At 55.7% G+C, this 57,671-nt stretch carries 53 protein-coding genes and 1 tRNA gene (1 of these 54 running past the window's edge); 28 read left to right on the top strand and 26 right to left on the bottom strand.

The annotated features are described in order from the left end of the window. The 9 genes from gcvT to AC07VY_RS23210 all read left to right on the top strand — a co-directional run. Positions 1-444: the end of a glycine cleavage system aminomethyltransferase GcvT gene (gene gcvT, locus AC07VY_RS23250; protein WP_495099564.1), read on the top strand. 681 nt of this gene lie to the left of the window's left edge; only the last 444 of its 1,125 coding nucleotides appear in the window; its start codon lies beyond the left edge, outside the window; its stop codon occupies positions 442-444. Between the two features lie 25 nt (positions 445-469). Then, on the top strand, positions 470-841 hold the full coding sequence (gene gcvH, locus AC07VY_RS23245) for a glycine cleavage system protein GcvH (RefSeq protein ID WP_495076491.1): 372 nt from the start codon (positions 470-472) through the stop codon (positions 839-841). Positions 842-860: 19 nt separating this feature from the next. Further along, positions 861-3,743: an aminomethyl-transferring glycine dehydrogenase gene (gene gcvP / locus AC07VY_RS23240; protein ID WP_495076490.1), complete on the top strand. Its 2,883-nt coding sequence runs from the start codon at positions 861-863 to the stop codon at positions 3,741-3,743. A gap of 46 nt (positions 3,744-3,789) precedes the next feature. Further along, positions 3,790-4,404 (top strand): YitT family protein, encoded by a 615-nt coding sequence (locus AC07VY_RS23235; protein WP_495099563.1) that lies wholly within the window; start codon positions 3,790-3,792, stop codon positions 4,402-4,404. 661 nt (positions 4,405-5,065) lie between these two features. Continuing rightward, the gene (gene epsL, locus AC07VY_RS23230; protein ID WP_495099562.1) at positions 5,066-6,262 is read left to right on the top strand and encodes an XrtB/PEP-CTERM-associated polysaccharide biosynthesis outer membrane protein EpsL; all 1,197 of its coding nucleotides are present in this window, start codon (positions 5,066-5,068) and stop codon (positions 6,260-6,262) included. A gap of 33 nt (positions 6,263-6,295) precedes the next feature. After that, a complete protein-coding gene (gene epsE, locus AC07VY_RS23225) occupies positions 6,296-7,108 on the top strand; it encodes a polysaccharide export protein EpsE (protein WP_495099561.1) in 813 nt (270 codons plus the stop codon). A 15-nt stretch (positions 7,109-7,123) separates the two neighbouring features. Beyond that, complete coding sequence (gene epsF, locus AC07VY_RS23220) at positions 7,124-8,506, top strand: chain length determinant protein EpsF (protein WP_495099560.1); 1,383 nt, start codon at positions 7,124-7,126, stop codon at positions 8,504-8,506. Continuing rightward, entirely contained in the window at positions 8,503-9,378 is an 876-nt protein-coding gene (epsG, locus tag AC07VY_RS23215; RefSeq protein ID WP_495099559.1) for a chain length determinant protein tyrosine kinase EpsG, read from the top strand. Before epsF ends, epsG begins: the two co-directional genes overlap by 4 nt. Before the next feature lie 284 nt (positions 9,379-9,662). Then, complete coding sequence (locus AC07VY_RS23210; RefSeq protein ID WP_495099558.1) at positions 9,663-10,439, top strand: WecB/TagA/CpsF family glycosyltransferase; 777 nt, start codon at positions 9,663-9,665, stop codon at positions 10,437-10,439. Between the two features lie 33 nt (positions 10,440-10,472). Here the strand turns inward: AC07VY_RS23210 and AC07VY_RS23205 are convergent, their stop codons facing one another. Genes AC07VY_RS23205 through AC07VY_RS23155 form a run of 11 tightly spaced genes read right to left on the bottom strand, consistent with a single transcriptional unit; the run spans position 10,473 to position 23,001 of the window. Beyond that, on the bottom strand, positions 10,473-11,459 hold the full coding sequence (locus tag AC07VY_RS23205) for an NAD-dependent epimerase/dehydratase family protein (RefSeq protein WP_495099557.1): 987 nt from the start codon (positions 11,457-11,459) through the stop codon (positions 10,473-10,475). Further along, on the bottom strand, positions 11,459-13,141 hold the full coding sequence (locus tag AC07VY_RS23200; RefSeq protein WP_495099556.1) for a GMC oxidoreductase: 1,683 nt from the start codon (positions 13,139-13,141) through the stop codon (positions 11,459-11,461). Before AC07VY_RS23200 ends, AC07VY_RS23205 begins: the two co-directional genes overlap by 1 nt. After that, positions 13,138-14,283: a glycosyltransferase family 4 protein gene (locus AC07VY_RS23195; RefSeq protein ID WP_495099555.1), complete on the bottom strand. Its 1,146-nt coding sequence runs from the start codon at positions 14,281-14,283 to the stop codon at positions 13,138-13,140. The genes AC07VY_RS23200 and AC07VY_RS23195 overlap by 4 nt, the downstream gene beginning before the upstream one ends. Then, a complete protein-coding gene (locus tag AC07VY_RS23190; protein WP_495099554.1) occupies positions 14,280-15,371 on the bottom strand; it encodes an acyltransferase family protein in 1,092 nt (363 codons plus the stop codon). The genes AC07VY_RS23195 and AC07VY_RS23190 overlap by 4 nt, the downstream gene beginning before the upstream one ends. Continuing rightward, positions 15,371-16,507, bottom strand: coding sequence for a glycosyltransferase family protein (locus tag AC07VY_RS23185; RefSeq protein ID WP_495099553.1), 1,137 nt, complete (start codon positions 16,505-16,507; stop codon positions 15,371-15,373). The genes AC07VY_RS23190 and AC07VY_RS23185 overlap by 1 nt, the downstream gene beginning before the upstream one ends. Before the next feature lie 15 nt (positions 16,508-16,522). Next, positions 16,523-17,647 carry a glycosyltransferase family 2 protein gene (locus tag AC07VY_RS23180; protein WP_495099552.1) on the bottom strand — a complete coding sequence of 375 codons (1,125 nt, stop codon included), beginning with the start codon at positions 17,645-17,647 and terminating at the stop codon, positions 16,523-16,525. Beyond that, positions 17,535-18,050 carry a serine O-acetyltransferase gene (locus AC07VY_RS23175; protein WP_495099551.1) on the bottom strand — a complete coding sequence of 172 codons (516 nt, stop codon included), beginning with the start codon at positions 18,048-18,050 and terminating at the stop codon, positions 17,535-17,537. Before AC07VY_RS23175 ends, AC07VY_RS23180 begins: the two co-directional genes overlap by 113 nt. A gap of 20 nt (positions 18,051-18,070) precedes the next feature. Beyond that, positions 18,071-19,027, bottom strand: coding sequence for a glycosyltransferase family 2 protein (locus AC07VY_RS23170; protein ID WP_495099550.1), 957 nt, complete (start codon positions 19,025-19,027; stop codon positions 18,071-18,073). Positions 19,028-19,033: 6 nt separating this feature from the next. Further along, the gene (locus tag AC07VY_RS23165) at positions 19,034-20,098 is read right to left on the bottom strand and encodes an acyltransferase family protein (protein WP_495099549.1); all 1,065 of its coding nucleotides are present in this window, start codon (positions 20,096-20,098) and stop codon (positions 19,034-19,036) included. Continuing rightward, positions 20,095-21,510, bottom strand: a complete 1,416-nt coding sequence (locus tag AC07VY_RS23160; RefSeq protein WP_495099548.1) for an O-antigen ligase family protein — start codon at positions 21,508-21,510, stop codon at positions 20,095-20,097. Before AC07VY_RS23160 ends, AC07VY_RS23165 begins: the two co-directional genes overlap by 4 nt. A gap of 6 nt (positions 21,511-21,516) precedes the next feature. Next, positions 21,517-23,001: a lipopolysaccharide biosynthesis protein gene (locus tag AC07VY_RS23155; protein WP_495099547.1), complete on the bottom strand. Its 1,485-nt coding sequence runs from the start codon at positions 22,999-23,001 to the stop codon at positions 21,517-21,519. A 149-nt stretch (positions 23,002-23,150) separates the two neighbouring features. Here AC07VY_RS23155 and AC07VY_RS23150 point away from each other — a divergent pair, with 149 nt between their 5' ends. Further along, the gene (locus AC07VY_RS23150) at positions 23,151-24,206 is read left to right on the top strand and encodes a glycoside hydrolase family 5 protein (RefSeq protein ID WP_495099546.1); all 1,056 of its coding nucleotides are present in this window, start codon (positions 23,151-23,153) and stop codon (positions 24,204-24,206) included. 20 nt (positions 24,207-24,226) lie between these two features. Here the strand turns inward: AC07VY_RS23150 and AC07VY_RS23145 are convergent, their stop codons facing one another. Together AC07VY_RS23145 and AC07VY_RS23140 are read right to left on the bottom strand one after the other, a co-directional pair. Then, entirely contained in the window at positions 24,227-25,018 is a 792-nt protein-coding gene (locus tag AC07VY_RS23145) for a hypothetical protein (RefSeq protein WP_495099545.1), read from the bottom strand. 9 nt (positions 25,019-25,027) lie between these two features. Beyond that, positions 25,028-26,980, bottom strand: a complete 1,953-nt coding sequence (locus tag AC07VY_RS23140) for an acyltransferase family protein (protein WP_495099544.1) — start codon at positions 26,978-26,980, stop codon at positions 25,028-25,030. A 284-nt stretch (positions 26,981-27,264) separates the two neighbouring features. On the opposite strand from AC07VY_RS23140, the gene AC07VY_RS23135 reads away from it, so the two are divergent. From AC07VY_RS23135 to AC07VY_RS23110, 6 genes are all read left to right on the top strand, one after another. Beyond that, positions 27,265-28,587, top strand: a complete 1,323-nt coding sequence (locus AC07VY_RS23135) for a UDP-glucose dehydrogenase family protein (RefSeq protein WP_495099543.1) — start codon at positions 27,265-27,267, stop codon at positions 28,585-28,587. Positions 28,588-28,727: 140 nt separating this feature from the next. Continuing rightward, positions 28,728-29,804 (top strand): dTDP-glucose 4,6-dehydratase, encoded by a 1,077-nt coding sequence (rfbB, locus tag AC07VY_RS23130; RefSeq protein ID WP_495099542.1) that lies wholly within the window; start codon positions 28,728-28,730, stop codon positions 29,802-29,804. Next, a complete protein-coding gene (gene rfbD, locus AC07VY_RS23125) occupies positions 29,801-30,709 on the top strand; it encodes a dTDP-4-dehydrorhamnose reductase (RefSeq protein ID WP_495099541.1) in 909 nt (302 codons plus the stop codon). The genes rfbB and rfbD overlap by 4 nt, the downstream gene beginning before the upstream one ends. Before the next feature lie 2 nt (positions 30,710-30,711). Next, complete coding sequence (gene rfbA / locus AC07VY_RS23120; RefSeq protein ID WP_495099540.1) at positions 30,712-31,629, top strand: glucose-1-phosphate thymidylyltransferase RfbA; 918 nt, start codon at positions 30,712-30,714, stop codon at positions 31,627-31,629. Then, positions 31,629-32,174 carry a dTDP-4-dehydrorhamnose 3,5-epimerase gene (rfbC, locus tag AC07VY_RS23115; RefSeq protein WP_495099539.1) on the top strand — a complete coding sequence of 182 codons (546 nt, stop codon included), beginning with the start codon at positions 31,629-31,631 and terminating at the stop codon, positions 32,172-32,174. Before rfbA ends, rfbC begins: the two co-directional genes overlap by 1 nt. 73 nt (positions 32,175-32,247) lie before the next feature. Next, positions 32,248-33,339 carry a nucleotidyltransferase family protein gene (locus tag AC07VY_RS23110; RefSeq protein WP_495099569.1) on the top strand — a complete coding sequence of 364 codons (1,092 nt, stop codon included), beginning with the start codon at positions 32,248-32,250 and terminating at the stop codon, positions 33,337-33,339. A gap of 258 nt (positions 33,340-33,597) precedes the next feature. Here the strand turns inward: AC07VY_RS23110 and AC07VY_RS23105 are convergent, their stop codons facing one another. From AC07VY_RS23105 to AC07VY_RS23090, 4 genes are all read right to left on the bottom strand, one after another. Then, positions 33,598-34,731: a branched-chain amino acid ABC transporter substrate-binding protein gene (locus AC07VY_RS23105; RefSeq protein ID WP_495099538.1), complete on the bottom strand. Its 1,134-nt coding sequence runs from the start codon at positions 34,729-34,731 to the stop codon at positions 33,598-33,600. Between the two features lie 159 nt (positions 34,732-34,890). After that, complete coding sequence (locus tag AC07VY_RS23100; RefSeq protein ID WP_495099537.1) at positions 34,891-35,208, bottom strand: hypothetical protein; 318 nt, start codon at positions 35,206-35,208, stop codon at positions 34,891-34,893. Beyond that, a complete protein-coding gene (locus AC07VY_RS23095) occupies positions 35,208-35,642 on the bottom strand; it encodes a DNA polymerase III subunit chi (protein WP_495099536.1) in 435 nt (144 codons plus the stop codon). The genes AC07VY_RS23100 and AC07VY_RS23095 overlap by 1 nt, the downstream gene beginning before the upstream one ends. Positions 35,643-35,654: 12 nt before the next feature. Continuing rightward, positions 35,655-37,187: a leucyl aminopeptidase gene (locus tag AC07VY_RS23090; protein ID WP_495099535.1), complete on the bottom strand. Its 1,533-nt coding sequence runs from the start codon at positions 37,185-37,187 to the stop codon at positions 35,655-35,657. A gap of 62 nt (positions 37,188-37,249) precedes the next feature. Between AC07VY_RS23090 and lptF the strand changes: the two genes are divergently transcribed. Genes lptF through AC07VY_RS23065 form a run of 5 tightly spaced genes read left to right on the top strand, consistent with a single transcriptional unit; the run spans position 37,250 to position 42,027 of the window. Next, complete coding sequence (gene lptF / locus AC07VY_RS23085; RefSeq protein WP_495099534.1) at positions 37,250-38,353, top strand: LPS export ABC transporter permease LptF; 1,104 nt, start codon at positions 37,250-37,252, stop codon at positions 38,351-38,353. Continuing rightward, positions 38,350-39,456, top strand: a complete 1,107-nt coding sequence (gene lptG / locus AC07VY_RS23080; RefSeq protein WP_495099533.1) for an LPS export ABC transporter permease LptG — start codon at positions 38,350-38,352, stop codon at positions 39,454-39,456. Before lptF ends, lptG begins: the two co-directional genes overlap by 4 nt. Further along, on the top strand, positions 39,453-39,842 hold the full coding sequence (locus AC07VY_RS23075; protein WP_495119506.1) for a sirohydrochlorin chelatase: 390 nt from the start codon (positions 39,453-39,455) through the stop codon (positions 39,840-39,842). Before lptG ends, AC07VY_RS23075 begins: the two co-directional genes overlap by 4 nt. 43 nt (positions 39,843-39,885) lie before the next feature. Continuing rightward, entirely contained in the window at positions 39,886-40,827 is a 942-nt protein-coding gene (locus AC07VY_RS23070; protein WP_495076479.1) for a CysB family HTH-type transcriptional regulator, read from the top strand. Between the two features lie 33 nt (positions 40,828-40,860). Continuing rightward, on the top strand, positions 40,861-42,027 hold the full coding sequence (locus AC07VY_RS23065; RefSeq protein ID WP_495099531.1) for a pyridoxal phosphate-dependent aminotransferase: 1,167 nt from the start codon (positions 40,861-40,863) through the stop codon (positions 42,025-42,027). 47 nt (positions 42,028-42,074) lie between these two features. Here AC07VY_RS23065 and AC07VY_RS23060 read toward each other — a convergent pair whose 3' ends face one another. Together AC07VY_RS23060 and AC07VY_RS23055 are read right to left on the bottom strand one after the other, a co-directional pair. Further along, complete coding sequence (locus AC07VY_RS23060) at positions 42,075-42,818, bottom strand: acetoacetate decarboxylase (RefSeq protein WP_495099530.1); 744 nt, start codon at positions 42,816-42,818, stop codon at positions 42,075-42,077. Between the two features lie 13 nt (positions 42,819-42,831). Further along, a complete protein-coding gene (locus AC07VY_RS23055) occupies positions 42,832-43,602 on the bottom strand; it encodes a 3-hydroxybutyrate dehydrogenase (RefSeq protein ID WP_495099529.1) in 771 nt (256 codons plus the stop codon). Between the two features lie 163 nt (positions 43,603-43,765). Here AC07VY_RS23055 and AC07VY_RS23050 point away from each other — a divergent pair, with 163 nt between their 5' ends. Next, positions 43,766-44,425: a helix-turn-helix domain-containing protein gene (locus AC07VY_RS23050; protein WP_495099528.1), complete on the top strand. Its 660-nt coding sequence runs from the start codon at positions 43,766-43,768 to the stop codon at positions 44,423-44,425. Between the two features lie 62 nt (positions 44,426-44,487). Next, positions 44,488-45,387 carry a DMT family transporter gene (locus AC07VY_RS23045; protein WP_495099527.1) on the top strand — a complete coding sequence of 300 codons (900 nt, stop codon included), beginning with the start codon at positions 44,488-44,490 and terminating at the stop codon, positions 45,385-45,387. Between the two features lie 16 nt (positions 45,388-45,403). On the opposite strand, the gene AC07VY_RS23040 is transcribed toward AC07VY_RS23045, so the two are convergent. Beyond that, on the bottom strand, positions 45,404-46,993 hold the full coding sequence (locus tag AC07VY_RS23040; protein WP_495099526.1) for an alkaline phosphatase D family protein: 1,590 nt from the start codon (positions 46,991-46,993) through the stop codon (positions 45,404-45,406). Positions 46,994-47,315: 322 nt separating this feature from the next. Here AC07VY_RS23040 and AC07VY_RS23035 point away from each other — a divergent pair, with 322 nt between their 5' ends. Continuing rightward, on the top strand, positions 47,316-49,286 hold the full coding sequence (locus AC07VY_RS23035) for a methyl-accepting chemotaxis protein (protein ID WP_495099525.1): 1,971 nt from the start codon (positions 47,316-47,318) through the stop codon (positions 49,284-49,286). A gap of 8 nt (positions 49,287-49,294) precedes the next feature. Here the strand turns inward: AC07VY_RS23035 and clsB are convergent, their stop codons facing one another. Genes clsB through nudB form a run of 3 tightly spaced genes read right to left on the bottom strand, consistent with a single transcriptional unit; the run spans position 49,295 to position 51,703 of the window. Next, entirely contained in the window at positions 49,295-50,512 is a 1,218-nt protein-coding gene (clsB, locus tag AC07VY_RS23030) for a cardiolipin synthase ClsB (protein WP_495076471.1), read from the bottom strand. A 1-nt stretch (position 50,513) separates the two neighbouring features. Next, positions 50,514-51,242: an endonuclease/exonuclease/phosphatase family protein gene (locus AC07VY_RS23025; protein WP_495076470.1), complete on the bottom strand. Its 729-nt coding sequence runs from the start codon at positions 51,240-51,242 to the stop codon at positions 50,514-50,516. After that, positions 51,239-51,703 (bottom strand): dihydroneopterin triphosphate diphosphatase, encoded by a 465-nt coding sequence (gene nudB, locus AC07VY_RS23020; RefSeq protein WP_495099524.1) that lies wholly within the window; start codon positions 51,701-51,703, stop codon positions 51,239-51,241. The genes AC07VY_RS23025 and nudB overlap by 4 nt, the downstream gene beginning before the upstream one ends. A gap of 193 nt (positions 51,704-51,896) precedes the next feature. Between nudB and AC07VY_RS23015 the strand changes: the two genes are divergently transcribed. Then, entirely contained in the window at positions 51,897-52,865 is a 969-nt protein-coding gene (locus tag AC07VY_RS23015; RefSeq protein WP_495099523.1) for a GMP reductase, read from the top strand. A gap of 3 nt (positions 52,866-52,868) precedes the next feature. Here AC07VY_RS23015 and AC07VY_RS23010 read toward each other — a convergent pair whose 3' ends face one another. Further along, positions 52,869-53,807 (bottom strand): PfkB family carbohydrate kinase, encoded by a 939-nt coding sequence (locus tag AC07VY_RS23010; protein WP_495099522.1) that lies wholly within the window; start codon positions 53,805-53,807, stop codon positions 52,869-52,871. A gap of 222 nt (positions 53,808-54,029) precedes the next feature. On the opposite strand from AC07VY_RS23010, the gene AC07VY_RS23005 reads away from it, so the two are divergent. Beyond that, positions 54,030-54,105 (top strand) — tRNA-Lys (locus AC07VY_RS23005). Positions 54,106-54,322: 217 nt separating this feature from the next. Next, the gene (locus AC07VY_RS23000) at positions 54,323-54,841 is read left to right on the top strand and encodes a hypothetical protein (protein ID WP_495099521.1); all 519 of its coding nucleotides are present in this window, start codon (positions 54,323-54,325) and stop codon (positions 54,839-54,841) included. Positions 54,842-55,390: 549 nt separating this feature from the next. On the opposite strand, the gene AC07VY_RS22995 is transcribed toward AC07VY_RS23000, so the two are convergent. After that, positions 55,391-55,609: a hypothetical protein gene (locus AC07VY_RS22995; RefSeq protein ID WP_495099520.1), complete on the bottom strand. Its 219-nt coding sequence runs from the start codon at positions 55,607-55,609 to the stop codon at positions 55,391-55,393. Positions 55,610-55,886: 277 nt separating this feature from the next. Between AC07VY_RS22995 and AC07VY_RS22990 the strand changes: the two genes are divergently transcribed. Then, positions 55,887-56,945, top strand: a complete 1,059-nt coding sequence (locus AC07VY_RS22990) for a PDDEXK family nuclease (RefSeq protein ID WP_495099519.1) — start codon at positions 55,887-55,889, stop codon at positions 56,943-56,945. Between the two features lie 354 nt (positions 56,946-57,299). Here AC07VY_RS22990 and AC07VY_RS22985 read toward each other — a convergent pair. Then, positions 57,300-57,671: HK97-gp10 family putative phage morphogenesis protein (locus AC07VY_RS22985; RefSeq protein WP_495099518.1), on the bottom strand; the 372-nt coding region annotated here is incomplete at its 5' end.

Genomic DNA, 57,671 nt, shown 5'->3' with positions numbered 1-57,671 from the left:
CTGCGCCTGGAAGCTGGCCTGTGCCTGTATGGCAACGACCTGGACACCAGCACCACCCCCATCGAAGCCGGCCTGAACTGGGCCCTGCAAAAAGTACGCCGCGCTGGTGGCGCGCGTGAAGGCGGCTTCCCAGGCGCTAGCAAAATACTAGCGCAACTCGCAGGTAAACCAGGCACTACAACCAAGAAACGTGTGGGACTGATGGCACTGGAACGTATCCCGGTGCGTGAACACACAGCCTTGCAGGACACCGCAGGCAACGCAATTGGCGAAGTCACCAGCGGCTTGCTTGGCCCCACGGTAGACAAGCCGATTGCAATGGCCTACGTGGCGCCAGAATTTGCCACCATCGGCACCCGTATCAACGCCATCGTGCGAGGCAAAATCGTGCCGATGGAAGTCACGTCCATGCCATTCACCCCGAACAATTACTTTCGCGGTTAATTCAACTTTTTACAGGAGCACCCCCATGAGCATCAAGTACACCGAAGACCACGAATGGCTGAACATCGAGGGCGACACCGCCACCGTCGGCATCACGCACCACGCGCAAGACGCATTGGGTGACGTAGTGTTCGTCGACCTGCCCGCCGTCGGCGCAAGCTTCGCGCAAAAAGACGTGGCCGGCGTGGTCGAGTCCGTGAAGGCCGCGGCCGATGTGTACATGCCTGTCTCCGGCGAGATCACCGAGGTCAACGAAGCCCTGCGCGCCGACCCTGCTCTGGCCAACACCGACCCACTGGGCGCTGGCTGGTTCTTCAAGGTCAAGCTGTCAGACGCATCGCAAGTCGCCGCCCTGCTGGACGAAACCGCCTACAACGCATTTAGCCAAAACGCCTAACCCTCCCTAGACCTGCCCCATGACGACCTCCCTGCACGAACTAGAAAACGCCAGCGAATTCATCGCCCGCCACATCGGCATCGACGCTGCCGACGAAACCCTGATGCTGGAAGTGATTGGCTCCAGTTCGCGCCGGGATCTGATTGACGGCATCGTGCCGCGCTCCATCGCGCGCAGCACGCCAATGGATCTGCCAGCGCCCGTGACCGAGGCGGCAGCACTGGCCGAGCTGAAGGCTATTGCCGCCAAGAACCAGGTCTTCAAAAGCTTCATCGGCCAGGGCTATTACGGTACCCACACCCCCGGCGTGATCCAGCGCAACATCCTGGAGAACCCCGCCTGGTACACCGCCTACACGCCCTACCAGGCCGAGATTTCGCAAGGCCGCATGGAGGCGCTGGTCAACTTCCAAACCATGGTCTGCGACCTGACCGGCATGCCGATTGCCAACGCGTCCATGCTGGACGAGGCCACCGCCGCCGCCGAGGCCATGGCCCTGGCCAAGCGCAGCGCCAAAAGCAAGAGCAATGTGTTCATCGTGGCGGGCGACTGCCATCCGCAAACCATCGAAGTCATCCAGACCCGCGCCAAGCCGCTGGGTATTGAAGTCAAGGTCAGCACCGCCGTCATCACCCTGCCCCAGCTGATGGCCAGCGGTGACTTCTTCGGCGTGCTGGCCCAGTACCCGGCCACCAACGGCATGGTGCACGACCTGCGCCCCCTGGTGGGCGTGGCCCATGCCAGCGGCGCAGCGGTCTGCGTGGCAGCCGACCTGCTGGCCCTGACCCTGCTGGTGCCCCCCGGTGAGTGGGACGCCGACATCGTCATTGGCAGTACCCAACGTTTTGGTGTGGCCATGGGCAACGGCGGCCCGCACGCCGCCTACATGGCCTGCCGCGACGCGTTCAAGCGCTCGCTGCCCGGCCGCCTGGTGGGCGTCAGCGTGGACGCGCACGGCAACCCGGCCTACCGCCTGGCGCTGCAAACCCGCGAGCAACACATTCGCCGCGAAAAAGCCACCTCCAACATCTGTACCGCCCAGGTGCTGCCGGCCGTGCTGGCCAGCATGTACGCGGTGTACCACGGCCCGCAAGGCCTGACCCGCATCGCCGAGCGCGTGGCCCGCTTGACGGCCATCCTGGCGCGCGGCCTGCAGCAAATGGGCTACGCGGTAACCAATGAATACGCCTTCGACTCGATCACCGTCAAAACCGGTGACGCTACCAATTTGATAGCTAGCCGCGCACAGCAATCCTGCGCCAACCTGCGTTTTCGCTTGAAAACCCATTTGGGCATCTCGCTGGACGAAACCACCACCCGTGGCGATATCGAAATGCTGTGGTCCTTCTTCGTCAAGCCCGGCGAACCCATGCCGCGCCTGAGCGAGCTGGAAAACAGCGTGGAGGTGATGATCCCCGAAGCCCTGCGCCGCAGCAGCGCCTTCCTGACACACCCGGTGTTCAACACCCACCACAGCGAAACCGGCATGCTGCGCTACATCCGCGCGCTTAGCGACAAGGACTTGGCGCTGGATCGCAGCATGATCCCGCTGGGCAGCTGCACCATGAAGCTCAATGCCACCAGCGAGATGATGCCCGTCACCTGGCCCGAGTTCGCCAACATCCACCCCTTCAGCCCGCCCGAGCAGCGCCTGGGTTATGCCGAGCTGAACAGCCAGCTCTGCGCCTGGCTCAGCCAGGCCACCGGCTACGCGGGCATCAGCCTGCAACCGAATGCCGGCAGCCAGGGCGAATACGCCGGCTTGCTGGCCATCAAGGCCTATTTCGATGCGCACGGCCAAAGCCAGCGCAATATCTGCCTGATCCCGTCCAGCGCCCACGGCACCAACCCTGCCAGCGCCCAGATGGCCGGCCTGACCGTGGTCGTTACCGCCTGTGATGCGAATGGCAACGTAGACATGGCCGACCTGCAGGCCAAATGCGAGCAGCACAGCAGTCACTTGGCGGCGGTGATGATCACCTACCCCAGCACGCACGGCGTGTTCGAAACCCAGGTAAAAGAACTCTGCGCCCTGGTGCACAGCCATGGTGGCCGCGTCTATGTGGACGGCGCGAATATGAACGCCCTGGTCGGCGTGGCTGCGCCTGGCGAATTCGGCGGCGACGTCAGCCATCTGAACCTGCACAAGACCTTCTGCATCCCACACGGCGGCGGCGGCCCCGGCGTTGGCCCGGTCTGCGTGGTCGAAGACCTGATCCCCTACCTGCCCGGCCACGCCACGGCCGGCGACAACAACCACGGCATCGGCGCAATCAGCGCGGCACCCTTGGGCAACGCATCCGTGTTGCCCATCAGCTGGATGTACTGCCGCATGATGGGTGCCGAGGGCCTGCAACACGCTACCGAAGCCGCCATCCTGGCCGCCAACTATGTCAGCACCAAGCTGCAGGCGCACTACCCCACTCTGTACGCCAGCGCCAACGGCCACGTGGCGCACGAATGCATCCTGGACCTGCGCCCCATCAAGGACAGCTGCGGTATTACCGCCGAAGACGTGGCCAAGCGCCTGGCCGACTACGGCTTCCACGCCCCCACGCTCAGCTTCCCCGTGCCCGGTACGCTGATGGTGGAGCCCACCGAGAGCGAAACCCTGGCCGAGCTGGACCGCTTCATCTTCGCCATGGTCGCCATCCGCGAGGAGATCCGCCAGGTCGAAGCCGGCACCTGGCCGCGCGACAACAACCCTCTGGTACACGCGCCCCATACCGCCTCCAGCCTGCTAGCCGCAGAGTGGGACCGTCCTTATGCGCGCGAAATCGGCGCCTTCCCGCTGGCATCGCTGAAACAGGCCAAGTACTGGCCGCCCGTGGGCCGGGTGGACAACGTGTATGGCGATCGCAACCTGTTCTGCAGCTGCGTGCCGGTAGCGGACTACGCCTGAAATCCGCGAAGGCATGCGCGGCACAGATCCTGCTGAGGGTAAGGGCATGAACACCCCTGCCCCACCGGTCCACATCCACACACCGTTTGAAGATGCGCAAGCCATCTTCACCGGCACCCTGTTTGTGTCTCTGGCATTGATATTATTTGCCCAGGTCGGGCTGCTCACCGGCGGCACAGCTGGGGCGGCCTTTCTGTTGCACTACGCCACTAATGTCACCCTGGGCAAGCTGTTCTTTCTGATCAATCTGCCGTTCTACTGGTTTGCCTGGACGCGCATGGGCCGCGAATTTACCTTCAAGACCTTCATCGCCATCAGCCTGTTATCGGCCATGGTGGAATGGTCGCCCAGCCTATTCGCAATAGACAGACTGCACCCCGCCTATGCAGCGGTGCTGGGAGGCCTGCTACTTGGTTCCGGCTGCCTGTTTCTGGCCCGCCACCGCGCCAGCCTGGGCGGCGCCACCATCGTCACCCTGTACCTGCAAAAAACCTACGGCTGGCGCGCCGGCAAGGTGCAGATGGGCATAGATTGCGGCATCGTCCTGCTGGCTCTCACCGCCATAGAACCCGCCCGCGTGGCCTACTCGGTGCTGGCAGCAGTGGTAATGAACCTGTTCATCTGGGTGAACCACCGGCCTGGGCGGTACGCGGTGTTGTGATGAAGCATGCAAAAAAGAGGCCTGCATGCTTGCCCGCGATCGAAGTCACACAAGCACCGTCCGTCATTACTCGCTCCGCGGAAAATAGCAACCGAGTGTAGGTTTGTGAAAAATTTTGCTGCACCGCAACAAAAACCAACTCCCGTAGCTCAAAATCCACTGACTGGCTGCTACGACAGCCAGTCAGAACCAAAGTCCAGCAGTTAAGAGCCATGACTGCATAGGTTCCAACGTCACTGGTTAAAACCATCGGACATTGCCCCTCGGCAGACTGCCAAAATATTGCACGAGATTTTCAATTACTGGCCGTATTTCGTATGTCGATTGCAGATATATGAATGAAGGCGAGATTAAATGTTTTATTTTGAAACAACTGGAGCAATACATATCCACTGCTATTACGACCTCTCGCGTTGAATGCCCGTACAAATAAAAATTGAACCGCAAAGGATGGCCTGTTAGTTGCTTTTACACCCTTCAGAAAATGCATAATTGCGCGCAATAAGGTTAAACCCTTTGTTCTGCCACCTGCCCTCAAGGAAAGTCCGCCAGTGAACAACTGCCAGTCCCGCACCAAGATTGCATCATCCTCAAAGGCATGCGATGTACGCCTAGTTGCGATGCAGCGGCCCCATTCCTGAAGCAACCACCAGCAACGCGCATGTTTCTAAACTACAGATCGGGTCTCGCGGCTCTCACCTTGCTTTTTTCCAGCCTACCCTTCGCATGGGCGGAAGGCGATGACGCACTCAAGCTGAACGCAAGCTACGCACTGCAAACGGACAGCAATCTTTTCCGACTGCCCGCAAGCACTCTGTCCAGCAAATCCAACACGTCTGAGGTGATCGGACTCACCACACTAGGGCTCAACTTCAACAAGGCATACAGCCTTCAGCAAGTTACCCTTGACGCAAGCCTCGTCGATTCCCAATATAAAAATAACAGCTACCTCAGCTTTGTAGCGCACAACGCAAAAGCAGCATGGCACTGGAGCGCCAGCCCTGAGTTGCAAGGCAACTTGCTCTACAAGCACATGCAAAGTCTCAACGATTTCGCGGATAACTCTACATTGAATGTGCGAAATGAACGTACAGATACCGTAGTGCGTGCAGATGGAGAATACGGCGTCAGCGGGCCGTGGCGTGTAATTGGCGCATTGATGTCAATTAAACAAATAAACGCACTGCCTACTGCAGCTGAAGGCAATACAGATAGCACGTTTACTGAAGCTGGTCTACGCTACGTGTGGGCCTCTGATTCCAGCTTGACATATACATATCGAAAGACTGACGGCAAATATACCGATAGAGCTTTACAAGAAGCCGCTTTGCTGGACGATACATTTCACCAGCAGGACAACGAACTCAAACTGCGTTGGGTCCTAACAGGTAAGAGTACCGTCAATCTAACTGCCGCCTATATCAGTAGAGCCCATCCTCATTACTCTCAGAGAAACTACAGCGGCATCAATACAAGTGCCAACCTCAATTGGGCCATATCTGGGAAATCCGCCCTCACGGCAGGCTGGATCCACGAGCTAACAAGCTATCAAACAGATACCTCTAACTATGCCAAAACTGACAGACTATCTTTTGGCCCAGTATGGCAGCCCACAGCAAAAGTTTCAGTTGGATTCAAATACGAATTGGCCTTCCGTGACTACCTCGGCAATCCTTCGGGAGTGGTTTCCGATCAACGCAGTGATACGCTAAAAGACATGAGTATTTCAATTGACTGGCAACCATACCAATCATTGATTTTAAGTACGTCTTTAAAGAACTCCAAAAGAACATCAAATCAAAGCAACTTAGATTTTGACAGCAATATGGCCACCTTCTCTGCTCAATATAGTTATTAGCAAAACGCCCAACCAACAAATAGGCTTTCATTTATGCTCAAGTATTTAATTAACCTAGCACCCAAAATACTGACCACACTCACTCTTGTAGTCAGTCTTGGTGCGCAAGCCCAAGTGCAACCAGATTATCCTTTGGGAGCAGGAGACTCCATACGCATTCAAGTATTTCAAAACCCAGATCTCACAGTAGAAACGCGAGTTTCAGAAAATGGAGTGGTCAACTATCCATTAATCGGCTTAGTGGAACTTGGTGGCTTACCCATAGCAACTGCAGAAAAAAAGATTGCAGACTCGCTACAGAAGGGGGGGTTTATTAAAAACCCACAAGTCAATATTGTGCTTTTGCAAATACGTGGCAACCAAGTAGCCGTTCTAGGACAAGTCACGCGGCCAGGGCGCTTCCCATTGGAAACTGCTAACACCCGACTGAGTGACATGCTGGCAATGGCTGGTGGCGCCACTCCAATAGGTGACGACGTCGCCATCGTTACAGGCCTGCGCAATGGCAAACCATTTCGCCAGCAGGTCGACATTCCCTCAATTTTCCTGACGGACAAAGCGCAAAACGATGTCGTTTTGCAAGGCGGCGACAGCATCTATGTGCATCGCGCACCTGTGTTCTACATCTACGGTGAAGCCCAGCATCCAGGTGCTTACCGTATAGACAGAAACATGACGGTTATGCAGGGGCTGGCTCTCGGGGGGGGCATAACTGCGAGAGGCACGGAAAAGCGTTTGCGACTAGATAGAAAAGCAGCAGACGGCAGCGTTCAGCAGCTGGAACCTAAACTTACTGACAAACTTCAAGCAGATGACGTGATTTACGTTAAAGAGAGCTTGTTTTAATCGGAACACTCCAGCATGACTATCCAGCAATTCCTACTCATTCTCCGAGCCCGTTACAAGGTAGCCTTAGCCGTACTGCTCATCACCGTTGCCTCGATCACGGCAGTCAGCTTGGTGCTACCCAAGCAGTACACGGCTACCGCAGCGATGGTGGTAGATGTGAAATCCCCCGACCCGGTAAGCGGCGTTGTACTGCAAGGCATGGTAGCGCCTGGATATATGGCTACGCAGGTGGACATCATCAACAGCGACCGCGTCGCCAAAAGTGCCGTAAAACTTTTACACATGGAAGAAAGCGCGGCTGTTCGCGAACAGTGGCAGACTGCTACCGAAGGCAAAGGCCAATTAATTGACTGGCTAACCGCAAAGCTTCAACAGAAGCTAGACGTAAAACCATCACGCGAAAGCAACGTTATAAACATCAACTACACCGGCACGGACCCAATTTTTGTAGCTGCGGCAGCCAATGCGTTCGCACAGGCCTATATGGATGTGAATCTGGATCTGCGCGTGGCACCTGCCAGGCAATATGCCGCCTTCTTTGAAGAGCAAACAAAGACTGCACGTGACAAACTTGAACTAGCCCAAAAAGCTCTTTCGGAGTACCAGCAGAAAAATGGTATTACTTCCGCAGACGAGCGCCTCGACTTTGAAATGGCCAAGCTGAACGAGACTTCCAGCCAGCTAACAAGCGTACAAGGCCAAACAACCGATAGCCAAAGCAAGCGGGGTAATGCCAAAGCAGACACCGTTGCGGAGGTGATGCAAAGCCCCGTCATAAGCAACCTTAAGGCAGACATTGCTCGACTTGATGCCAAGCTACAAGAAAGCAATATCAACCTCGGCAAGAATCACCCACAAACCCAACGGACAGAGGCCGAGCTGGCCACTCTGCGAGCCCAGCTGGATGCCGAAACTCGCAAAATTACCAGTTCTATTGAAACAACATTCCAAGTCAGCAAACAACGAGAACAACAACTACAAGGGGCCCTAGCCGCCCAAAAATCTCGGGTGCTCATGCTGAACAAGCAACGTGATGAGCTGAACGTGCTTCGCCGTGATATTGAATCTGCCCAACATGCATTTGAGTTGGTCAGTCAACGCGCCTCCCAAACGAATATTGAAAGCCAAAGCAACCAAACCAATATCTCCGTATTAAACCAGGCTACACCACCTGCAACACCGTCTAAACCCAAGGTTTTGGTTAATGTGCTGGTTTCTATCTTTTTAGGTACCCTGCTAGGTATAGGCATGGCACTGATCCTGGAGCTAGCCAACCGTCGCGTGCGTTCCACCGAAGATATGTTGGAGGCGCTAGGTTTACCTGTACTTGGCGCAATCAGCTCTGCCGCAATCATGTTCAAACAAAATGCTCCTGAAAAAGGAGCCAAAGCATGAATACCATGAACCTGCCAGCCTCTGTGCAACCAACCGACAAAGCCCGCTCGATAGGAGACATTCTGGTGTCGACAGGTCGGCTCACACTAGAGGATGCAGTACGTATAGTGCAGCGCCAACTTAGTGATAACTCGAAATTCGGCGATGCAGCAATCGCCCTCAATTTGCTCACGAAAGACGATGTCGACTTCGCTCTTTCACAACAATTTGACTACACCTATTTGTCAGACCGTGACACCAGCCTTAGCAACGAATTGGTAGCTGCCTACAAGCCATTCAGTGGCGTGGGTGAAAACCTGCGGGCCGTTCGTAGCCAACTGATGTTGCGATGGTTCAACACAGATAGCAACCACAAAGTGTTGACGGTAGTAAGTCCAGGAGTCGGCGAAGGTCGTAGCTTCATTGCGGCCAACCTGGCAATTGTTTTTGCCCAGCAAGGTGAGCGCACCCTTCTGATAGATGGCGATCTGCGAACAGGACGCCAACAAAAACTATTCAAGCTAGGCAAGAATACCGGCTTGTCAGGTGTACTTGCTGGCCGCGCTGAGCTGGATGCAGCATTGCCAGTCCCTAGCCTACCCGGCCTGACCGTACTGCCTTCGGGCGCCGTGCCTCCCAACCCTCAGGAGCTTTTGGGCAGAAACACTTTTGACTATTTACTTCAGATAGCAGCTCAAAAATTTGACGTAATTATCGTAGACACCCCTGCAGGGAGCGCCTTTGCAGATGCCGAATTAATTGCGGCGCGCGCCGGGGCTGCTGTGATGCTCGCCCGCAAGAATCAAAGCTTGCTTCCTCAAACCACGCTACTGACCCGGCGCCTGCAGGACAGCGGGGTTACTGTCGTTGGCTCGATATTGAACGACGTCTAAACCTAAAGGTGAGTCCAATTGGTGCAAGTAATAAAACCTTACTTCAATCGCAAATTACCAAATACTGATTGGGCAAACCATGTTCAAAAAATCTGCAAAACAATATAAAAGATGCAATGCAATCTTTAGAAACGCGCTACTTCTGCCAAATAAATTTCCATCACTTTTGAGATGAAACCGCCCTTAAAGGCACAGAAAATAGGACATCAACATGTTCGGGGTTATTCGCCTACGGACGTAAACATTTGGAACGCGCGTTGCCTGTCCCTCATCCCCCTAATTTCATGGCACCCCACACTTGGCAAACACGCTGGCACACACTGCTGGAAACGATAACCCGCATGCAGACGCCTGCTCAGTTGCAAGAATATCTGCAACAACTCACCACTGCAGGTTCACCACACGTGCTGGCGTTTGTGAATGCCCATGCCATGAATTCAGCAGCAACCTCTGATCAGTTTTATAGAGCACTAACCAGCGCAGACACTTTGCTTCGGGATGGGAGCGGCATGGCCACTCTGTTCAAAATGATGGGCTTGCAGCCAGGCCTTAATCTAAATGGAACAGACCTTATTCCGCAAATTATTCGCTGCTTTAATGGACAGCCCATTGCCTTATATGGAACGGAAGAACCTTACCTTGGGCAATGCAGGTCCACCGTGCAAACCAGCATAGCCCCTCTCAGCGAACTACAAACTGCCAATGGATTTCTATCCATCGCAAATTACATTGAGCTCGCACAATCACACCAGCCCAGGCTCATCGTGTTAGGCATGGGAATGCCAAAACAAGAGGAAGTTGCAGCCGAATTGCGCAAGCACATAACTGGCAACTGCATAATTGTATGCGGCGGTGCGATTATCGATTTCCTGGGAAATAAGGTTGCCCGGGCACCACGTTGGATGCGCAAAATCGGGATTGAGTGGTTGTATCGTCTCGCACTAGAGCCCAGAAGGCTTTTCAAACGTTATGTGCTTGGAAATCCCTTATTCATTCTCCGTGCACATACGCTGAAAACCAATAAAACAAATATCACTTCCAAAAACGACTCAGCCAACTGATTAGAGTTAGTAGCCAGAAATCTCAACATTGACTCAAGTAGTTCGAGTGGATAAGAACCATTGAGTACTGTCACTTAGCATCGTATCGTAGGATCGCCATGACATGCATAAACTCTTGGTTGCCGCAGCATGGCTAAGCCCAATCTGTTGCCGCCAAAGTCCGAGCAGAGATGGCGGTATTGCAGCGGGTAAGAAGTGTGCGTCCAAATGAATCTTTGAAAAAACTCTTTCGAGCACCTTCACTGGCACACCGAGTGCATAGGCATCCAACCTCATCCGCCTTGCCCCTAATGTTCTTAGAGGGATTGCGCCAATCGCGAGCGCAAAATCGGCGAAATAGTCATTCCATCGAGGACTCTCAGGACTCACAAGATTAAAAACGGGAACTTCACGCGCCACCAAAGGTATTTGCAGAGCGTTGACAGCGGCCTGCGCGACATCATCGACTGAAACCAAGTTGGCGGGACCATCCCCGCCAGTGCCCAAGTCCCCAACGCGGCCCTGCTCCAACCAAATGCCAACACGTTTTACCCATAGTGCACTACCTGCACCGACCACACATCCTGGGCGCAAGATGACTGCCTGTCCACCATCTCGACTGTATCGCTGCATAGAGCGCTCTGCCGCAATCTTGGCATGTCCGTACCAACCTATGTCGTCTTGCAGCGGACAACCCTCGTCAACAACACCCTCCGCGCGTCCATATACCGACATAGTGCTCAAATGCACGATACGTGGCATGCCTCCACGCAGCGCCGCATCTACCAGTGTTTGAGCGCCTTGCGCGATAGCACTCCCATCACCCGTTACACAGTTAATTACGGCACCGGCATCTTTAATCGCTGCACGTAGACTATCGGCATGTCGCGCATCCAGTGCAATCGCTTCAATTCCATTGATGCTCTTAGCATTGCGCGATGCAACTACGGGCGTAGCCCAATCTGTTCGCTGCAACAATGCCACCACAGCGCGCCCAACGAAGCCGCCCCCACCCAACACCAATACCTTAGTACGATTCATCATGCTGTCCGTACCCCATGGCCACAGGGAACAAGTAAGCCCGCCAAATGATCCGCCAGCCGCAAGGCCATCGCCACAATAGTGAGCGTTGGATTGGCTTGGCTTGACGTCGGAAACACTGCGCTGCTGGCTACAAACAAATTGGATATACCGTGCACAGCACAATTAGCATCCACCACGCTAGTACACGGATCTGAACCCATGCGGGCCGTACCCACATGGTGTCCACCATAGGCACCAAACCGCAGAAGATCCTCTTCCAAGCTAGCGTCGTCGAACTCGAATTGAGCCAGCCCACTCGCAGCAAACTCTTCCGCAATAGCACGCAAAGTTTTCCGCACCGTTTCTATGTCCTCTTTGCTATAGCGCCAATCCACCTTGATTTGCGGCACACCCAATGCATCTTTCGTTTCCAACAGAGTAACCCTGCTATCGGCTCGTGGAATTTGTTCCGCATGCACCTCCAGGCTAAAACGATTACTTTTGTTTCTCAAAATAACCGAAGGAAATTTGCGCGCGGCCAACGTGCGCTTCAGTACCCAATGGGTTAAAAAAGCCAGTGTGTCGAAAGGCCCGGCAATTACATTCCACATGTGACGCAAATACCGCCCAACACCATCAGCATCGCCATCTTTCAAGCGCTTGCCATATTCATAGCTAATGAAATAACGTGCCAAAAACAAGCCCGACAACACTCCACTGCGATGCGAAGGGTCCGTAATCTTGGGGAAGTGCAACCGTGCCACCATATTTCCCACTTGAAGTTCTCGCTGGGCTTGCGCAGTAAGCTGCAATCTGCGGCGGCAGTAAACACCATCGGGTGAAACTTCATAGCCATGCCGGACATTGTCGGGTGCGCCTTTGACAGCCAAAGTACCCACATTCCCGGCAATGTGGCACATGTAATAACGCCCCACGACGTCATGGACATTGCCAATGCCTTGATGGACCACATCATTGGAAACCAATAAAAGCCGTGCGGTTTCCAGGCCCCCAACGGCCAGCACCACGTTACGAGCTCTAACCTTAAACCGAACACCGGCAAGGGTTGCAACATCTAGCGTGTCAACTGCATTGCCCCCCGGGTTCAGTCGAATACCTGTGCAGTTAGCCTCCAGCAACACTCTTATGTCAGCTGCGACACGTAGACGCTCGCCATAACGCGCTGCCATATTGGTTGGACAAGAAAATCGCTCCAACCCATTTGTCCTTAAACGCACACTTTCAAATCCACGCACCATTGCCGGAGCAGGAGGATCAAAAGCACTGTCAGCGTCATATTCATAACGCCCAGCTTCCAAATAGTGATTCGCTTTGGGGAAGTATGGCGCTAAGTCTACGTAATCAATCGGCCACCCGCTATTGGGTATAAACGGCCGCTCCTCAAAATCGATGGGGTCAAACGGCATACAGCGCCCCCCCCATATAGCGGTAGAGCCACCGTAGCGCCGCTGCCTGTATTTGTCGGTAGGGCTGTGCATCTTCTCATCTGCAACCTGGCCTGCATAAAGTGCCTGTGAACTTGGATCTTCATGAGACTTGCCTCCCTCCAGAAGCAAAATACTCAGCCCCTTGCTACTCAGCTCCAGCGCCATGCTAATACCCGCAGCACCGGACCCCACAATACAAATATCAGCATCCAATACCGAGTCCGGCGCCACTTGATTGGCTGATTCAATCATTGTGCAGACACCATGCGATTCTTAGACAACACACGCGAAGCCACACCAAAAACATCCATGTGCACAGCGGCAATGCTGTCCGCAAACATTTCCAGAGAAAACGTCCGCTCATACAAGGCCCTACCATTTCGCTCCAAATTGCCTCTCAACACCGGATTTCCTAATACTTCATCAATGGCAGCGGCCAAACCTTTGACATCGCCAGGCTCCACAAAGACTGCTTCCTTGCCGTCCACCAAGGCATGGGGAATTTCCCCGACAGGAGTGCAAATCACCGCCGTGCCATTGGCCAAGGCTTCCAAAATCACCAAGGGTAACCCCTCGTCATACGACGGAAGGACCAAAACGTCTGCGCTAGCCATTAGTGCGGCAGCTTTCTGCTGATCAGCCCAGCCTACAAATTGAACGAGGTGCCCTACCCCCTCCACGTCAGCTTTGGCTTGATAGCCTGGTATATCGCCCTTGCCCGCAAAGATGGCTTCTAAGGGCCCCGCCTTCGCAACCTTGCTCATGCCCAGCGCGTGAACTAGGTCAGACACCCCCTTGCGCTCACTCAAATTCCCCAAGAACAGCAAACGCATAGTCCTTCCAGATTCTTGCCGCGACGAGCGCTGCACCGACGGCTGCGGCACGCCGTTAATAACTACGCACACACGTTCCTTGGGCACCAACAACTCTTCCACCACAAATCTCTGTGCAGAGCTACCCAGCACCACCACTTTGTTGGCCCGGGAGAACGTCCAACGCACCAACCAACGCAGCGGCGCCGGCAAGTCTTTATAAAAATGGTGTAACTGGGCCGCATGCAAATGCAAGACAACCGGCAAACCAATCGCACGTGAAAACACTACAACAACCGCTTTGCGGAACAAGCTCAGCCGCTCGGCCATATTCACGTGCACGCCCTTTAACTGCCCTGAAATACGGTTTTTCGCTATACGCACCAGCGCCAGCATTAGCATCCCAATCGAAGCCAGAGCGCTACCGTCGCCGCGCGTGTCCAGCGGACACAGAGCAACATGCTCTTCGGCACCACCTTTGACCACAGTATGCTGACACTGAATCAAATAGTCGGCCACCTTAAACATGCCGCCGCCATTGGGGTTCCAAGGACAGGCAATAAATATTCTCTTTTTCATCATATTGAATTCAACCGCCCCCACTTGACATTCATCATATTCAGCACGGGATTTTCAAAATATCTAAATAAAATCATTCCAACCACGCTGCACATCAACACCATAGTGAATGCGAATATGACCGGAGAAATATTAACTGACAGCAAGCCCAAAATGCGCGCAGCCGGCCCCATTACAAATCCATGTGTCAAATAAGTGCTGAATGAGCCATCTCCTGCCCATACCAGCTTTTTCTCAAGCCATCGCGCTGCATCGGCATTTTTCCCGTCCAGTGCCGTGACGCACAGAAAAACGCAAAAACCACAAACAAACAACTCCAATGCCAGCAGAACACCAACTGGCATGGAATACCTCAAACTCACGTACACCAGTATTGTCAAGACGCATATCACAACAAAACAGGCTTTCTGCCAGGAATATCTTGGGAATGTCGCGACCCAATTTTGGCGGCTCAGTGGCCCAACCCACGCGCCGATCACAAAAAATAACAAGTACGTATCTGACATTAAAAATAGCGCGTTCTGTGCGAAGTCAGAGCTCTCAGCAATCACTCCTGTATGCCGGGCCCCGGTTAGGACCAACATAACCAAACTCACCAATATTAAGCGCCAAAAATTAGATAAAAAAAGTGCAGCACCAAGAATAATGTAAAAAAACATCTCGTAGTTCAACGTCCAACCCGCACCTAATACGGGCCGCATTAATCCCGCACTATCAGCAAATGGAATAAAGAAGACCGAATACAACACGGTATCTCCGCCGGGAGCGGCCCCCTGGAAAGCCAGCTTGACTGCGTAAACTAGCGTAGCGCACCAATACATCGGCGCAATTCGAATTAACCTACGTCGAAGAAAATACCATACCGACTTCGGCCCATGAATTAAAGATTGACTTGAAGAAAATATGATGAAGCCACTAATACAGAAAAAAAGCTTTACGCCCAACTCTCCAAACCCGTAGTTCACCAACACTGCATCAAATACATCCACCTTAGCTTTATAAGTTGCTAGCGCATGCACATATACAACCATACCAGCAGCAATAGCCCGAAGTACCTGTAACGCCTCAAGGCGCCGTCCTTTAGAGGGCATTAGCATAGTGCCGCAATTTCAGCGACATACTGTTCACTTGTGATCCAGCTACGCATAGTTTCAAACGCTTGCCTGGTAATCCTTGTACGCTTTTCTTTATCTTTGAGAAATTCTTCCACCTTCTCTTCAAAATCACTTAAATCCCATTGCAGCGGCACATAGGTTTCATTGGGTACAAACACATTTGGCAAAACCTGCAAATGTGCCATATCCGGCTTAAGCAACAAAGCGCCGGTGGCATATGCCTCATAATCACGCCAGCATATCTCGCCATATCCAAATGGGCTAAAGCAAATTTTGCTCCTCATCATCTCTTCAAAGAACTTATGCCTACGCACGCGCCCTTCTGAGACGATATGTATCGCACCATTTGCCGATAGCCTTTGTACGGCATCCTTCGCCTCTTGCCGCATTACCTGATACCAAGGGACTCCTTTAATCGCAATACGGGCATGTAAATCAATATCACGAAAATCGACCTGCGGCGGTTTTCCCAGAAACAAATCCACCATCAACGGTGACAAACCGAAGTTGCTGCCCAAGCGTATTTTGTTCTCTATTCCTGCAGGAGGTATAAACTGCTGCTGTGCATCCGGCAAATTGTGTCGACGCGCGTAGTAATCGTTCAGATTAGTATCACCTAGCGTAGGCACACTGTAGTTTGCGAAATCCGCATAGGTTTGCTTTTTTATGTAAATATCAATATACGGGTCTACATAGGCTGCAGGTCGTATGTGCAATGGGGCATACCAGTCCATAAATGCAATTTTGGCCATAGGATATGCCGCAGCCAAACGCTCCAAAGCCTGTACCACCAGTTGTGGCGGCATTTCAAATGCAGGTTGGAAAAATATACGCTTGATATGCGCATGCTTTGCACCGGCATGTAGCCTATCTGCATCCGCCCCCACCAGCGCGTCCACAGGCACCTGCGTACAGCGCACGCCATACTTTTGACGCAACGTTGAACGGTAGAAATGGAATGGGTACAGCTGCGTTTCCGCCAACTCATGCGGAACCGTTACCAGCAGCACATTGGCTGCCTTAGGTGTATCTCGCAGCGAGGTAATAGTGTGGAGCTTGTTTCTGACCCGAAAAATAAGCTTACGGCGCAGAAAGTTCAAATGGGCTTGCATAAAGAATATGGGTTACTAAATATTTTTGACCAACACGCTATCCACCACTGCACGGGCCTCCCGCTGCGGCGCCAACAGGCCCCGCAGCAAACCTGCAGCGTTAAAGCACCACGACACCACAGAAAACAAAGCCTTAGATAGGCTACGTTTACGCCATGCCATCAATGCAAACGGCGTGGCGAGAACAATAAAAAAGGCCGCTAGCGCCCGTGGCCACTGCGCAGACAGCAACAATATTGATAGCAGCACTAACCACCACGCCAGCACAGCAACATACAGGCGTAGCTCCCGCAGCCCCTTCAGCACCAAGGCTAGGTGAGGTTGCCCCCATGCTGCACGTAGCATTTCACCCAGGCCGCAGATATATCTGCTGCGCCAGCGGCGCACCAATAGCTGGTATGGCGGCGCATCATGCCCATGGTGTCGCACTGCATCCATCGCAATGCGCTGCAGCTTCCATCCGTTGGCACGCAAACGCGCTGCTAGGTCAAATTCCTCGTAACTGTGCAGATTACGGTTGGAAAAATAGCCCACCTGCTCCACTGCGACTCTGCGGTACAACCCCCCCATGTCCAAGCGGTCTACCTCACCGGCCTGCATATGCCCCAGTCCGCGCTCCACCCGGGCCAGGTATTCCAGGCTAGTGGTGTTCATCTCTACCACCTGCCCACCCACGCCTGCCACATCCGGGTGCGCCTGCATGTACTCCAAGGCTTTAGGCAAAAACCCAGGCAGCATTTCCATGTCGCCGTCCAGGATGTAGACAAACTCGCCTAGCGAATGCTGGAAGCCCAGCTGCGGCCCCACGCCACAACAACGCTCATGGGCGTACTCGAGCTGCACTATGCGTACAGGGAACGTTGACGCCAGTGCCACCGTGCCATCTGTTGAACAAGAATCCGCCAACACCACCTCGCCCCCCACCACCTGGACCGCCGCCAGTGCGCTCTCGACGGCTACGACAATCCGCTTCTCTTCATTCAAAGCTTTGATAACAATACTCACCCTGCAGGGCGCATCAGGAGACTCAGGAATTTGCATGGTCTTTGGTTCGCAAAATAATTCTGGCTGGGACTCCCACGGCGAGCGCACCAGCAGGCACGTCACAGATGACCACGGCATTGGCCCCAATATCGGCATCGTCTCCTACCTGCACTGCGCCCAATATCTTGGCTCCCGCGCCAATGTTCACCCGGTGCCCAATACGCGGCGCGTCCAAGGGCTGGTCCATCCGCTTATTGCCGATCGTCACCCCTTGACGAATAACGCAGTCGTCGCCAATCTCTGCCCTACCATGCACCACTATGGCTCCGGAATGTTCGATCACCAGCCTACGCCCAATTTTGGCGGACACCCCAATCGTCACGCCACACAGCATTTCCGCCAGCTTGGACAGCACCATGTGCAGGATTGCCAATGGATAACGCACCAGCTTGGATTGAAACCGGTAACGCAAATGCCCCAGCCTGTAAACCTGCAAAGCCCAAAAGCCGAGAGACAAAACGCCCTCTTGTGCTACGCGTAAATCTTCAAAAAAAGCCATTCATTCGACCCTTGTAAACACTAATCCGTAGCTGTACGCGCATTGCGCCAAAGCTCCCAGCGCTGAACCACGCCCCCCGGCAACGCCACCGCCATCGCAAGCGACATTAGCCAGCGCTTAGACCGCATCGCATAACGGGCACGCCACAACCAGCGCAGCCCTTCCAGGCGACGCCCCATAACCAACGCCTGCCGAGCCAAAGTCACCTTTTGCTGAGCCACAAAATGCAATGCAGACCGCTGCCTATTAGGTGGTATTAGCCCCGAGTGCGCCCGATCCTGCATCCTTAGCAAGAACGGCGCTAACACCAATGCTGCATGCCGGCTGGTAAGGCTCCCCTCCGCCGCCGTACGGTACGCAACCAACACGCTCTGAGAATGGGCAGTCGACGAACCCTCGGCCACACGGAACCACAGGTCCAGATCCTCCCCATGTGACTCGCCCACCGTAAAGCAAGGCTGCATCTGGACCAAGCGCGTTCTGCGCACTGCAACCGACGAGGTAAAAAACGGAATGCCCTGCATCCAACGGGCAGGTAAATCTTCTATGAGATCCATGACAGGCTGCGGAGAAATTTCAGGCCAAGGCCAGGGAGACCAATCTGCAGCGTCAGAAATCTTGCGCAGCATGGTGGCCACCATGTCCACATGGGGATAAGCCAGGATGGCACGATGCTGCGCCTCCAAATACCCAGGGTGCCACCAATCATCAGCATCCAGAAATGCTACCCATTCGCCTCTTGCCTCCGCAATACCTCGGTTCCTGGCGGCCGAAACACCCGCGTTGGACTGCCGCACCAAACGGATACGCGGGTCATTTTGTGCAAGTTTCTCTACTATTTGAGGCCCGTTATCGGCAGAACCATCATCAATAACAATCAATTCAAAATTTCTACAACTTTGCCGAAGAACTGACAACAATGTTCCCTCGATATAAGGGCTCTTATTATAAAGAGGAATAACCACAGAAAATTGCATAATAAATCACACGGAAAAATATTTATATTTTGAAAAAAATACTCTACCCCATAATTTTAAAAATCTCTCCAAAATTATCAGAAAGTGCGCAGCGATCAAAACAACAACAAAAAACACAACCGATAAAAATATTTTATTTATATCACCAGAAACAAAAAAGCCATTCAAAAATCTATACAACGGATAATGCACTATATATATAGGAAATGACACATCACCCAACCACTTCAAAATACGCCCCAACCAATTATTCGCATCAAAATGAACTTTACTTCCAACAAAAATAACAAAAGGGGATACAAGAAAAAGCATCACATACATGGCCTCTAAATTCCCAATACCAAACGACAACAACGAAATAAAAAGCAACACAAAAAAATGCCACTTCTTAAATTCAATATTTAGATATTGAATTTTAAATATAAAACACCCCACAAAGAAATGAAATAAAACCCGAGGAAATCCCCCGGGAAAATTCAACTGAGAATACCCACTATGCAAACCATAATACCGAATCGACACCAAATAAATCAACAAGAAAAAAAACAATAAAACCACCAGCAATCGACGACCGATACCAAAGAAAGAAACAAAAAAATAAAAGAAAATATTAGAAAATACTTCAAAAAAAAGTGACCAAGCTGGATCATTAAATGGGAATATTACATGATTATTTAAAAACCCCTCTGACGCAACAGGAAATACACCCCAAAAAGGAATTAAGAAAATTCCACATAATTGCATTAAAAGTACATCAACACTGAGAAAAAGGCTCCAGTCAGAGTGAATTAAAAGAGAAAAAATACCAATAACCAATCCAAAAAAATACATTGGGTAGAGTCGTTCAATTCTAACCCTGCAAAAACCAAGGAAACCTAATCCGCTCTTGATCCTACTTTCATAGTTCAAAGCGATCACAAAACCAGAAAGTACAAAAAATGCGTCAACGGCCAACCAAGCTGACCGCATCAAATGCGCGCCTTGCAAAAGAGAAAAATGATGAATAACAACCGCGATAGAAAAAACCCCGCGCAACCCATCCAATGCCAAATAACGTTCTTTTACTTTCATGTATTTTCATACCCATGAATTCGCTCACCTGATTTAACGAACTTCATATTAATTGCAATCAAGCCCATTAGTAGATAATATGGCAAAGTATCAATCGCAATAGTCCCCAGGGTAACAGGTACTTCAGACGCCATTCTTATTAACAACGAAAGAGCCAAAACAAAACTCAACCCAAAAGTCTCCTTTCTGTATACATACCCAAGAAATATAACAATCACAAAATGAACCACCGACATAATAGTTCCAACCAATCCAGTTCGCCCTAAATTATCAATGATTTGATTATGCCCGGACGTCGCGAAGAACATTCCAATTGCATCTCTGTGCTCAGTACCGAATAATGGCAACCCATACCCTAACAACGGTGATCGCGCCCATTCAGACAAAGCCACAGTCCATATTTGCTCTCGCCCGGTAAAAGTAACTAACTGGCTGCCCTGCTCAGAATTCAAAAAATTATTTATTGCACTACCAATATTTCCAAATATCACCAACAATAGGCCAAAACAAACAAAAACCATCATAGAAGAAAATATTACCATGTAAAAATAGCGCCCATTTTTTGAAGAAATGCGCAGCCAATCAGATACCTTATATTTAAAATAAATCAGTACAGGCAAAGCCAACAAAAAAGATATCCAAATATTTTTAGCCTGAGAAACAAATAGAGCAAAAAGACCCACAAAAATAAAAAACCAGTTCAATTTTCGAGATTTAAATGGATCAATTATCAAACACCACAAGCCCAGTGAAGCAACCATGCCCATCAAAATAGCATGCGGCGCCAATCCTGCGAAACGAGGCAACCCAGGTATATAACCTTGAGAATAATTAGTTTGCAAAACCAAATCTGGCTTTACAGGGATTAACAAAATTCCCCACAGACAAAAAAACAGTGCTGCATTACGAAAGTGCCTAATGAAATTTAAAACTCCATAGTTAGACATGGAAACAAGCCCCAATCCTAGCACCAGCGAATAAAACCAACTTACCTCCAGTGATATGGGATGCGAAGAAAACTGCGATGGCACCAACACATTAAAAATCCAAAACAACAAAAATGATAGTATTAGAGATATACGCCAAAAATAAAATTTTCTATCCAATCGATAAAATCGCAAAATTTGGTCGCCGGCTGCCACCATGACAAACAAGGATGCCAATTTGATCGCCACGGCTGCAACCGGATTACTCAACGTGGACTCAGTAAAGACTTCCCCAGTGTTCAAATAATTTCTAGCAGAAAACAAAACAGTTAATCCATTACTAAACAATATTGCGTAACAATAATACTGCAGCAGGCCAGATGGATATTTGGCGGCCTTATTTAACAACCAAACACAAGCAACAGACAAAAGAATTGCAGCCACAAAAGCCGTCAAACCCATAAAAATGGGAATAATGTAATTCATATAACATCAATCGCGTTGAATACTAGAGAACAAGCCCTTCTCTAATTTCGGGAAAAATCTTAAAACCATTTCGATCGCTTCCGAACCTAGAATTTTCGGCCATAAAAATATCATCAAAATTGAAACCACCAAAACCGAGAAACCACTCACTATTAAGTTCAAAAATGGAATGCCAAAATCATTTACACTTCGAATGCTAAAAAATGCCACGACCGCGACAATCAAGCTGATCGCCCCCCCGCGACCAAGATGTGCAGCCACATCAAAAAATCGCAACTCAAGTAGTTGGAAAACAGACCCACAAACCAAAAACGTCCGCGCCAATATCAACAATGCAGCCACCAATGCAAAAGCGGTTATTCCGTACGGCATAGAATAATAGAAACCAATTGCACCCACGGCGAGTACAGGCAACTGAAGCAAAGACTCGTGATGCTTACGGCCAGCATTCCACAGTACGGGGGTAGACAGCCCCAGGCAAACAAAAGCTGGCACGCTTAGAAAGAGCAAGGCCAAAACCCAGCCGGTATCCAACCATTTACTCCCATATAGAAACTTTACCAAGTCAAAAGAAATGACTGATAAAAAAACAAATATCGGCAGTATCAGCACCCAAACTGTGGCGAATATTTGCATATAAGCGGCACGCATACGACCAGGGTCATCTTGCATTTTGGAACTGGCCGCGGTAAACGCTGGCTGCAGCGAGCCCATGAGTAGGGTGGAAGGCATGGTGGCCAGGTTATAACCCACAGAATAAACACCAACTGCGTGCGCATTAGAGAATTTACTCAATAAGAAGCGGTCCATGCTGCTAAGGCACCAATTGATGATATTGGTGATAAAAACGGTTCCACCAGTCTTCATTGCGGTAGAAGCACCTTCGTAATGGAATAACGGTTTGATCGAGTGCGGATGAGCCCAAAAACTACCAACAGCTATAAACGAAACCTGCACCAACCAAGCTGCTACGAGTGCATCCACACCATAACCCAGCAACGCAAGGGGTATGCCAACCAGCAGGTAACCAGCGACATAGCCGCCAATTTGTATCAACCCCGCAGCCTTGAAATTCAAGTCACGGTGCATCAGGTTTCCAGCTGGAGAGGATACGGCGCTGATCACACACGCCAATGCGAGCCAACGGATAACAGGCTCAACACGGGGCTCGTGGAAAAAGCTAGCCAGCATAGGCGCCAGCAGAAAAAGTGCCAATGTGGCCGTGCTACCTACAATCATTTGCCAAGTAAAAGCAAAGCGCACATCTTCCTGTGTGACGGTTTTGCGATGCAACAGGCTCCAACCAAAGCCAAAATTTGAAAAAACATTAGTCAAGGTTAATACAACCATGCCCATGCCAAAAATACCGTAGTTTTCCGGCCCCAATATACGAGCCAATAAAATCTGGGCGGCAAATTGCATTACAAAGCGCGCAAGAGTTGCAATGGCGCTCCACTTAACGGCTTTCACGCCCTGTTTGGCAAGACTCATTACGTATGTAACCTTGATTTACAAAAAAGAGGGATCGGCAGAGACCATTGGCCCTGGGTCAATTCACAATGAATTTAATTATTTGTTTTTTGCTGCAACGCAGCATAAACTCATGATACAACAGAGGGCGGTCTCATCGTCGAAATACCATGACTAAACAAACAAGCTCCATCAAATCCTTGCTACTCCCTTTGCTACTGGGTGTTTTGCCCTTGGCCACACAAGCGGCGGAGCAAAATTGCAGCGCGGTTTCTGCTGCAACTTGCACCATCGCCAAATCCCTAGGACGCGGCATCAACATGGGCAACATGCTGGAGGCGCCACGTGAAGGTGACTGGGGTGTAAAGCTAGAGCCAGCTTATATTGACTTGGCGGCACAGCAGTTCAAAACCGTACGGCTGCCAGTACGCTGGACTAACCATGCAAGTGCGGATGCGAGCGCCACACTGGACCCAGTTTTTGCCGCACGGGTAGACACAGCCATTGATGCCATGTTGGCTAAGGGCATGTATGTGATTCTGGACCTGCACCATTACAACCAGATCTTTGGCGATGTGCTTGCGCCCAACGAGTTTGCGGTAGACCCTACGGTGCTGGAGACGCGGCTCATCAATATATGGACCCAGCTGGCCCAGCGGTACAAGGACCGCTCGCCCAAGCTATTGTTTGAGCTACTGAATGAGCCCCATGGCAAGTTGAGCAGTGATGCTTGGAATGCCTTGTCTACCAAGCTGCTGGCAACTGTGCGGGTCACCAACCCCACCAGAGTCGTGTTGATTGGGCCCATCTCCTGGAACCACCCAAAGCAGCTAGCCAACCTCAGCCTACCAGCCGACCCCAATTTGATTGTTGCCATACATACATACGACCCCTACCCGTTCACCCACCAGGGCTTGTCTTGGATGCCGCAATTCCCAGCCGGCACCACATGCTGCACCGCGCAGCAGGCAAAGACAATGCAGGATGTCTTCGCGCAGGCCGCCAAGTGGAATGCAGATAAAGGGGTACCGCTGCACCTGGGCGAATTTGGCTCGTACAAGATAGGCGACATGGCATCCAGGGCTACATACACGCGCTTGGCGAGAGACACAGCCGAGTCTTATGGCATCAACTGGACATATTGGGAGTTGGCCTCAGACTTCGGCATTTATTCGCCACAAACGCAGACGTGGATTCAACCACTGACCTCTTCGTTGCTCAATTAGCCCGCTCCGTCAGGTACGCATCAAAAATGCATCCGCGTCAAACAACTGCTCAACCACATTTCTGGTAGCAATCGGCGCGGCCCTATCGTGCTGCGGGCGTCAAAGCTCTCTTCTTTGACCATATCGCCGATGCGCACACGGCTGGCACGCACGTCCAGCCGCCGCAACGCCACGCCGTTGGACCGCAAGGTTTGCCTTAACAACCGCTCGGCATGGAGTGGATGGTTCGCACCGCGGCAGTAATTCAAAATATTGTCGATACGGTTGCCGTAGTGCAGATAGGCATTGCTTCCACACACTGCAAATCGATCGTTATAGCCGCCCCACCATTGCCAGTGGGGCAAGAAACAACGACCTGCATGTGCGCCCGCATTCTGAATCACCCACGAGGGTATTTTGTCGTGGTAGAGCAAGTCTGGCCGCGCATAAATCACTACGTCTGGTTGGTATTGCTCCACGCTATTCGTAACAGTTTTAAGTGAATGCAACTGATGTAATAAATTTCTTACAGATTTAAATGCATCGCCATAGTAATCACCAAAACCCTTAATGGCTTCCAAGTCATATTTGGCTAAGCATTGCTCTGGCTCCTCAATTATCAAATTGAAATCACGGTAGAGGTCGTAGTTCTCTTTGCCCAGGGCACCACCTTCACCAGATCGTGCATTGACGACCTGCCCGACATTAAAAAAGTGCCCGAAAAGTCTGACCTCGCCAAGAGCTCGGGCAGGTTCAATTATTTTCTCAACAAAAGGTGAGAATGTAAGACCTGCCCCACGCGGGATGCCGAAAATAGAAATTGCAATCTTCATACATCAAAGTCAATTGACAAGCGAGGGATTTTCATTGCCGTGAATATTATTTTTGAATAATTTATAATATTCAGATTTTTCAAAAAATACTGCAGCCGACTCCGCCCCCAAAGTACTAATATGCTTTCCATCAAAACTAAATGGGACCTCACCCCCTGCCGAGCCTGGGAAAACCCCTGCCTCAGGAAAAATATAATCCCTATCAATATAAAAAACATTTTTATACTTTTTCGACAGGGACTTAATAATTTCATTTGCATTTTTTGTTTGAACATCACTATTTCTAGTGTAATGCAGTAAATCGAACTTCACACCGCGAATCAAACTTCGCTCATAAGCCAGCCCGATATTTGCATCATAACTTACAGGCGATGGCATTATAAAAACCATCTTTGTCCTAGAGGAAACCTCAGACAACGCAGCCTCAAAGTTTTTTATCTTATTTTGCAAAACAACATCAGACCAAGATCCAGCGAGAACAACGAAATCATATTTTTCGACATTCTTAAAAAGATAATTTCTATTTATTTTACATTGAGCATATGCACGACTAGCAATCGGCCCAGTAAAATCATCACCCAAACTAGGATAGCACCAGTTTGTAGTAATTGAATCAATCCTACGACTCTCATTTATTCCAATTTTATTCCAAAATGGTTCATTTTGGCCAGCAAATGAATCTCCAAAAAGTAAGCCTTTTATCTTCGATGCCCTATCCCCAATCGAGCATTTAAGTCCAGCATCGCCTATCGGCAATGCTTTTATAGTGTCAACGCTATAAAAACACCAGCCATTGCTCACAAGGGGCATGGTTATATCCTTGGTCAAGTTTTCATATGTATCACTCATGCGATTGGGCAAGCCCTCGTTGACAGTCACAAATACAGCCAACGAAATAGACAAGCCAACAGGAATTATCAAAGCGAAAAATTTCCGATATGAACTAATTTTCCTCAAATACGATCCAGCCGGACCCTCAACAAAAGTAAATGAAAGATGCCCCAAAAGACCAGTAAACAATAACGCACAGCCAATATAAATTAAATCATGCTGCCTATTCAAATAACCCAGCAAAACAACAATTGGCCAGTGCCACAAATATAAAGAATAAGAGCGACTACCTAACCATTGAGCAACACGCGAGGCTGTCAACAATGAATCAAATTGCATAGAACTTAATACACAGACCGCACCAAGAACGGGCAACAATGCTCGCCAGCTAGGCCAAATTGATTCTACCGAAAAATATCCAACAGAAAAAACAATCAACCCAAAGCCAAAAATTTCAATAATTCTTCCACTTTTCTGAGATGCATTTTTTTGATGACTAGAAAAATATACCAATCCTCCAGCCAACATCTCCCACATTCGAGTTGGAAGGAGATAAAAGGCACCACTTGGATTTTTTATTGAAATCAGAGACGACAAAAATAAAGAAATCACAAAGGATACAAAAAACCCCCAAACAATATATTTCTTTTTTGGCTTGAGCTTCCACAGCAGCATTAACCCCAAAGGAAGCAAAAGATAAAACTGCCACTCCACCGACAGTGACCACGTATGCAAAAGCCATTTGTCGTGAGAAGAAACATCGAAGTAGCTAACTTCTTTATAGAAAAGAAAATTAGAAAAAAACCCCAACGCACCCGAAATATGCCGTCCAAGCTGGACGAATTCAGAGGGAGGCAGAAAAAAGAATCCACAAGCAATTAATACCAAACACACTACCAGCAAAGCTGGAATTATACGAATACACCGAGAAATATAAAAATCGAATAGCGAAAAATTATTATTTATTGTCTTTTCAAAAATTATCCCGGTCATCAAAAAACCGGAAATAACAAAAAAAACATCAACACCAACAAACCCCCCCGAAAAACCCCAGATACCAAAATGATAAAGAATAACGGACGCTACAGCCCAGGCCCTCAATCCATTAATATCACTTCTAAATTTTGACATCCCCCTACCTCCATACAATTTATCTCAATGAATCACACGCCCTAAAAGTCGAATTTATATAAAAACCCAACCAATCAGACATAAAATTATTCAAATATTGATAGTCTATAGTAAAAAAAGTCCCCTCCCTAAAGCTGCCCCGGCATCAAGACTTCAACTGGAATGAATCATGCTTCATGAGTAGAGGCCTCCAGTACATCGATATATCCGCTGCCACATCGGTACGCTAGACTTGCTAGCTACCTACAACCTCTACTTATTTGCTGTTTTCAGGGATTGAAATAATGAAAATTACCGTCATTGGTACTGGCTACGTTGGCCTGGTTTCTGGCACTTGCCTTGCCGAAGTGGGCAACGACGTGCTCTGCTTAGATGTTGACCCGGCAAAGATCAAGATCCTCGAAGACGGCGGCATCCCCATCTTCGAACCAGGCCTGCAAGAAATGGTGCGCCGCAACGTTGCAGCCGGACGTTTGCACTTCACCACAGACGTAGAGAAGGCCGCACACTTCGGCACCATCCAGTTCATTGCCGTAGGCACGCCGCCTGACGAAGATGGCTCGGCCGACATGAAATACGTGACTGCTGCAGCTCGCAACATCGGCAAGTACATGACCGACTACAAGGTGGTCGTGGACAAAAGCACTGTGCCGGTAGGCACGGCCGATGCAGTCAAAGCGGCGATTGACGATGAATTGACGAAACGTGGTGTAAGCACGCCATTCAGCGTGGTGTCCAACCCTGAATTCTTGAAAGAAGGCGCGGCGATTGACGACTTCATGAAGCCAGACCGCATTGTGGTGGGCTGCGATGACGAACAGGCTGCGCTGAACATGCGGGCCCTGTACGCACCTTTCCAACGCAACCATGACCGTCTGATCGTGATGGACGTGCGCAGCGCAGAGCTGACGAAATACGCCGCCAACGCGATGCTGGCCACCCGCATCAGCTTCATGAACGAGCTGGCGAACCTGGCCGAGAAGCTGGGCGCCGATATTGAACATGTGCGCAAGGGCATAGGTAGCGACCCGCGCATTGGCTATGACTTTTTGTACGCCGGTGCAGGCTATGGCGGCTCGTGTTTCCCGAAGGACGTGAAAGCGCTGATCAAGACGGCTGCCGATGATGCTGGCATTGACCTAAAGGTGCTGAATGCCGTAGAGGCCGCCAACGATGCCCAAAAGCACGTGCTGGGCATGAAGATCAAAACCAGGTTTGGAGGCGACTTGAAAGGCAAGCACTTTGCCCTGTGGGGTTTGGCCTTCAAAGCCAACACCGACGATATGCGCGAGGCAACCAGCCGCGAAGTGATCAAAGACCTGCTGGCTGCGGGTGCTACCGTGACCGCATATGACCCGGTTGCCATTGCGGAAGCCAAGCACTGCTTTCCCGACGAGCCGCGCCTGAGCTTTGCAGATAACCAGACGGCAGCTCTGGAAGGAGCCGATGCCCTGGTGATCGTGACGGAGTGGAAAGAATTCCGCAGCCCTGACTTTACGACCCTGAAGGCCAAGCTGAAAAATCCATTGATTTTTGACGGCCGCAATCTGTACGACCCCAAGCTGGTGCGCGGTATGGGGTTGGAATATTTGGCTATTGGGCGTTAACCGCGGCCCAAGCAAGTCAAGTATGACCTGAGGGAGCCATCCCCCAAAAGAACTACGCACGGCCTCTGCGCGGTACGTTCGCTTACAGGGATACCTCATTTCTAGATAAGAATTTCTACCCAATTTCACTCAAAAACTTTATGGCAATTCTTGTAACTGGCGGTGCAGGATTCATTGGTAGCAACTTCGTGTTGGATTGGCTTTCCCAGTCTGACGAACTTGTGGTCAATCTGGACCGACTAACCTACGCGGGCAATCTGCAGAACCTGGCTTCCATCGCCAATGACCCGCGCCATGTTTTCGTTCATGGCGACATTGGCGACTCAGAGTTGGTTGGAAAACTGCTGGCCCAGCACCAACCCCGTGCCGTGCTGAACTTCGCGGCCGAAAGCCATGTGGACCGCTCCATATCAGGCCCCGGCGAGTTCATCCAGACCAACATTGTGGGCACCTTCCACTTGCTGGAGTCTGTGCGCGCCTACTGGGGCAACCTGGACGCAGCCAGCAAGGAAGCATTCCGTTTGTTGCATGTGTCGACCGACGAGGTCTATGGGTCTCTGGCCAAGACGGACGCCGCATTCACCGAAACGCACCGCTACGAGCCTAACAGCCCCTACTCTGCATCCAAGGCCGCCAGCGACCATTTGGTGCGGGCCTATCACCACACTTATGGTCTGCCGGTGTTGACCACCAACTGCTCCAATAACTACGGGCCGCTGCACTTCCCTGAGAAGCTGATACCGCTGATGATCGTCAACGCCCGGGCAGGCAAGCCGCTGCCGGTGTATGGCGATGGCCAACAGATTCGCGACTGGCTGTATGTACGCGACCACTGCAGTGCGATTCGCCGTGTGTTGGAAGCGGGAAAGCTGGGGGAAACCTACAACATTGGCGGCTGGAATGAGAAGCCCAATATCGAGATTGTGCATACGGTGTGCGCATTGCTGGACGAGCTGAAACCGCGTGCAGATGGTCAGTCGTACAAAGAGCAAATTGCGTACGTGACAGACCGTCCCGGCCACGACCGGCGCTATGCGATAGATGCACGCAAGATTGAGCAGCAACTGGGCTGGAAGCCTGCCGAGACTTTTGAAACCGGTATCCGCAAAACCGTACAGTGGTATCTGGACAACCCGGAATGGGTGGCCAATGTGCAAAGCGGCGGCTACCGTGACTGGGTCAACCAGCAGTATGGTGGCGCGGTAGCGGCAGCATGAAGATATTGCTATTGGGGCGCAATGGCCAGGTGGGCTGGGAGCTACAGCGCAGTCTGGCTCCATTGGGTGAGTTAATTGCCCTGGGATCTGATGCATCGCTGAATCCAGGCAATTTATGTGGTGACTTCACCAACTTGACTGGCTTGGCCGAGACGGTGCGCCAAGTGCAACCGCAGGCGATCATCAATGCCGGTGCCTACACTGCGGTGGATAGAGCGGAAGCCGAGCCAGATTTGGCCCGCACCGTGAATGCGTTGGCGCCAGGTGTGCTGGCAGCCGAGGCCAAGGCCCTGGGCGCCTGGCTGGTCCACTACTCTACCGACTATGTTTTTGACGGCAGCGGGAACGCGCCATGGCGCGAAGCGGACACTACCGGTCCATTGAGCATCTACGGCCAGACCAAGCTTGAAGGTGAACAGGCCGTGGCAGCTTGCCACCAGCATTTGATCTTCAGGACCAGCTGGGTTTACGCCGCACGGGGGGGCAATTTCGCCAAGACCATGCTGCGACTAGCGACTGAGCGCGACACGCTGAACGTTATCGACGATCAAATAGGTGCGCCCACATCGGCGGAGCTGCTGGCAGATGTCACAGCGCATGCATTAATGGCGGCTATCCGCAAGCCAGAACTGGCCGGCTTGTACCACTGTGTGGCGGGCGGTGAAACCAGCTGGAATGGGTATGCCCGATTTGTTTTAGGGCAAGCCCTGGCATTAGGCTGGACACTCAAAGCTGGGCCTGAGCAGGTAGGGTCAACCTCCACGGCCAACTACCCCACCCCTGCGCAACGCCCGCTGAACTCGCGTCTGGACACAAGCAAACTACAAAGCACCTTTGGGCTGACGCTGCCCCACTGGGAAATACAAGTGGCACGCATGCTGCAAGAAATTACAGGGAGGAATTGAATATGACAAAAACACATCTACCCACCGAAGGCAATGCCGTGCGGCGTAAAGGCATCATCCTCGCCGGCGGCTCCGGTACGCGTCTGTACCCGGCAACCCAGGCTGTCAGCAAGCAATTGCTGCCTATATATGACAAGCCCATGATTTATTACCCGCTCAGCGCATTGCTGCTGGCGGGCATCCGTGAAGTACTGGTGATCTCCACTCCACAGGACACACCACGCTTCATGCAATTACTGGGCGACGGTAGTCAGTGGGGCATTCAACTAACTTACGCTGTACAGCCCACGCCTGACGGCCTGGCGCAGGCCTTTCTGATTGGTGAAAAGTTCTTAGACGGGGCCCCTAGTGCACTGGTGCTGGGTGACAATATTTTCTACGGCCATGACTTCGCAGGCTTGCTACACAACGCCAATCAGCAAACCCATGGCGCTACAGTATTCGCATACGCGGTGCAGGACCCTGAACGTTATGGCGTGGTGGAGTTTGACTCAAATGGCCGGGCCATCAGCCTGGAGGAAAAGCCTACCAACCCCAAGTCACGGTATGCGGTGACCGGCCTGTATTTCTACGATAGCCAGGTCGTTGAATTGGCCAAAAGCGTCAAGCCATCGGCCCGTGGTGAGTTGGAAATTACCGACCTGAATCGCCTCTATCTGGAACAAGGCACGTTGGATGTGCAAACCATGGGCCGTGGCTATGCCTGGCTGGATACGGGTACACACGAATCCATGCTGGAAGCCAGCCAATTTATTTATACGATCGAAAATCGCCAGGGCTTGAAAGTGGCCGCTCCAGAGGAAATAGCTTGGCGACAAGGCTGGATTGATAGCGAACAGTTGCAAAAACTCGCACAGCCTTTGGCCAAATCAGGCTATGGCCAATACCTGATGCGTCTGTTAAAGGAAAAGGTGTATTGATGAAAGTCACGTCTTGCGCCATTCCCGATGTACTGTTGATAGAGCCCCGCGTATTCGGCGACGACCGTGGTTTTTTCTATGAAAGCTTCAACCAACGTGCATTCGACCAAGCCACCGGCCTGAACCTACAGTTTGTGCAGGACAACCATTCCAAGTCGGCACGCAATGTATTGCGCGGCCTGCATTACCAAGTGCAACAGCCCCAGGGCAAGCTGGTGCGTGTCGTAGCGGGTGAAGTCTTTGATGTGGCGGTAGACATCCGACGCGGTTCACCCACTTTTGGTAAGTGGGTGGGGGCACTTCTCTCCGCCAAGAACAACCACCAGCTGTGGGTACCACCAGGTTTGGCGCATGGTTTTTTGGTGCTGTCTGAGTCCGCAGAGTTTTTATATAAAACAACCGACTACTACGCGCCTGAACACGAGCGCTGCATTGCCTGGAACGACCCTACATTGGCCATTGATTGGCCGATCACTTCAGGTAGCCCAACCTTATCGGCAAAGGACGCTGCTGGGGCAGCATTCTTGCAAGCCGACTTGGGTTGACCAACGCCAGCACATGAGCAACATTGAATCTCAACAATACTTATTGATGTAAGGGAAAAACATGGCTAAAGGAATGATTTTGGCAGCTGGTCAGGGTACGCGCGTTCGCCCCTTGACCAAGAATATGCCCAAGCCGATGGTTCCCATTCTGGGTAAGCCGGTAATGGAGTACCTGATCGAACACCTGGCCAACTACGGCATCAAGGAGATCATGGTCAATGTGGCATACAACCACTACAAGATCGAGCAGTATTTCGGTGATGGCCACCGCTGGGGCGTGCAGATCGGCTATGCCTATGAAGGCGTGCGCGAGCATGGCGACGTGATACCCAAGCCTTTTGGCTCGGCTGGCGGCATGCGCCGCATCCAAGACTTCAGTGGATTCTTTGATGAGCCCACGCTGGTGCTGTGTGGCGATGCCTTGATCGACCTGGACATTGGTGCGGCGCTGCACGAACACAAGGCCAAGGGCGCCATTGCCAGCGTCGTAACGCTGGATGTACCGCGCACCGAAGTGTCCAACTACGGCATTGTGGTGGCCAACAACGAAGGGCAAATCCAGTCCTTCCAGGAAAAGCCCTCGCCCGAAGAGGCTCAGTCCACGTTAGCCAGCACGGGCATCTACATTTTTGAACCTGAAGCCATTGATCTGATTCCGCCCAACAAGGTGTATGACATTGGTTCAGAGCTGTTTCCGCAGTTGGTTGAAAAAAAACTTCCCTTTTACGCACAGAAGCGCTTTTTCAACTGGATTGACATCGGCCGGGTCAGCGACTACTGGTCGGTGCTGCAACGGGTGTTGCGCGGTGAGGTCGCGCAAATGAATATTCCAGGGCGCGAGGTCAAACCGGGCATCTGGGTGGGCCTCAATACCTCGATTGCCTGGGACCAGTGCAACATCCAGGGACCTGTTTACCTGGGTTCCAGCGTGAAAGTGGAGCCTGGTGCCACCATCATCGGCCCATGCTGGATCGGGCACGGCAGCCATATCCGTTCAGGTGCCAAAGTGACACGCAGTATTCTGTTTGAATACACCCGTATTGCGGCCGATATGCATTTCAACGAAATGATCGTGTCGCCCAACTACTGCGTCGACCGCAATGGCGAGACGATGTACCGCGGTGACGAGTTAGCCCAACTGCGCTGGGGCGACGCCCGGGCATAAGCTGCCTCAGCCCCAAGGCTACGCCTCCCCCTTGCAGGGGGCGATACCGGTGGACTGGCGGAGCCAGATCCACGGTATCTCTGGAAGGGATGACACCACGCGAAGCATATGCCTTTCGGGCTTCTGGCGTTTATTTTCTTTGTGGCAAAAGCTGTCAAATATGTAGCAAAACACGAAACAAAATACGGCTCCCTTTGAAGCGCCAAGACATAAAAAAAGCCACCTCGCGGTGGCTTTTTTACGGACGCATGAACTGGATTAGTTCAAAGCGGTCTTCTTGCCGTCTTTGTAGACGGACAGAGTGATAGCGGGGTTCTTCAACTCGCCATTGGGTTCAAAGCCGATGGTGGTGGTCACGCCCTTGTAGTTGGTCTTGATCAGCTCAGGGGTATACACCTTGGGATCGGTGGAGTTGGCACGCTTCATAGCGTCTACCAGCACCATGGTGGCGTCATAGGTATAAGGGCTGTAGATCTGGAACTGACCTGGGTACTTGGCGTCGTAACGCTTCTTCCATGCTTCGCCGCCAGGCATCTTGGCCAGGGAGGCGCCGCCTTCAGCGCACACCACATTGTCCAGCGTCTTGGCACCAGCAGCCAGCTTGGCCACTTCGTTAGTGCACAGGCCGTCACCACCGAAGTACTTGACGTTGGTCATGCCCAGTTGTTCCATCTGGCGCAGCATAGGGCCAGCCTGGGGATCCATACCGCCGTAGAAAATAGCGTCAGGAGCTTTGGACTTGATGGACGTCAGGATCGCCATGAAGTCAGTGGCTTTGTCGGTGGTGAACTGTTCGTCCACCACGGTCATGCCCTTGGCAATAGCGGTCTTCTTGAACACTTCGGCAACGCCTTGGCCGTAAGCGGTACGGTCATCCACGATGGCAACCTTCTTCAGCTTGAGCGCGTCCACAGCATAGAAAGCCAGCCCAGCACCCAGCGAGTTGTCGTTGGCGATGATGCGGTAGGTGGTCTTGTAGCCAGGCTTGGTCAGGTTGGGGTTGGTTGCAGCGCCCGTGATGTGGGGAATGCCGCAGTCGTTGTAGACCTTGGAAGCGGGGATGGTGGTGCCGGAGTTCAAGTGACCGACCACACCGTTGACCTTGGCATCGCACAGTTTTTGTGCAACGGCAGCGCCCTGCTTGGGATCTGCAGCGTCGTCTTCAGCGACCAGTTCAAATTTGATCTTCTTGCCACCGATCACGACATTTTGCGTGTTCAGGTCGTCCACGGCCATGCGTGCGCCATTTTCGTTGTCTTTGCCGTAGTGGGCCTGCGCACCCGATGTGGGCGCAACGTGACCAATCTTCACGACCTGCACGTCTTGTGCAGAGGCAAGACCTGCCACGGCAGCGATAGCAGCAGCGACAGTCAATTTCAACTTCATTTGCATAAAAACTCCGATATTGGATTGGCTAGAAAACAAATAACTCTGTGAGTTACAAAACGTCACGAGCGGCAGAATAGCGCAATTTCCGGGCCTGACGCATAGTGAAAACCTTGGACTAGCCACTAATATCCCATTAATTCAACTGATACAAGGATTGACGTTTTAAGGACCATGGCGTGTGGCCAGCTCGTCGGCCACCGCATCCGACACGGACTGGCGCACAACGAATTCGATTTCCTCCCGCAGGCGCGGTACCAACGCCTGGGTCTGCTGCAGCACCATGGCCGCTACTGCTTCGGTCAGCCGGCGCTCCAAAGACAAATCGATGCGTTGCATGACCCGATGGATGATCTGGTCCTCCAGGGCCTCATGGTTCGCCATACCCGTCACCGCACTGGACGCCTGCGGCGCCACCGGCTGCACCACTTCGGTGAGTGTGGGCACGAAGCGCGGTGGCTGGCGGGGTGGCGAGGAAGACATCAGGCGGACTCTTTCAGTTCAAGATCTTTGCGTTGGATCGCATAGCCACGAGAGGCATAGTGTTTCCAGCGCTGGCGGGCCAAGCCACGGTCGTCCTCATCCAGAGAGACGACTTCGATCAGCCGCTCAAAACGCTCAAACCCTGGCGGCACAGCATCCCCCAGCTGCAGCAGGACTTGCTGGTGCGGGGCCTCCAGCACCGACTCCAGCAGCAGCACAGGGGATGCCGACAATAAGGTTGCATCGGCACCATCCAGCGCGTGGGCCACAAAGTCCGTGCTGGAGAAGGTCCACAAAGCCTGATCGAGCTGGCGCAGCACGTCGATAGGCCCGGTCACCACGACCCGCGCGCCGCTGCGCGTCGCCTTGCGCAACAGCCTGCAGGCATACGCCTGCTTGTCGGGCGCATTGAAATGGAACTCCACCTCGGTCATGCAGCGGCCAACTTATTTAACCAGCCGTTTACGCGGTGCTGCAGATGCTGCTGCGGTTTTACGCGAAACTATCTTTTTTGCAGCAGCTGGCGCAGGTACTACCTGCGAAGCAGGCTGATTCAGCACATAGTCCAGCAGCAGCCCCACCGGACGCCCGGTGGCGCCCTTGGCTGCGCCACTCTTCCAGGCCGTGCCGGCAATATCCAGATGGGCCCAGGGCATTTTGGCGGTGAACTTCTGCAAGAACTTGGCAGCCGTGATGGCGCCGCCCGCACGGCCTGCAACATTGGCCATATCGGCAAAATTAGACTTCAGGCCTTCGGCATATTCATCGTCCAGCGGCAGACGCCAGCAGGGGTCGAGCGCGGACTCGCCAGCTGCCTGCAAAGCAGCTGCCAAGCCGTCGTCGCTGGCAAACATACCGCTACGCACGCCACCCAGGGCGATCACGCAAGCACCGGTCAGCGTGGCGATATCGATGATGGCGCGGGGTTTGAAACGCTCTGCATAGGTCAGCGCATCGCACAGCACCAGACGGCCTTCCGCATCGGTATTCAGGTTTTCAATGGTCTGGCCGCTCATGCTGGTGACCACGTCGCCCGGCTTCACTGCACCACCATCGGGCATGTTCTCGCACGCGGGGATCAAACCCACCACATTGGTCGCCGGCTTGAGCTCGGCCAGGGCACGGAACACACCCAGCACACTGGCCGCGCCGCACATGTCGAACTTCATCTCGTCCATCTCAGCCGAAGGCTTGATGGAGATGCCGCCGGTATCAAAAGTAATACCCTTACCCACCAGAACGGTGGGTGCCACGGTTTTGGCTGCACCGTTGTAGTGCAGCACAATGAAGCGAAGTGGCTCTTTGGAGCCTTGCGCCACCGACATAAACGAGCCCATGCCCAGCTGCGCCACTTCTTTGGGGCCTAGCACCTCGCAGCGGATCTTGGGGAAGCGGGCCAGGGTCTTGGCGGCATTACCCAACAGCGTGGGCGTGGCATGGTTGGCCGGGCGATTCGCCCATTCCTTGGCCATCTCAACCCCAGCCACCGTGGCTGCACCCAGCGCCAGCTCGGCCTTGGCTGCCGCCGCATCGGGGGCGCACAGCCACACCTGGGCCAACGCGCGACCTTCGGGCTTGGACTTGGTGGTGGTGTACACATAGGTGCCATCGGCCACGGCCTGCACCACGGCACGCACGGCTTTTTGCGCTGGCGCACCAGCAAAGCTGATGAGCAATTTGCGCAGCGTCGGGCCTTTCAAGGCCGCTACGGCCGCCGCCACGGCTTGGCGCGTCTGGCGGGCAGAGCCGTCACCCGCACCGACCAGCAGCACCCGCGTGGCGGTGGCCGCCGCAGGCCGGTACATCTGTAGCAACTTGCCCGGCTTGCTGTCCAGATCCCCGCTTTTACGGGCCTGCTCTACAAGCTGAGACAATGCATCTTTGCCGGGCTGGAAGGCTTCCGACACCAGCACCACCAGGGCGTCGCACTTTTCTTTGGCGCAAGCCGCCAAGTCCAGGGATTTCAGTTCAAAGTTCATAATCCAGTCTTTTGGTTGGGGCCCCGAATGCGGCCTGATAGCCAGTGCTAACTAAAGCAACGATGTTATTCCATTCTTCTATACGCAAAGAGCTGGCACGCGGCTTTGGCGCCACCTTGGTAGCGCTTATTACCATCGTGATGACCATGATGCTAATCCGCACGCTGGGCCAGGCATCCAAGGGCGTGGTCAACCCCTCCGAAGTGATGATGGTACTGGGCTACACCGTGCTGGGCTACATACCCACCATATTGACCCTGAGCCTGTTTGTGTCCACGGTGGCTACCTTGTCGCGCATGTACCGCGACAGCGAAATGGTGATCTGGTTCGCCAGCGGACACGGCCTGATCGGCCTGCTCAAACCCCTGTTCCGTTTTGCCTGGCCGATTCTGCTGGTGGTAGCCGCCATGGCATTGATCGTCTGGCCCTGGTCCAACCAGCAAATCCAGGACATGAAGGACCGCTACGAACAGCGCGGCGACCTGGAGCGCATCGCTCCCGGGCAGTTCCAGGAATCGGCCAATGGCAGCCGGGTGTTCTTTGTGGACAAGGACACGCCCGACAAACGCAGCGGGAATAATGTGTTCATCTCCTCGCTGGAGCACGGCAAAGAAACCGTCACCTCGGCCCGCAGCGCCCAAATCACCAATATCGACAAGAAACAATTTTTGATGCTATACCACGGCCAACGCCTGGAGTCCAATCTGGGCGAGCCGGACCTCAAGGTCAGCGAATTTGAAGAATATGGCACCCGCGTAGGCGACAACGCCATGGGCAGCAGCGACACCCCACCCTCGCGCGTGCGCAGCTCGCTCGACCTGGTACTGGAGCCCACGCCACTGAACCTGGGTGAACTGGCCTGGCGCCTGAGCCTGGCCCTTGCGGCCCTGAACTTCGTGACCATCAGCCTGGCTGTAGCCGGAGGCAACCCGCGCTCGGGCCGCAGCGGCAGCATGGTGTTTGCGCTGTTCGCCTTCATCATCTACTACAACCTGCTGAACCTGGGGCAAAACTGGATTACCAACAGCGCAGTACCCTTCGGCAGCTTCATGCTGGGCCTGCACGGTGGCGTCTTCATTCTGTCCATGGGCTGGTTGCTGGTGCGCCACTACCAATGGTCCTGGCGCTCATTGGTGGCACGCAAACCATCCGGAGCCGCCGCATGAAAACCATACGCCAGCTGCTGTACAAGGAAATCCTCACCTCGGTGGCTTTTGTCACCTTGGGCTTTCTGGCCCTGTTCTTCTTTTTCGACTTTGTGGACGAGCTGCGCTGGGTAGGCAAGTCCGGTGAAAACGGCTACCAGCTAACCCAGGCCGTGCTGGTCGTGGGACTGATGGTCCCTAGCCATCTGTACGAGCTGCTGCCCATCACGGTGCTAATCGGCACCATCTTCGTGATGGCGCGCCTGGCCCAAAGCTCGGAATACACCATTCTGCGCACCAGTGGCCTGGGGCCCTGGCGGGCACTGCATACCTTGCTCAGCCTGGGCCTGATGTTCGTCGTGGTGACCTTCAGCATAGGCGACTACCTGGCGCCGCTGACAGACCGCACGGCCCAGTTGGTCAAAGCACGGTTCCAGGGCGACATCACCATCGGGCAGACCGGTGCCTGGCTGAAGGAAAAGCAAGGCGAGCGCTCGTTTGCCGCCAACGTCAGCGCGCTGACCTCCAGCGGCCAGATGCAGGGCATCCGTATTTTTGAATTTGGCAACAACGGCCTGCTGGCATCGCTAACGCATGCCGACAAGGCCGAGTTCGCCGGCGACGGCAGCTGGACCCTGTCCAACGTGGAGCGCAGCGACTTCCATACCCAAGTGGCTGATAACGCCAGCGTGGAGCGCAGCCACATTGCGACCTACCGCTGGCCTACGGAAATCACCGCCGAGATGGTGTCCACCGCCCTGCTCAAACCCGACCGCATGGCCACGCTGGATCTGTTCCAGTACATACGCCATCTGAACGCCAACGGCCAGTCGGCCCAACGGTACGAGATCGAGTTCTGGCGCAAGGTCTTCTACCCGCTAAGTTGCCTGGTGATGGTGGTGCTGGCCCTGCCATTCGCCTACCTGCACTTCCGCGCCGGTGGCATCACCACCTATGTATTTGGCGGCGTGATGGCCGGCATCAGCTTCTTCCTGCTGAACAACGTGTTTGGCTACGTCGGCAATCTGCAGAACTGGCAGCCCTGGCTCACGGCGGCTTCGCCGGGCATTATTTACTCCATGCTCTCACTGGCCGCATTCGGCTGGCTGGTATTACGACGTTGAAGAAACATATGCATGCGCGCGGCGTTATTTTGTTTGCCCATGGCTCCCGTGACCCGCTGTGGCACAAGCCCATGGAAGCAGTGGCGGACCAGGTCCGGGCGCTGGACCCGCAGGCCCGTGTGGCGTGCGCCTACCTGGAACTGACCGAGCCCGATCTACCCAGCACGGCACGCCAGCTGATCGCCCAGGGCGTGCAGCAATTGACTGTTGTGCCCATGTTCCTGGGCGTGGGTCGGCATGCGCGCGAAGACCTGCCGCTGCTGGTGGAAGACATGCGCCGGGAGCATCCGGGCGTAGATATCCAACTGCAAGCCGCCGTGGGCGAAAATCCACAGCTGGTGTCCTTGCTGGCCAAGATCGCCTTGGGCACAGCAAAGCCCCTATAGACACTTACGGCATAATGAATTTCACAATACGCTGAAATTCGATATGAACCTACACCAATTCCGCTTCGTGCAAGAAGCTGCCCGGCGCGGCCTGAACCTCACAGAGGCCGCCAAGGCACTGCACACCTCGCAGCCCGGCGTGTCCAAAGCCATCATCGAGCTGGAAGAAGAATTGGGCGTGGAAATCTTCGCCCGCCACGGCAAGCGGCTGAAACGCATCACCGAACCCGGTCAGCACGTGCTGCAAAGCATTGAACTCATCATGCGCGAGGTCGGCAACCTCAAACGCATCGGTGAGCAGTTCAGCGCGCAAGACAGCGGCACCCTGTCGATTGCCACCACCCACACCCAGGCGCGCTATGTGCTGCCGGTACCAGTGGCCAAGTTGCGCGAGGCCTACCCCAAGGTCAACGTCAGCCTGCACCAGGGCTCGCCCGACCAGGTGGCCCGCATGCTGATCGACGAGGTGGCAGAGATCGGCATTGCCACCGAGTCGCTTTCCAACTACGCCGAACTGGTCACCCTGCCCTGCTACGAATGGCAGCACGTCATCGTCTTCCCCGCCAACCATCCGCTCGCAAAAAAAGAGCGCCTGACGCTGGAGGACATTGCGCAAGAGCCCATCATTACCTACCACCCCTCGTTCACCGGCCGTACCAAGGTAGACCAGGCCTTTGCCGCGCGCAAGCTGGTGCCGCGCATCGCCTTGGAAGCCATCGACTCCGACGTGATCAATACCTACGTGCGCCTGGGTCTGGGCATCGGCATCGTGGCAGAAATGGCGGTGCGCGATGTGCAGAACAGCGACTTGGTGGTGCGCCCCGCCGGCGCACTGTTTGGCCAGAACGTCACCCGGGTGGCCTTCAAACGCAGCGCCTACCTGCGCAGTTTCGTCTACAAGTTTGCCGAGCTGCTGAGCGATCGCCTTAGCCCCAAACTGGTGGCCCAGGCTATGACTGGCCACGTGAATGACTACGAGCTCTGATTCCGCCACGCATCTTTCTGCATGAACCCCACCATGACGCAAGCAGCCCCCCGCACCCCCACCCTGCAAACCAAACTGCCCGCCGTTGGCACCACCATCTTCACTGTGATGTCGGCGCTCGCAACCGAGCACAACGCGGTCAACCTGGGCCAGGGCTTTCCAGACTTCAACTGCGACCCAGCGCTGGTGCAGGCTGTGACCGAGGCCATGCAGCAAGGCCTGAACCAGTACCCGCCCATGCCCGGCATCCCGGCCCTGCGCGAAGCGGTTGCTACAAAAATAAAAGCACTTCACGCCCGTGAATACAGCGCCAACACCGAAATAACCATAACGGCCGGCGCAACCCAGGGCATCATCACCGCCATCCTGGCCGTGGTGCGACCGGGCGACGAAGTTATCGTGCTCGAGCCCTGCTACGACAGCTATGTGCCGAACATCGAACTGGCTGGCGGCACCGTGGTGCGCGTGCCGCTGACGCCGCATAGCTTCCGCCCCGACTTCGACAAGATCGCCGCGGCCATCACGCCAAAAACCCGCGCCATCCTGATCAACTCGCCGCACAACCCCAGCGCCACCATCTGGTCGCGCGAGGACATGCTGCAGCTGCAGGAGCTGCTGGCGCCCACCGAGGTGCTGCTGATCAGCGACGAGGTCTACGAGCACATGGTGTTCGACGGCCGCCAGCATGAGAGCGCGGCCCGCTACCCCGGCCTGGCCGCGCGCGCCTTCATCGTCAGCAGCTTTGGCAAGACCTTCCACGTCACCGGCTGGAAAGTCGGCACCGTGGTCGCGCCCGCGCCGCTGATGGCCGAGTTCCGCAAGGTGCACCAGTTCAATGTGTTCACCGTCAACACCCCCGTGCAGCACGGCCTGGCCAAGTACCTGGCCGACCCCACGCCGTACCTGGAGCTGCCGGCGTTCTACCAGCGCAAGCGCGACCTGTTTAGAGAAGGTTTGAAGCGGACCAAGTTCAAGCTGCTGCCCAGCGAGGGCAGCTATTTCCAGTGCGTGGATATTTCCGAAGTGAGCGAGCTGAGCGAGTCCGACTTCTGCCAGTGGCTCACCAAGGAAATCGGCGTGGCAGCGATTCCGCTGTCGGCCTTCTATGGCAACGGCTTCGACCAGCGCGTGGTGCGCTTCTGCTTCGCCAAGAAAGACGAAACCCTGCAGGCCGCGCTGGCACGGCTGGCGAAGCTATAACTATCAAAAACATAGCTTCCAGCGCAGGTGGCACCTGCGCCAGCGGCCTATTTGGCTTCTAGATAATCAAACACCACTTCGCCCATGCCCAGCGTCAGGTCGGCGATGAAGTGCGAGGCTGAAATCACCTCCAGCACAGGCAGCTTGGCCACGTCCACCGTCACATGCTGGAACAGCTCCAGCGCGGCCGGGCCGGTCCAGGCGCCTTTGACCTGCACGTCCTCGAGACGGTAGCGCACCAGCTCCACGATGCGCGGCGTGCCGTCCACGTGGGGAATGATCTTCAGCAGGTAGCTGGGCTCGACCAGGGCCTTGTGCACCGCCGCGCTGTCGACCACCTTGTGCTTGTAGCCCATGGTGCCGACCGCGCAACGCAGGCTGCCGCAGTCCAGCGTGCCGACAATCACCTCGCCCTCGTGGCTGATCTTGGGGCAGGCCAGCTTTTTAGGGAAACCCCAGAGCTCGCGGCCGCCGGCGATGGGCGCATCGTCGTCCAGGTACATGGAATGCACATAGCCGCCGGACTGGCCTTCGTAGGTGACCGGAATCACCTGGCCGGACTCGGTGTAGTCGCCAAAGCCGGTGGAGTCCGGCATGCGGATGAACTCGTACTTGACGATGTTGTCGGCCACCAGCAGCGGCTCCGGCACCACGGCGCGCAAGGCATCCGGGTCGGTGCGGTAGCTGATGACGATGTATTCGCGGTTGTAGAAGCGGTACGGTGGGCGTGGAAACGAGGGGTTGGTCAACGGCATGGCGAATGCCGTTGCACGCACTTTGGCGATATCCATGGCGGGCCCGGGTTTACTGTGCCGTCCAGCCGCCATCGTTGGCCCAGGCCACGCCGCGCACGTTGTCGGCAGCAGGCGAGCAGAAGAACACGGCCAGGCCACCCAGTTGCTCGGGCGTGGTGAACTGCAGCGAAGGCTCTTTCTCCTGCAGCAGTTCCTTGGTGGCCTGGGCCACCGGAATGCCCTCTTTGGCCGAGCGGTCGTCGATCTGCTTTTGCACCAGCGGGGTCAGCACCCAGCCGGGGCAGATGGCGTTGACGGTGATGCCGGTCTGGGCGGTTTCCAGCGCTACCACCTTGGTCATGCCCACAATGCCGTGCTTGGCCGCCACATAGGCCACTTTCTGGGCCGAGCCGACCAGGCCGTGGGCCGAGGCGACGCTGATCACGCGGCCCCAGTTCTTGGCCCGCATGCCGGGAATCACCAGGCGCGTGGCATGGAAGGCGGCGCTGAGGTTGATGGCAATGATGGAGTCCCACTTCTCGATGGGAAACTCTTCGATCGGTGCCACGTACTGGATGCCGGCGTTGTTCACCAGAATGTCCACACCGCCGAACTCGGTATTGGCGTAGTCGATCATGGTGGCGATCTCTGCCGGCTTGCTCATGTCCGCACCGCTGTAACCGACCTTCACACCTAGCGCCTCGACCTCGGCCTTGGGGCCAGCATGGTCGCCAAAACCATTCAGGATGATGTTGGCGCCCTGCTTGGCCAGTTCCAGGGCAATGCCCAAACCAATACCGCTGGTAGAGCCGGTGACGAGTGCAGTTTTTCCGTTCAGCATGGGTAGATCCAATCAAGGTGAGGTGAAAGAAAACAGGCGCCTGAGGCGACAGAACCGCAAGGGTATACCACTAAGCTTGTCCGCGTATGTAGGTCAACAGGCAATGCCATCTGCAAAGTTTTGCGAACCCCGGCGCTCGCCAAGATCTGTAGACTTGCGCCCCATGCCCGCCCCCAAGTTCGCCCGTTGCGACATCCGCAGTTACAGCGGTGAACACATGGCGCACGCGCACAACTACGCCCAGGTCATGTTTGCCGTACAAGGCCGCATGGAGCTGGAGATTGGTGGCCAGGCCAGCTTTGCCGACACCGCCTGCGGGGTGGTGATTCCGGCCGGGGTGGCGCATGGTTTTCTGGCCAGCGCCAATGCCCGCATGTGGGTGGCCGATGTGCCCGCCCACACCGGCCTGGAGCGCATGCGGCGCTTTGCCGTGCCCGCTACGCTGGGCAGCGTAGACATGGTGGCGGACCAGCTCACCGCCATACTGCAAGCCCCCAAGGTGCTGCAGCGCCGCAGCCTGCGCCTGCAGGAGCTGGACCAGGCGCTGGACGCGGCCCTGCACGAAGACTGGACCACGGCGCGCATGGCGGCCCTTTTCTTTCTAAGCCCGCAGCGCTTCCACGCCCGCCTGCTGGAGCTGACCGGCACCACGCCCCAGGCCTATCTGCGTGCGCGTCGGTTGCGCCAGGCCATGCAGTGGATACAGGCCGGCATGCCACTTGAAACGGCGGCGCTGCAGTTGGGCTACCGCACGGCCAGCGCCCTGGCCTACGCGCTACGGCGCGACCACCAGGTGGGCGCCAAAGAGCTGCGCAGCCGATAAAGCTTTCGGTAGAACAAGAGTTTCTCGACAATCGGCGCCCCGCCCTGCCCCAGCATGGGTGCATGCAAAACAAATCTCTCTCCGGCACGCTCATGGTGCTGGGTGCCGCCGTCTTGTGGGGTACCACCGGCACCACCCAAAGCCTGATCCCTACGCATCTATCGGCCTACTGGATAGGCGCATTACGGCTGGTGGTGGCAGCGGCATTTTTCGGCGCCGTAACTTTGGCCACGCTGTCCCGTGCGCAACTGCGCCAGGGCTGGCGCGCCCTGCCCGGCTGGAGCGTGCTGTTGGCCGGCGCCAGCGTGGCCGGCTACAACCTGGCCTTCTTCGCCGGAGTCAAGGCCACGGGCGTGGCCATAGGCACGGCCATCGCCCTGGGCAGCGGCCCACTGTGGGCCGGCCTGCTGCAATGGCTGCTGACGCGCCAGCTGCCGGCCTGGAGCTGGTGGCTGGGCACGTTGCTGGCGGTGGGCGGCGGCAGCCTGATGGTGCTGTCTGGCGCATCCACCGGCGGCGCGACGGCCAACCTGCAGGGCATCGCCCTGTGCCTGCTGGCCGGCCTGAGCTATGCCGTGTACGCGTTGCTGAACCAGCGTCTGGTGCACGCGACTTCACCCACCATGGCGACGTTGGCTGCGTTCGGCACCGCCGCCGTGCTGGCGGTGCCGGTGGCCTGGACCATCTCGGGCAGTGTGACACCCGGCCCGCACGACTGGGCCGTGGTGGGCTACCTGGGGGTGGTCGCCACGGGCATGGCCTATCTGCTGTTCAGCCATGCGCTGCGCTGGATCAGCAGCGCCACCGCTGTCACCCTGGCGCTGGCCGAACCGCTAGTGGCGTTCTGCCTGGCCCTGCTGGTGCTGCACGAGGCGGCCAGCACCGGCGCCTTCATAGGCCTGGGCCTGGTGCTGGCGGGGCTGGCCGTGGTGGTGCTGGCCGAGGTGCGGCGCAAGGCCTGAGCGGACTCAGGCGCGATCAAGCACGCTGGGGCGCCAGCGTCTTGGCGTACAGGGATGCGCCGGTCAGGTCCTTCAACGTGACCGTCATGGCCTTGGTCTTGGCGTCGATGTCCACCTGGCCGAAGAACTGGTAGCCGCCCGAGGGCGCGGTGTTCTGCTCTGGCGGGGCCTTTTGGTAGACCACTTGCATGCCGAAGGTGTCGTCCACCTTGTTCGGGCCAAAGCTGCCCGAGTTCAGCGGGCCGGAGACGAATTCCCAGAACGGTGCGAAGTCGTTGAATTGGGCCTTGGCCGGGTCGAAGTAATGCGCAGCGGTGTAGTGCACATCGGCCGTCAGCCACACCACGTTGTGGATGCCGGCGCGCTTGATCTCGCGCAGCAGGCGGGCAATCTCGATCTCGCGCCCGCGTGGGGCCCCGTTGTCGCCGTTGGCAATGGCTTCCCATTTGTCGCGGCCTTCGACGTCCTTGCCGTCCGGCACCTGCAGGCCGATGGGCATGTCGGCGGCGATCACCTTCCAGGTGGCCTTGCTGCGCTTCAGACCGTCCAGCAGCCAGTCCACCTGCGGGCGACCCATGAAGGCGCTCTCGGGCGTTTCGCTGGTCTGCAGGTTGGCACTGTTGGGGCCACGGTAGCTGCGCATGTCCACCACGAACATGTCCAGCAGCGGGCCCTGGGGCAGGTGGCGGTAGACGCGCTGGCTTTCCACATCGGCTGTGCGGCGCAGCGGCGCGTATTCCAGGAAGGCCTTGGCACCGCGCGCCATCAGCAGGGGCACGTTCTTCTCGGTATAGCGCGGGTCGCCGCTCACGTCTTTGGAGTCCGACCAGTTGTTGGTGACCTCGTGGTCGTCCCACTGCCAGATTTGCGGCACGTCGGCGGCCATGCGGCGGATATTGGCGTCCATCAGGTTGTAGCGGTGGCGGCCACGGTATTCATTCAAGGTCTCGGCCACTTTGCTGACCTCTTCGGTCACGATGTTGTTCCAGATGCTACCGTCGGGCAGCTTGACCTGGGCGCTGATGGGGCCGTCGGCGTAAATGGTATCGCCGCTGTGCAGGAAGAAGTCGGGGTTCACCTTGCGCATCTGGTCATAGATGGACATGCCGCCCCAGGCCTCGTTGATGCCCCAGCCCTGGCCGGCGGTGTCGCCGCTCCAGGTGAAGCGCACGTCGCGCAGCGGGCGGGTGCCCGCCGCCACCGGCAGGCGCAGGTGGCCGGCCATGGGCTCGGACATCACGCGTTCGTTGTGCAAGTCTTGCAAGATCACGCGGTAGAAAATTTCCTGTCCAGCTGGCAGACCCGCCAGGTCCAGGCGGCCGGTGAAGTCGCTGTCTTCCATCAAATACGGGCCGCGCACGCGGGTGCTGTTGGCAAAGCTGGCGGTGGTGGACCAGTCCACCCACAGGCGGGCCGGGCGGTCGCTGCGGGTCCAGACGATGGCGCCGTCCGCCTTGGGGTCGCCGCTCTGTATGCCCTGGGCCATCTGCGGGCGCATGGCGTCACGGGTGATAACGGCCGGGGCGGACTGGGCCCAGCTGCGCAACGGCAAGGCAGTAGCACCGGCAACAGCGGTGGTGGCATTCAAAAACAGGCGGCGATCCATGCAAACTCTCCATTCGTGGGTAATCGTGAACACCTCGTGGGTGATGCCGCATTGTTGAAAACACAAATGTCAGGCGTATGACCCCACCCGGCGGCGCGCACAGCCAGCACTTTGATAAAAAACAGGCCGTCAGCGCAGATAAAACCTGCGCGAGAAGCTATTAAATTAATAGCAATTTACGCATACACGGGGTGGCGATCAGCAGACACGCAAGCTGGCGCCTACGGCCTGGCTTGCACGAAATGTGGCAACTACCTACAGTTGGACAGCCTCCAGAGACCGGAGACTCATGGTTTCACCCGACCTATCTGAAAGCCTGCTTATGAATACCCCTCCGGCCACCCCTCACCAATCGGTCGCGCGCAAGCTGGCGCTTGTGTCCTTGGGCGGGCTTGCCGTCGTGCTGCTGGCCGTCAGCATCACCATTGGCTGGCTGGAGCACAACAGTACCAAGTCGCTGATGGTTAAGTCGGTGGAGGAAAAGGTGCAGAGCGTGGTCGCCGTGGCCGACGCCTATGACCAGATCAACCGCAGCACCGTGCAAAGCGACTTCGAGAGCTTCCGCCAGAAATTCGACCCCGCACTGGCGCTGGATGAAACCACGGGCGACCTCAGTAACGCCGGCACCGTGCTGAACAACGACTTCACCCTGGTGGACCAGTTCAGCAAGGAAAGCGGCGGCGTAGCCACGGTGTTTGCCAAAAAGGGCGAAGACTTCATGCGCGTCACCACTTCGCTGAAGAAGCAGGACGGCACGCGCGCCATGGGCACGCTGCTGGACCGCAACCACCCGGCCTACAAGCTGGTCGTGGCCGGCCAGGGCTATACGGGCCCGGCCGTGCTGTTCGGCAAGCCCTATATGACGCACTACGAGCCGGTCAAAAATGCGGCCGGCGCCATCGTGGGCATTCTGTTTGTCGGCAGCGATATTTCGCTGCAGCAGGCCGCGCTGGAAAAACAGGTGGCAACGTCCCACTTCTTTGCCACTGGCGGCATCTATTACATCGACGCCAAAAACGCCCTGGCAGACGCGGTGTTCGTCGCCCACCCCACAGCCAAAGGCAAGAAGGTGCTGGAAGCCTATCCGCAGGCCGAAAAGTTCCTGCAAGAGCTGTCCACCGCGCCTGACGGCTATGTGCGTAATGCCTACTCGCTTTTAGCTGAGCAAAAAGACAGCCGCTGGGCCTTGATGCGCAAAACGCAGTCCGGTAAGGGCTGGCTGGTGGCCGAGGTGTCCGAGAGCGAATCCATGGCCGAATACTGGCGCAATATGGGCGTGATCTGGGGCCTGCTGGCCGCCACCACGTTGCTGCTGGGCGTGGGCCTGTATCTGCTGGTGCGCCGCAATGTCAGCCAGCCGCTGGAGGAACTGACCCGTGCCGTCACCACCGTGGCCCATGGCGACCTGACGCAAACCTTCGTCACCCAGCGCAAAGACGAAATCGGCGCGCTGGTGAACGAAGTCGAAGCCATGCGCCAACGCTACCTGCAGGCCTTGTCGCAGGTGCGCTCGTCGGTGGACAGCATCAGCAACGCCAGCAACGAGATTGCCACCGGCAACCAGGACCTAAGCAGCCGCACCGAGCAGACCGCCAGCAATCTGCAACGCACAGCCTCCAGCATGGAGGAGCTGACCAGCACCGTGCGGCAGTCGGCCGACGCCGCGCAGCAGGCTAACAAACTGGCGGCGTCTGCCGCCGCCGTGGCCGCGCGCGGTGGCTCGGTGGTGGGCGAGGTGGTAGCCACTATGCAGGACATCAACCAGGGCTCCAAGAAGATTGCCGACATCATCGGCGTGATCGACGGTATTGCATTCCAGACCAACATCCTGGCGCTGAACGCCGCCGTGGAAGCAGCCCGCGCCGGTGAACAAGGCCGTGGCTTTGCCGTGGTGGCCAGCGAGGTGCGCAGCCTGGCCGGGCGCAGCGCCGACGCGGCCAAGGAGATCAAGCAGCTGATAGGTGCGTCCGTCACCAAAATCGAATCCGGCGCGCAACTGGTGCAAAACGCGGGCAGCACCATGGACGAAATCGTGCGCTCGGTGCAGCGTGTCAGCGACATCATTGGCGAAATCACCGCCGCGTCCACCGAGCAGTCGGGCGGCATCGCCGAGGTGAATACCGCCGTCAACCAGCTAGACCAGATGACCCAGCAAAACGCGGCCCTGGTGGAGCAGTCTGCCGCAGCTGCCGAAAGCCTGCGCGACCAGGCCGAGCGCCTGGCCCAGGCGGTGGCGGTGTTCAAGCTATCCGGCGCGGGTACCAGCCTGCCACGGCTGACGCACGGTAGATAGGAGCCGGATCAGTAACGCTTGCCGCTGACGCGCAGCATCAAGCGCATCACCAGCATGGCCACATATTCCATGGCCCGCTGGCGCAAAGGGCGGCTGGCGTACTGGGCCGGGTCCATGGGCCGCCCCTCCTCCTCCATCGCGCGGTGCAGCCGCCCGTGCAGACTGGCTGCGAAGCTGCTGTCGGAGACCACCACATTCGCCTCGCGCGCCAGCAACAGGCTCAGCGGGTCCAGGTTGGACGAACCCACGGTGGCCCAATCGCCGTCGATGACGGCCACCTTGGCGTGCAGAAAGCTGGGCTCGTACTCGAAGATCTCCACCCCCGCCCCCAGCAGCACGCCATACACCGGCCGGGCCGCGTAGTACTGCATGAAGTATTCGTAGCGCCCCTGCAGCAGCAGGCGCACGCGCACGCCACGCTGTGCCGCCTCCACCAGGGCCTTGCGCAAGCGAAAGCCGGGCACGAAGTAGGCGTTGGCAATGATGATCTCGCGCTGCGCCTTGGCAATGGCGCGCAGATAGGCCGCCTCGATCCGCATGCGGCTGCGCAAGTTATCACGTAAAACGAGTGCAGCGCTGGTAGTACCTGCGCCAGCAGCTACAAATTCAGTAGCAACAGGAAGAGGCCGCGATTTCGGCGACAGCAGGGTGCTGACCGCGTCGTGCAAGGCATGCTGGCGCAAATCGCGCACGGCCTGCAGGCGCTGCCACAGCACATCCATGGTGGAGGCGATCTGCGCCACCAGCGGACCCGTCACCTGCACGGCGAAGTCGAAACGCGGCGCGGCCAGCACGCCGTAGCTAGGGTCGTGGAAGTCGTCCAGGATGTTGATGCCACCGCAAAAAGCCAGCGTGCCGTCCACCACGCAAAGCTTGCGGTGCAGACGCCGCCAGCGCGTGGGCAGCAGCAGGCCCCAGAGCTTGACCGGCGAAAACACCCGCCAGCGCACGCCGGCCAGGTCCAGCCGCATGCGCCATTCGGCGGACGGCTCGTCCGTGCCCAGGCCGTCCACCACCACCTGGGTGCGCACGCCACGCTGCGCTGCGCGTACCAGGGCCTCGCCCACCTGGGCGCCGGCGCCGGTGAAGTCGAAAATATAGGTCTCCAGCTGCACCGTGTGGCGGGCAGCATCCATGGCACTGACCAAGGCAGGGAAGAATTCCCGGCTCCCTTCCAACAATGCCAGCTGGTGACCGCCGCGCAAATGGGCTCGGTGGCGTGGCATGTCACATCCTGAATTCAGCCAGCAGGGGCAAGTGGTCGGACATCCGCCACCAGATGCGCCCACGCGGCACCTCCAGGCTCAGCGGCTGCATGCCGCGCGCGTACACATAGTCCAGCTGTGCCAGGGGCAGGCGCGAGGGATAGGTGCGCACGCCCGACTTGTCGAAGCAGTGCATCTGGATGCGGTTCAGCGCCAGGCGCATCTGGCTGCCCCAGTCGTTGAAGTCGCCGGCCACCACCAACCGTACATCCGGGGGAATCTCGCGGGCGATATAGGCCGCCAGCTGCTGCACCTGGCGCGCCCGGCTGGCCGGAATCAGCCCCAGATGCACCACGATCACATGCACCGGTACGTCTTCCACCAGCACATGCACGTGCAATAGGCCGCGTTGCTCGAAGCGGTGGTCGGAGATATCCTCGTGCTTGTGCCAGACCACCGGCCAGCGCGAAAGCAACGCGTTGCCGTGCTCGCCGTGGCGGGTGAAGGCATTGGTCTGGTAGACGGCCTCATAGCCCTCGGGGGCCAGAAAGTCGGCCTGAGGCATATCGGGCCAGCGGGTGAAGTAATCCTGCTCGCTGCGGTTGAGCTTGCGCACCTCCTGCAGGCAGACGATGTCGGCGTCCAGTTGCTCTACCGCATGACCCAGGTTATGGATCTCCAGCCGGCGTGCCGGCCCCAGGCCCTGTACGCCCTTGTGGATGTTGTAGGTTGCTACGCGTAAGACAGTCATGGCATGAATCGGGGCAACATCAGGATGGCCTCCGCGTTAGATGGTGAAAAACAGGCTTGCGCTGCTGCATGGTACGGCAACCATTGGTAGGCCGTGTGCTCTCGCGCATGGAGTTGCACTACGGTACCCGCCGGCACCTGCAGGCCGAAGAGTCGCTCGCGGTTCAGCAGCACACCAGGCGCATATCGGTGCCGCCATTGGGGGTAGATGGGGTAGACGTTTTCCAGCTGCCAGTCACGCAAACCCGCCTCCAGCAGGCTCCCAACGCCGCAGCGTATGCCGGTTTCCTCGGCCACCTCGCGCGCGGCAGTGTGGGTAAAGTCCTCGTCCCAGTGGTCTTTGCTGCCAGTGACAGACTGCCAATGTTCGTCCGCATCCGCACGGCGTATCAATAGCACGTCCAGCGCTGGCGTGTGGATCACCACCAGCACGGATTCGGGGATTTTGAAAACAACGGCCATGGCCGCATATTAATCAGCTACTGCCATAAAGGTCATGCGCCAACACACATAGTGTCAAACCACCTGGCGCCTAGAATCAAGCACCGGGCCCAAGCTATTGCCGCCCGGTTTTTTGTGGGCTGTGCAATGCAGCCCCTGCAGCCGGCTCCAGTCCAAGCGCTCCACCTTCTCACCTCAAGAAAGCTGGAACCCCATGGAAATCTTCGACTACGACAACATCCTTCTGCTGCCCCGCCAATGCCGGGTAGAAAGCCGCGCCGAATGCGACACCAGCGTCACGCTGGGCGGGCGCAGCTTCCGCATCCCGGTGGTGCCAGCAAACATGAAAACCGTGGTGAACGCGCCGCTGTGCGTCTGGCTGGCCCAGCACGGCTACTTCTACGTGATGCACCGCTTCGACCTGGACAATGTGCAGTTTGTGCGCGACATGCATGCGCGCGGCGCGTTCGCCTCGATTTCGCTGGGCGTCAAGGCGCCCGACTACGCGACGGTGGACCAGCTCGCCGCAGCCGGACTGGTACCGGAATACATCACCATCGACATCGCCCACGGCCATGCCGATACGGTGCAAAAAATGATTGCCTACCTCAAGCAAAAGCTGCCCGCGTCCTTCATCATCGCCGGCAACGTGGGCACACCCGAAGCCGTGATCGACCTGGAAAGCTGGGGTGCCGACGCCACCAAGGTGGGCATAGGCCCGGGCAAGGTCTGCATCACCCGGCTGAAGACCGGCTTTGGCACCGGCGGCTGGCAGCTGTCGGCCCTGAAGTGGTGTGCCCGCGTGGCCACCAAACCCATCATTGCCGACGGCGGTATCCGCGAGCATGGTGATATCGCCAAATCCATCCGCTTTGGCGCCAGCATGGTCATGGTGGGCTCGATGCTGGCCGGCCATGAAGAATCTCCCGGCCAGACGGTGGAGGTGGACGGAAAGCTCTATAAGGAGTACTACGGCTCAGCCAGCGACTACAACAAGGGCGAGTACAAACACGTGGAAGGCAAGCGCATCCTGGAGCCCATCAAGGGCCCGCTGGCCAACACGCTGGTGGAGATGCAACAGGACATTCAAAGCTCCATCAGCTATTCGGGCGGCCACAAGCTGATGGACATCCGCAAGGTGAACTACGTGGTACTGGGCGGCGACAACGGCCTGATCATGTAAGCGCTAGGACTGCGCGGCCAGAAAGGCATCCAGCGCCGCACGGTCTGGCCCATTGACCACACCGCCGGTGCGCTGCACCTTCAATGCCGCAGCCGCCGCCGCGAAACGCAGGGCCTGGCGGTCGGCCTGCCCTTGCGCCAAAGCCACAGCCAGGGCGGCATGGAATACATCGCCGGCACCATTGGTGTCCACCGCCTTTACGGCAAAAGCATCCAGACTGTGCAGCCTGTCGTCACCCGCCCGCATCCAGCGCACACCGCGCGGCCCCAGGGTTACCACCGCCACCTGCGTACCCGCATCCAGCGCCCGCTGCAACGCGGCAGCCAACGGCACATCGGGCGCAAACGCCACCAGGCCAGATTCCGAGAACACTGACCAATCAGCCAAGGCGCTCAAGACTCGCAAATCCTCCTGCGGCGACAAGTCACCGTCCAGCATGCTGAGCACCCCCTGCGCTTTGGCCCACTGCAGCGCCACCAGGGCACCCGGCATCCAGCGCGGGTCCACCGCTACCACATCGGAACCCTGCAACTGGGCCACGTCCAAAGGTGCTGCCCTGCGCAAGGCATCGCCACGACAATTGAAAATCTGGCGCTCACCATGCGCGTCAATCACCACCGCCGAGATGGACGAGGTGGCATAGGGTACGCGTTGCAAGCCAGAGCAATCCACCCCCAGGCTGCGCACTCGCTGGGCCAGAAAACGACCCGCATCGTCATCACCCACCGCACCAAACAGGCGGACCCGAGCGCCCAGACGAGCCGCTGCAATCGAGGCATTCGCAGCCATGCCTCCCGACACCATGCGGTAAGACTGCGCCGGCGTCTTGGTGGGTTGCGAGGGGAACTGGTCGATGTCAAAGCAATGGTCCAGGGCCGCGTGCCCCACGGTACTGATACGTGGCCCCGCCGCGGCGGAGGCGCCCTTCTGCATCTCACCCATAACATCCCTCTTTGATTCACCAGCTGCCGGCACGCTGTGCGGACAAGCACTTTGCTGGGCATTGTGTCGCAAGAGACTACAGTCACTGAGGCATTTGCCTGAAGGACATCCATAGACAAAGCAAAAAAATATGCCAGGGCTTCAAAAAGCCAGAAATACTGTGCATAATAGAGGGCTTGCCGCAAGCGAATATTAATTGCTTCCAGGCACCAGTTTTAAAGTGGGTTCTTAGCTCAGTTGGTAGAGCAGCGGACTCTTAATCCGTAGGTCGACAGTTCGAATCTGTCAGGACCCACCACTTTCAAGCCCTGTGGGCACTGCAAAGCCTGCTACTAAATCAGTAGCAGGCTTTTTTGTTTTCCGGGTCTCTTTTGGTCTATGTAGCCACCATGTAGCCACGGGTACATGGTTTTGTACCGCATGACCTCACTTTTGACCTGTCCGAAATTTCCGTACGGCCAGGCATTACCGCCATCGAGCGCGATGGTTGCAGCCTGACGTACCATCGACCGAACATGCGCATACTTGCCGCCCTCGCACTCCTCTTGCTCTCGACGGGTCTGCATGCCCAGGTCTACCGCTGCGGCAGCACCTACAGCAACTCGCCATGTGCTGGTGGCAAGACGGTGGACACCACGCCGCCGGTCAGCGCAATGGGAGGCACCACCGGAACCACGACGCTTTACCTCTGTCAAAGCTATGGCGGCGGCCAGTTCTGGTCCCAGCAGCACTGCATCAAGCACGGCGCCCTGGTTGACCGCATGGAATCGGTACCGGCGAATCTGCCGTTTGACCAACAGGTTGCAATAGCCAGCGGTCAGCGCAACCGGGGTATGGCCCTGGCAGTACCACCGGTACAGGCCGCCCGCATTGAAAACGCCACCCCAAACAAGCCTGCGCAATGTGCCGCGCTGGATGAGCGCATCCGCTACCTCGACCAGCTCGCCCGGGCCGGCGGGAATGCCCCGTACATGGACTGGATTGCCAGTGAGCGCAAACAAGCCCGTGATCGGCAATTCGGGCTGCGCTGCTGAGACGTGCGCTGCCGCCACACAAACAACAAACCCGGCACAGTGGCCGGGCTAGGCTAAGAAATGATGCTATGCCGATGGCCGCTTTGGGTTGGCACAATCAGAAAATGCAGCCGTAGCCAAAGCTGAGATGAACCCTGCTTCCTCGGCTTTGCTCCGATCAAATCTAGGCTCATCCCAGATTAACCAGGTGCAATATGCCCTTGCCTCTTTCCAGTCAGTCTGTGCAAGTTCAAGAACTTCCTGGAAACAGGATATCCCAGCTTCGAACCCGGATTGGGGTCCCGTTCGAGGGATGTCCCAGTAATTGTCATCTCGACCGAAGCCACCAGTTTTAAAGAAGCTCAAATCGTGCCTCGTACGAGGTTTCCTTTTTTCGAGCACTGGAGCGGGCTCAATGGTTCGTTTTGCATCCTCTGCAAATTGGTGGATGTTCTGCATAAATACGCTGAACCCATCTGCCCTAGTCGAAGATACCTTCTTGAATGAACCAGACTTTGACTTATTGGAACGGCGGGTGGATGCGCCAATGTTTTGGGGATTGGCCATGACTCAAGCCCCCACAGTCAGGCTGCTGGACGCTGTGGCCCATTTCAACAAGGTCAGCGCCCGGTTGGCTTTGGCGGTGGCCGCGTGCAGACTCTGCCCATTGCTGGCCGGGTGGCGCAAATGGTAAAGCGCCATGGTCAGGGCGTTTTCTGCCAGGGCGTGAAGTTGGATGCAATCAGGGGCGCCCGTTTTGGGCATGGTGGTGGGAATGGCTGCTGCCATGGTTTCGACTCCTATTTGAGGCAAAAAACCACGAGCTACGGTGCTCAAGCCGTAACGGGTGGGCTGGGTGGTTGAACAGGTGCAAATAGACACCCCCCACGCCTTACGGACGTGAGACACCCAGCCCGTAAACCAAATTCGGGCACGGCAAAGCCCCGCTATCGTGGGGGCTTGGGACGCTATTTGTGGTGTGTTCAGCACCGGGGAGAACTGTAGCATGGTGACGTGAAATAGCGCAAGGATGAATCAGAAACGAACGAACACATTTGATCGAAAAATGAAAGGCAGCGACATGGAGCATGATCTGATCGAAACCCTTGAAAAGATTCGGAAACAGGCGCTAGAGTTGGGCACCGAAAAACTCGGATCACACCAACTGGATGCCCATCTCTCGATCGCCTTCGCCTGCCAGGTGCCACCGACTGCGTGGGAACTGTATCGCGCACCAAGCCTTCACCTGATGCCAGAGACAGGTTTTTACAAAAGCCACGCTATAGATATTCAGGCCGTATTGCAGCCAGCTATGACATGGATATTGCTTGGCCAACACGCCACACCTAAATTGCAGCTTGATGCCGGCCTATCCAGCGTCAAGCGGAAAGCACATGGGTTTCCTGGGAATGCGCAGTATTACGACGCCAGAAATCACAGATGGGTACAAACCACCGCGCGAAAAGTACGCTGGTTCGATGGCAGAGACTCGATTCGGGGGCGGCTAAATGACACCCGGGAAGCCCTAAAAATGCGCACGAACGAGGCACTTTCCCGCCATCAGGCTGCGGCAAAGACCGATCCAAGCCTCAAGAATCGAGCTGCACTTGCAGCTTACGAGAAGTTCATCCAGGAAGGTCTACCCAATACGCTGAGAAGTTTTGACAGAGACAAAGCGGACTCAATAGCTTGGCTAAAACTATTGGACGCCACACCGGATTTTGGGAAGACCGTGTTCAACATTGTTCGCCAGGCGGAAAACACTGTACGGGCGTCAATGGGCGTACCCCTCATCGGAGAGTCTTGGGTATCTGAGACCGAACTTCTTTATCGAGTTCGGCAGCTATTACCCACCAGCGAAGTGATTCACCATGGAAAGCCGGCATGGTTGGGACGGCAACATTTGGATATTTGGCTCCCATCGTTAAATGTTGCCATTGAATACCAGGGAGCCCAGCACTTCCAACCAATTGACTTCTTTGGCGGTGACGTGGCTTTTATCAAGAGCCGCGAACGTGATACGAAGAAACGCGACCAATGTCGAGCCAACGGAGTCAGGTTAATAGAGATAGCGTACGACAAGAATGTGAGCAACGAAGAACTCCTGCAGACGCTCAAAAAATAACGGGCACTCAACCGTTCTGCAATGCTCACATCCATATACAGATGCTACCGCCGAGCAACTAGTGGGGGAGGACTTGACCACCTCTTTTTTGCGGTTGCGCCCGCAACTTGCGCAACTTTGCCCCCTCTGGGTACACCTGGCAGCCATGCGCAAGAATGCGGGAAAATCGTTCGGAAATAAAACCTACTTTCGGCCCCTACTTCATTGGAGAGATTGGGCATTTCCCCGTTCAGATATTGCGCGGAAATATGCGCAGTTATTGCGCACCATTTCGCAACGATCGGCGCCCCAACTTTTGGGCACCGGGGTGCGGCCGATAGAAGCCACACCCCGGCGAACGATCTTGGTAGGCCGTCACAGGTCGCCGGTACGGACCGCCTTACCGACAAGCGCCGAAACGACCTTCTGCCCCACGATTTCCAGCACCTGGTCAGCAGTCCTGAACGCGGCAGGCCCAAACACCGGCCGCGGCGGCATCTTGCTGGTGCCGAACTCGTGGTAGACCGCCCGGTCATCCGGCGAGCCGATCACCGCTTCGTTGCCGTTGATTTCATGGCTGATGTTGTCGCGCATGTCACCGCTGGCCAGCAGTGGCGCATCAGCTGGATAGCCCATGCGGGCCTTCTGCGCCTCGGTCGAATCGGCCAGCGCGGCCCAGGCAGGGAAATCCCCCATCGCGGGCTGGTAATGGCCGATCTGGTCCTTGACGGCCTTCTCGACCACCAC

This window comes from Rhodoferax sp. GW821-FHT02C08, from assembly GCF_059421805.1.
Note: the sequence above shows the minus strand (reverse complement) of the source record. Positions and strands in the feature narration are given on the sequence as shown.

Bases quoted from the DNA above. Each gene is read 5' to 3' on its own strand.
- AC07VY_RS23170 (WP_495099550.1), bottom strand. From the start codon at position 19,027: ATGCAATTTTCTGTGGTTATTCCTCTTTATAATAAGAGCCCTTATATC.
- clsB (WP_495076471.1), bottom strand. From the start codon at position 50,512: ATGCCACGCCACCGAGCCCATTTGCGCGGCGGTCACCAGCTGGCATTG.
- AC07VY_RS23070 (WP_495076479.1), top strand. From the start codon at position 39,886: ATGAACCTACACCAATTCCGCTTCGTGCAAGAAGCTGCCCGGCGCGGC.
- AC07VY_RS23175 (WP_495099551.1), bottom strand. From the start codon at position 18,050: ATGGCTTTTTTTGAAGATTTACGCGTAGCACAAGAGGGCGTTTTGTCT.
- AC07VY_RS23105 (WP_495099538.1), bottom strand. From the start codon at position 34,731: ATGCAAATGAAGTTGAAATTGACTGTCGCTGCTGCTATCGCTGCCGTG.
- epsE (WP_495099561.1), top strand. From the start codon at position 6,296: ATGCTCAAGTATTTAATTAACCTAGCACCCAAAATACTGACCACACTC.
- AC07VY_RS23100 (WP_495099537.1), bottom strand. From the start codon at position 35,208: ATGTCTTCCTCGCCACCCCGCCAGCCACCGCGCTTCGTGCCCACACTC.
- AC07VY_RS23210 (WP_495099558.1), top strand. From the start codon at position 9,663: ATGGCACCCCACACTTGGCAAACACGCTGGCACACACTGCTGGAAACG.
- epsG (WP_495099559.1), top strand. From the start codon at position 8,503: ATGAATACCATGAACCTGCCAGCCTCTGTGCAACCAACCGACAAAGCC.
- rfbB (WP_495099542.1), top strand. From the start codon at position 28,728: ATGGCAATTCTTGTAACTGGCGGTGCAGGATTCATTGGTAGCAACTTC.
- AC07VY_RS23195 (WP_495099555.1), bottom strand. From the start codon at position 14,283: ATGATGAAAAAGAGAATATTTATTGCCTGTCCTTGGAACCCCAATGGC.
- nudB (WP_495099524.1), bottom strand. From the start codon at position 51,703: ATGGCCGTTGTTTTCAAAATCCCCGAATCCGTGCTGGTGGTGATCCAC.
- AC07VY_RS23025 (WP_495076470.1), bottom strand. From the start codon at position 51,242: ATGACTGTCTTACGCGTAGCAACCTACAACATCCACAAGGGCGTACAG.
- AC07VY_RS23150 (WP_495099546.1), top strand. From the start codon at position 23,151: ATGACTAAACAAACAAGCTCCATCAAATCCTTGCTACTCCCTTTGCTA.
- AC07VY_RS23000 (WP_495099521.1), top strand. From the start codon at position 54,323: ATGCGCATACTTGCCGCCCTCGCACTCCTCTTGCTCTCGACGGGTCTG.
- AC07VY_RS23135 (WP_495099543.1), top strand. From the start codon at position 27,265: ATGAAAATTACCGTCATTGGTACTGGCTACGTTGGCCTGGTTTCTGGC.
- AC07VY_RS22990 (WP_495099519.1), top strand. From the start codon at position 55,887: ATGAAAGGCAGCGACATGGAGCATGATCTGATCGAAACCCTTGAAAAG.
- AC07VY_RS23140 (WP_495099544.1), bottom strand. From the start codon at position 26,980: ATGTCAAAATTTAGAAGTGATATTAATGGATTGAGGGCCTGGGCTGTA.
- AC07VY_RS23015 (WP_495099523.1), top strand. From the start codon at position 51,897: ATGGAAATCTTCGACTACGACAACATCCTTCTGCTGCCCCGCCAATGC.
- lptG (WP_495099533.1), top strand. From the start codon at position 38,350: ATGAAAACCATACGCCAGCTGCTGTACAAGGAAATCCTCACCTCGGTG.
- rfbD (WP_495099541.1), top strand. From the start codon at position 29,801: ATGAAGATATTGCTATTGGGGCGCAATGGCCAGGTGGGCTGGGAGCTA.
- AC07VY_RS23190 (WP_495099554.1), bottom strand. From the start codon at position 15,371: ATGCCCTCTAAAGGACGGCGCCTTGAGGCGTTACAGGTACTTCGGGCT.
- AC07VY_RS23145 (WP_495099545.1), bottom strand. From the start codon at position 25,018: ATGAAGATTGCAATTTCTATTTTCGGCATCCCGCGTGGGGCAGGTCTT.
- rfbC (WP_495099539.1), top strand. From the start codon at position 31,629: ATGAAAGTCACGTCTTGCGCCATTCCCGATGTACTGTTGATAGAGCCC.
- AC07VY_RS23035 (WP_495099525.1), top strand. From the start codon at position 47,316: ATGAATACCCCTCCGGCCACCCCTCACCAATCGGTCGCGCGCAAGCTG.
- AC07VY_RS23165 (WP_495099549.1), bottom strand. From the start codon at position 20,098: ATGAAAGTAAAAGAACGTTATTTGGCATTGGATGGGTTGCGCGGGGTT.
- lptF (WP_495099534.1), top strand. From the start codon at position 37,250: ATGTTATTCCATTCTTCTATACGCAAAGAGCTGGCACGCGGCTTTGGC.
- AC07VY_RS23045 (WP_495099527.1), top strand. From the start codon at position 44,488: ATGCAAAACAAATCTCTCTCCGGCACGCTCATGGTGCTGGGTGCCGCC.
- AC07VY_RS23200 (WP_495099556.1), bottom strand. From the start codon at position 13,141: ATGATTGAATCAGCCAATCAAGTGGCGCCGGACTCGGTATTGGATGCT.
- AC07VY_RS23050 (WP_495099528.1), top strand. From the start codon at position 43,766: ATGCCCGCCCCCAAGTTCGCCCGTTGCGACATCCGCAGTTACAGCGGT.
- AC07VY_RS23040 (WP_495099526.1), bottom strand. From the start codon at position 46,993: ATGGATCGCCGCCTGTTTTTGAATGCCACCACCGCTGTTGCCGGTGCT.
- AC07VY_RS23060 (WP_495099530.1), bottom strand. From the start codon at position 42,818: ATGGATATCGCCAAAGTGCGTGCAACGGCATTCGCCATGCCGTTGACC.
- AC07VY_RS23155 (WP_495099547.1), bottom strand. From the start codon at position 23,001: ATGAGTCTTGCCAAACAGGGCGTGAAAGCCGTTAAGTGGAGCGCCATT.
- AC07VY_RS23180 (WP_495099552.1), bottom strand. From the start codon at position 17,647: ATGCCGATATTGGGGCCAATGCCGTGGTCATCTGTGACGTGCCTGCTG.
- AC07VY_RS23185 (WP_495099553.1), bottom strand. From the start codon at position 16,507: ATGCAAGCCCATTTGAACTTTCTGCGCCGTAAGCTTATTTTTCGGGTC.
- epsL (WP_495099562.1), top strand. From the start codon at position 5,066: ATGTTTCTAAACTACAGATCGGGTCTCGCGGCTCTCACCTTGCTTTTT.
- AC07VY_RS23090 (WP_495099535.1), bottom strand. From the start codon at position 37,187: ATGAACTTTGAACTGAAATCCCTGGACTTGGCGGCTTGCGCCAAAGAA.
- AC07VY_RS22995 (WP_495099520.1), bottom strand. From the start codon at position 55,609: ATGGCAGCAGCCATTCCCACCACCATGCCCAAAACGGGCGCCCCTGAT.
- gcvH (WP_495076491.1), top strand. From the start codon at position 470: ATGAGCATCAAGTACACCGAAGACCACGAATGGCTGAACATCGAGGGC.
- AC07VY_RS23065 (WP_495099531.1), top strand. From the start codon at position 40,861: ATGACGCAAGCAGCCCCCCGCACCCCCACCCTGCAAACCAAACTGCCC.
- AC07VY_RS23095 (WP_495099536.1), bottom strand. From the start codon at position 35,642: ATGACCGAGGTGGAGTTCCATTTCAATGCGCCCGACAAGCAGGCGTAT.
- gcvP (WP_495076490.1), top strand. From the start codon at position 861: ATGACGACCTCCCTGCACGAACTAGAAAACGCCAGCGAATTCATCGCC.
- AC07VY_RS23205 (WP_495099557.1), bottom strand. From the start codon at position 11,459: ATGAATCGTACTAAGGTATTGGTGTTGGGTGGGGGCGGCTTCGTTGGG.
- AC07VY_RS23010 (WP_495099522.1), bottom strand. From the start codon at position 53,807: ATGGGTGAGATGCAGAAGGGCGCCTCCGCCGCGGCGGGGCCACGTATC.
- AC07VY_RS23110 (WP_495099569.1), top strand. From the start codon at position 32,248: ATGATTTTGGCAGCTGGTCAGGGTACGCGCGTTCGCCCCTTGACCAAG.
- AC07VY_RS23235 (WP_495099563.1), top strand. From the start codon at position 3,790: ATGAACACCCCTGCCCCACCGGTCCACATCCACACACCGTTTGAAGAT.
- AC07VY_RS23055 (WP_495099529.1), bottom strand. From the start codon at position 43,602: ATGCTGAACGGAAAAACTGCACTCGTCACCGGCTCTACCAGCGGTATT.
- epsF (WP_495099560.1), top strand. From the start codon at position 7,124: ATGACTATCCAGCAATTCCTACTCATTCTCCGAGCCCGTTACAAGGTA.
- AC07VY_RS23160 (WP_495099548.1), bottom strand. From the start codon at position 21,510: ATGAATTACATTATTCCCATTTTTATGGGTTTGACGGCTTTTGTGGCT.
- rfbA (WP_495099540.1), top strand. From the start codon at position 30,712: ATGACAAAAACACATCTACCCACCGAAGGCAATGCCGTGCGGCGTAAA.